A 57,671-nucleotide genomic window follows, 5' to 3' on the forward strand; every position below is an offset into this window, starting at 1 on the left:
GAATTATCACAGTTTTCAAGGATATGTACAAAATAATTCAAGTGAGCGTGCTTGTAGGATTTTTTATCCTTTCCATATTCCTCAAGACGCTGGAGCGTAGGCTCATCTAGCTCTTCTAGGTTGCTTTTTATAACCAGGCACTTCCCAAGGCTCTTATCGACTATTACCTGATTAGTTACAATTGCATTAAAAACAATATCACTAATCTCCTTGGCGGTTTTTTTACTTTTTTTCATCGTTGTAATCATATTTTTTGTTTTTGTCAAAGAGATGAGGTTAGCTAACTCCGTATCCTTCACGTTTGAAAAAACATCAAGGCTGGTAATGCCTTTTGCTACAATCTCAATAACTCCATTGTCTATAAAATACGGTAGACATTTTTGTATATCCTCGTCATCAAAATATGAAAGTGTTTTATAGCCTATTTTGTTGGAGGTTACCTTAGAAAATGCTTCTTTGAGTTCATCCATTGTAGGGAATGATTTATCAATAAAGTGTGATTTTTTTACATCAATATTTTTATTTGAATACAACAAATAAGCATTGGAAGCTTGTTTGTCGCGTGATGCTCTTCCTACTTCTTGATAATATTGAGCAACTGATTCTGGGATCATAAAATGGATGACTACACGAATATCAGGTATATCGATACCCATTCCAAAAGCATTTGTTGCAAACACAACATCTAACTTATTGTTTTTAAAGCGTTCAATTATATCCTGCTTGTCTTTTGAGGACACATCTCCATGAAAGTGTGTTGCTTTAATCCCTCTCTCAATCGCAGCCTTGGCAAGCTCTTCTGTACTGTTCTTGCCTTTTACTCGGTAGATATAAACGAGAGTTTTCTCATTTTGATGAATCGTGAGTAATTTCCATAGTTTTTCTAGCTTTTCATCCTCTTTAATAAACTTAAAAGTCTTTAATTCGATTTCAGTTCGAACAAGCAACTCACTTTTTAATACTGATTCATGTTTAATTTTGAATGAATCACAAATATCCGCCACTTCTTTTCTATTTAAAGTAGCTGATAACCCTAAAACAGTTGGCCACTGAACTCCATAAACATTATTTAAAAAAGTAGGAATATGTTTATAAAACGGGCGGAAACTATGCCCCCATTGAGATACACAGTGAATCTCATCAATAGCGATTAATTTTAATTCATCTTTCCTAGACTTGATGCAAAACTCGAATAACCCATCCGTAGAAATCCGTTCAGGACTTACAAAAATAAAATCAGGGTTCAGTTCGCCCTTATAAAAAGCCTTTAACAATTTCAATTGTTTCCTAGCGTCAATTCCAGCATGTAAAGTCAACACTTTATATCCATGTTCCTCTAGCTTTATTGCTTGTTCATCAATAAGCGCTGTTAAAGGGGAAATCACCAAAGTAATACCTTGTAGACCTAAGCCGGATAACCAATATGTTAAAGACTTACCACCACCAGTTTGCATTATACAAAGTGTATTTTCTTTAGTAAGAACTTGTTGAATGACACTTTCTTGAAATTCAATTAAACTAAATTTTTCAGCTAATTTTGGAAAGCATTGCTTAAACAGATTTTTTACATCCATGAGTATAGTTTATCCTCCGAACTGCTCGAGATAAATTTGATATCGTCTTCATGCTTCTTGGCTATAAAAGCAAAGAATTGATTTACTAACACATAACGATATTCAGCAGGGATATGAACATTATTCTTATCCGCTTCTTTCTTTAATAACAGATAAATTTGGTAAGCATAAAAGCCAAATAATTCATATGGATAGAAATAGTTTTGGTTAGTGAGACTTTTTTCTACGTTAATCATGAGAAACTGGGAACCTTCTTCACATTCAAACGTTTTTTTATTTGTTAGATACCAGAGCGCCCAAATTGCTTCCTTTGAACGATACGGAAAAAATGCGGGGTGTAATTTAAATAAGAAATGGCTCTTAATGCCTCCACCTATAACTCCAAATACAGAATAATCCTCAGTGTCTATTTCCTCGAACTCCAATTCACTTAATGTCTTGATAGAATCATAGTCAAATTCTTCACACTCTTCAGCATAGCTATTTGCAAATGAAGATAAGTTTTGACAAACCGCTAGCAACTCATTCGGGTTTGAAATACCAAACTCATACCGGTACTTATCCAATTCCTTAGCCTTACTGTTTAATGTGACACGGATGATAGGGCAAGCACTTCTTAGTTTTGCTTTAAACCCGGCAGGATTATCTTCATATTCTTCGAGCCATTCTTCATCTAATAAATCAATATACGATTTACGGTCTTTTTCAAATTTTTCAATTCCTTCTGCAATAAGGCTTTTTAGTACATTTGAAGTATTTTTTTTACGAGTTTTTACTACCCCATCACTTCCAAACTTTTCAGCAAGCATATTGATTTGTTGCTCTGATAATGTTGTTCCCCCAGCAGATTGAATAAAGGCATCAAAGTAATCATGGAAATGAGCTTTTATTTCTAATAAAACACGTTCAATATGTTGCTCTTCATAACATTTTTCTTCTATGTTATTTGGGTAGTACATAAAATCCCCCCTAATTGTATATGTATAATTTTACCACACTTTAAACTTCTGAAAATATGGTGATTATTTTTCTTTCTTATTTATTTTAAATGTAAAGAAAAAAGCCTCTCAAAAGTTAAATATAACTCCTGAAAAGCTATTGGAAAAAAATTTAAAATCAATCCAGACGTTTCATTGCTTGTTTCAACTGATCCATTTCCTCTTTGCTTAAAGTAACGCCTTTTCCCATTTTTTCATGGTTCGGGTCCCATTCTCTGATGTCGAATTTTGGTTCACGACCATTCCAGCTGATTAGGTTCAATTCCTTTGTCCAGCCTTTTGCCGATTCAGAAAGGACAGCGATTTTCTCTGTAATTTCAAATTTAATGTCAGCCACGTCCAACACTCCTTTTATTGCAAATTAGCCTTATACTTGATAATCTTCAGGGGATTCTGCCCCTCGACTTATTTACACTTCTTACACAATAACTCCATATTCTTGAAATTTTCTGCCTGTTCCATAACCTTCTCAAACACTTCTTCGTCCCATTCAGGAGGATAGCCATTTTTATAAAGTAAAACAGTTAAGTCCATATTCATTTGACTTTTTATGTCATCACGCGTAGACCAATCCGCAAATTGTGCTTTATCCTTAACAAGATCTTGATTTTATTTGCAAGAACAAGACACTTATCATTGGCATAAGGAAAACCATGGTCGTCCCGTACCTTAACAAGAATATCGTAAAACGCTTTTTCTTCATACGTAATACCTAGTTCCCTCAAAAGATGTTTTATCTGCTTGTAAATCTTTAAATATCTTCAAAAGTTCATTTAAAACCTCCGTAACGGCAAAATTTATCTCTTTTTCCCCTCCTGTTGTTTCAATTCTCTTATATTCCTGCTATAAGCGTTTTGGAAATTGTTTACACTTTTTGTTAGGTTGAGTTCCAAATTTTCTTTTTTTTCAATAAGGGCTGTGTAGGGCTTTACACAGAATTAATTAGACAAGGAAAGTCCTTCATTGTGTTTAATTTCTAATAAACTACCATTTCAATTGCTAGTGCAACATTTTCTCATTTTGAACTTACCCCTTTAGATACCTCACAAGCGACCTTTTATTCATTGTCATGTTCTTTAATATCCGTTATAAATTGCTGTAACAAAGGTTCCTGATACCCTGCCTTTTTCACTTTTTTCATTTCTTCAATTACGGAATTAAACTCGTTAAAACCTTTTTGAATTAACCGTTCCAATGCGATTGAGGAAATGGGGACATTTGAAATGCTGGTCCTGTATTCTTCAAGCCCCATCCTCCAAATTTTGATTTTTTCTTTGTACAGGTTTTTTAAGTGTTTTGCGATAACAATTCCTTTTACATCTAAATCACCTGAATAATATAATGTTGCTCCACCCTTTACGAGCTTGTCCAGTAACAACTTTCCTGACAACTTTAGATTGCCATGTGTACAAACAACAGGGTATACACCCTCTAACTTATCAAGCAAGCTCGAATACACACCGCTATTTTCAAGAATAAACACCTTGTTCCCTGCTACGGGTTTTACTACTTCAACATCTCGGAGCGACCTTAACGATATGTTTTGAACTGTTCCTTCTCTATTTGCCCAATGCCATTGTTGTACTTTATCTACATCACGATAGGCTTCTAAACCATAAACCGTTACGAAACTATGCAAATCATCTTTGTCCAGATACACTTGTGTTAAAAGATTCGTTTCATCTTCCGCCGTAAGACTACTGCGATATTCTCGGTTTTCTTGTTCGCTAATTATCATTTCGATAGCTTGATAGATTCGCTTGTTTTTATCAAAATAATGAGGGTTGCCTGTGATTCGCTCCGAGAAAATCGGCAACCGTTCAAAATCACCATCCTGCGGGAAATGGGAGATTGCTTTTAGGATAACTTCAATGGATGACAAGTCCCCTTCGTTGTACAAGGCTGCGAAAGATGCGGAGCCTTTTTCTTTGTTTCGTATTTTTTCAATCACGAGCGTTGCGTTAGGATGTGGATAGGTTTCCAAAAGATACTGGAAGTAGGCTTCTTTCTTTTGTTGTTCCTCTAACTGCCTATTTTTCTTTGGCGCAATCGGTTCCTTTGTAACCCATTCTATTATTTCCAAAAGATTAAATGATTCAAACTTAGAGCCAATTAATCTTCTTTCAAATTTTGTTAAGTTGATGGTCACAGGACTCGCTTTGATTTTGGTCCCCATCCATGCTTCAATGGCAGCTCTTTCTTCCTCCGTTGGTTTAATTTTAACCGAACCACTTACATTTCCTAGTGATTCGATTTTATTTTTAAAAAGGGAGAAAAGGCGTTGTAACGCCTTTTTCCCAAAGTATTCAATAGCTTCTTGTTTTAATTTGGAATCCATGTGAAACTCCCCTTATGTTTAGGCGATATCAAATAGTGATTCTTGAACAGGGTCTCCGTGCAAATCTCCTTGTTCATCCCCTTCAATCCCCTTTTCAAACAATACTTCCTCATTAAACTCCAACTTCTTGCCGTCCCATCTCCAAGGTTCAGAGAAAACATACTGTTCTACTTTGTCAAAGCTTAATTCGTAGATATTAATCCCTGAAACCGTCGGATAGTCTGCCCATAGTGCCTGCGAGGTTAGGATATAGTTAAATCCTAGACGTTCCATTAAGCTGAACATTTCCGATATGTTCTCTTCATCCACACCAGCAAAGGCTTCATCTAGCGCAATGATATAAGGCGCATCTGGTGATGACGTATTGTATTTGGAATAGGCGGCTGAAAATAGCGGGATGTAAATTGCCATTGCTTTTTCTCCACCACTTAAGATGTTGAGATTCTTTTCATCCAACACTTTTTCCTTACTGCCTTCCAAAGTATACATGATTTTAAATTTGTACCAATCACGGTAATCCAATACCTGTTTTAGTGCTTGTTCTAAATTCTCGGCAGTATCTTCCTTCGACGTGCTTTTCCTATCCAACCGTTCTTTCGCTAGGTTGATTTTACTCATAAAGTGTTTACTCAATGCTTCTATATCGGTATCTCGTAAGGTGCTAAAATCCCGCCCCAGTAAACTGACCAATTGCGAAGTCGTCAGATGGTCCTCAGCATTTCTATCGTTTTTATCGATTGGTTCCCATAGTAATCTGAGTTCAATGGAATTGTTTAATGATTTCATGAACGTATTAATATCGTTTTTCCAATCCACCGCTTTACCGATGAGGTCTTTTATTTTTTCTCCGAGTCCTTGAATCATAACCTTCTTAATCAATGTTTCTTCATCTTGTTTCAAGAAGGAGCGCTGTTGTGTTTCCAAGTCTTGAAGGTAGTCATAAAACTCTTTCGGATTCTTTTTGGAACCATTCACGAGCAAGGTAACCCTTAGTCGTTTTCGGGCATTGTTAATTATGTGTATCCTGTCGGCTTTATCCGGGAACTCCCCAACGGTAATAAGTCGTGTTCCGGATACGATCTCTTGAGAGGATGGAAGGTATCCTTCTAAATCTTTCGACCTGAAATCCAATACAGCGCGATCCATTTCTCTTTGCGCCTCCGTAATATTCGATTCCTTCTGGTACTCTTGAGCCACTTTTTCAAGACTCTTTTCCCATTCGATACGATTGTTTTTCAATTCTAGTCCAAAGACCTCTTCCTGAATATCCAACTGTCTATTTAAGAAAATCAATTCTGTTTCCGCTTTTTCAATCTGTTCTTTGGTAGTTGTTTTCTTTTGCTCAAGGATTGGTTCTTCTTTATTTTTATCTTTTTCCTCTTTTTCTAAATCTTTGATAGCAGTCCGAAGTTTTTCAATTTCCTTCTCTTCCTCTTCGGCACCTGAACTTTTCAATAACGCTTCAATATCTATCAATTTTTACGTTAATATCTGAATTTCTTCATGAAGGACATTGATTTCCCCTTTGAGTGTTAAAACATATTCAGCATTTTCTTCAAAATTTGTTTTGGCGTTATTGTAGTCCTTCTTTTGAACTTGATAATTATTAAAGGATCGCTCCAAGATTTGTACCGATGACTGGTAATCTTTTTCAGATAGTGTTAACAGTTCTTCCACCGTTTCTTTAGTGACAGGTCCTTCTAAGAAATCACTCACTTGGATTTTCGTCAATCGAGCTTCTTGGTAACTTACCGAAAGGTCATCGTGTGCGAGGGTGAGTTTACTCTTTTTTTCAACTAACTCATTTTTTAAGTTGAGTATCTTTTCCTTTTCGCTTCTGTTTGCGTCTAATCGATCAAACTCAGGTCGATTATCGTATTCCTCAATCAGTTGTGTCTTTCTTTCTTCCAATGTATGATTCTTACCATCTAACTCTTCAATTTTTTGATGAAGGTCTTGGATTTGTCCCTTGATTTCTTCTATCTTTCGTTCCCTGTGCCTTCTTCTAGCTTCTTTCCCAATGAATGAGGATTGTGCTTGGCGAACAGCATGTCCTTTTACCAGACCATGTTGATATTCTCCAGTAACCGTCACATATGTTCCTTCTGTAATAGTATCTAGTGAGACACTACAAAGAATGGCAGATATGTCCTCTTCACCTAAGGAACCATTTTCCACTGCCACAGGTTTCAGTACCTCATGCAACGTTCGTGAACCCCTTGGAAGCTCCTGTGCTACTATAACTGAGTCGTTTTCTGTAACACTTGATAAATAACCTTTTGGCACAATTAAGCCGTCCAATAAACCCATATCAAGTAAGGCGGATTCAATTCTTTCTTTCACCATATCAGGTATCTCGGATACAAAATCTACCGCTTCATAAAATGGGACAAAAGGGATGTTTTGATTTACTAGCTTCTTTCGACTTTCGATGGTTTCTGTACGTCTGAAAAATGGCACTACCTCTTTTTCATTTTCCAATTTTTCTTGCTCATCCGTTAATTCTTCAATTCGGTCGTTCTTGAGACTGATTTGGACATTGTTCTTTAAAACTTCTTCTTTCAATGGCTCCAGTAATTCTTCTTTTTGTTTGTAAAGAATTTGTTCTATTTCTTTAGGTGTCATATCCGAAAAATCATAAAGGTTTTCAGCAATGTCAACAATCTCTCCAATCATTGATTGTGGGATAGACATTTCTTCGTTCGCTACAACCCAATTTCGGAGTGCTATTTTGTAGTTGGCTTTAATGGATTCAAACTCTTTTTCTAAGAGGACAAGCGATTTTTCAACTTGTTCCAAGTTCGAGTCCACATCTTTTATTTCATTTTTCTTTTCCCATAGCAATTTGTGAATACGCTCTTCCTCTTTGATTGCTTCCATAACCTCGTCTAAACTATCAATATGACTATCTAGACGAGATAACCAGGTTTCAAAGTACTTTTTATCTCGATTAGGATTTTGCAGATTTTCTCTCGCCATTTTCATATAGGTTTCACCCTCATGAAATTGTACTTCACTAGCGAGACCTTCTAAATCAAGCAAGATATTTTTTATCTCTTTTTCAAGCTTACTCGCAAATTCTACAGCAACATCCATGTCCTTTTTGAATCTGAATCCCTTTTTCTGAAGTGACTCTGCAAGTTCTGCTTTCTTCGTGTGTTCCTCTACTTTCTTCTGTTTTTCTTCTGTCTTCGCTTGTTTTTCATTTCGATAAGACCGAGTGGTAGATGTTTCTAATAAGTCCAGTTTACTCTTTTTAGTGACTAGGGCTACTCCTAATTCTTGCAGACGGTCTTTGACCTTAATAAGGTCTTTGTTTTGTGTGATTAGTTTTTTATCTTGCGCTTCTTTAAATTTTAGCTTTTCCCGATGTTCATTTAGGGCTTGGAGGTATTTGGTTGCTGCATTCCCAATGGTAGCCTCCTGATACTGCTCGTATGCTTCTAACAACAACCTTGATAATTCCAGGGACGTTTGCGTGTTTTTTAATTTGCGGTTGTGATTATCAATATCTTGGATGGTATTAGAAACCATGGAGAAGTCAGATGAAGGTCATGCCCTCCGAAAACGAGGTATTACACAAAGCATGTCCCGCAAAGGAAACTGTTACGATAACGCGGTTATAGAAAATTTCTTTGGCATTATGAAATCGGAATTACTTTACCTAAAAGAATTTGAAAGTGTGGAACACTTTAAACAAGAACTAGAAAAATATATAGAATACTATAATCACAAACGAATCAAGGCAAAATTAAAAGGCATGAGCCCGGTGCAATACCGAGTTCATGCCCAACAAGCTGCCTAACGAAATAACCTGTCTAACTTTATGGGGTCACTTCAAAATCTAAGGTGGTTTTTGTTTTGTTATTTAGGGTTTATAGTCTGACATAAGCAACTGAAGTAAACGAACTATACACTTTCTTTCCGCTTACCACTCGGTATGCACGTACTTTGTAGTAGTATGTTTTTCTTCGAAGTAGACCTGTGTTAGTGTAACTCACAGTTGTTCCGCTTGTGATTGTTTTCAGACGAGTATATGTTCCTTTAGAACTCGTTGAGCGATAGATTTCATATCCATGCGCATAAGACACCTTGCTCCAAGTGAGTTTACTAGATGTCGAGCTTTTTTTAGATACCGTTAGTTTGTACGGTTTGGCAAGAGTGGGGCGTACACTAACGATGTTTGAATAAGAACTATACACTTTTTTTCCACTCACCATACGGAAAGCACGTACTTTATAGTAGTACGTTTTTCCCGTTAGTAGGTTCGAATTAATTAAGCTATTACTCGACGTAGAAGCAACAAGCGAATATGTGCCTGTTGATGAAGTCGACCGTACTACTTCATAACTCGTTGCACCGCTCACTTTTCCCCATTCAATTTTGGCACTTATTGCACTCGGTGCAGAAGCTTTGATAGTGCTGATTCGACTTAGTAATGTAGTAGCGCTCACTGGAGTTGAAGGAGCACTGATCGTTTTTCGTCCATTTCGGTAACTCACAGAACGAACACTATAATACTGTTGTTTACCAGTTGGAACGTTTAAAACGGTAAAGGAATTCCGATCACTTGCAACCGAACCAACTAATGTAAAGGTTCCGCTTTGAGAATCAGCGCGGTAGATTTCATATATTTCTGCTTCAGTTGAAGGTTGCCACGATACCGTCACTTTATCATAGGAAATCGGGGTCGCTTTCACCGATGCGATCTTCGTTAAAACGGTTGTTGCAGAGATAGCAGCGGTTGGTTCACTGAATAATACTCGGCTTTCTACCCATTTTACACTTTGGATTTTAAAACGATATGTTTTTCCGATTTCTAACCACTGGATGGTATATTGATTCTGTCCGTTATGCACTTCAAGTATATTCCCCCACTCACCCGGTGAGAATTCTTGTTGGATAATGTAAGAAGAAGCATCTGGAACTTTTGTCCACTCAAGTGTAATCGTATCATAGCCTGCTGCTTTTACTTTTACAGAAGTTGGTTTGTCTGGGTTTTTTGCAAATTTCGCAAAAACCAAACGGTCTTCTGTTAACGGAACGCTTGGGTCATAAAAAGTTGTAAAACTTGGATCACTGCACCAGTACAAAAATGTATACCCAGATTTTACTGGCTCGTTTGGAAGAGGAACAACCGAATTTCGCTGATAAGTCAAGGTTTCTAACACATTTGTTCCATCCATGTAGGTAACCGTATGGTCATTTTTTAGGTACTGTGCGACGACTGTCAGGTTTTGTTTCACGCTTGTTGTGTCCATACTCCACCCAGTAAATGTATAACCGGTTCGAGTTGGCGGATCTGGTGGTGTTGCTTTATCTCCATCTAAAACTTTCTCCGTTTTCAGTACACGACCATCATAATCAGTAAACGTTACCTCAAATACATCTTTTACTGTGACCCAAAACGATGTACTGAACCCTTTATATGTGACAACGACTGATTGCCCCCCTGTCATGCCAGCATCAAAGTCGCTGATCATTTCAAGTGTGATTGGTACGGTTGATTCGTTCCCAAACGTAGTTCGAACAGACAGCACTGCATTTGTCAGGTCAAGCTTTTCGTTCAGTGCATACACATTTTTTGATGGCAATGAAGCCATCGAAACATTTAAAATCGTTTCAATTGGCGGAATCGGTAGAGTTGCTAGTCTAGGAAACTTGAAACTTGCATCTTTATCCATTGTCCATATTGATGAAAAATCAAATCCGGTGTAGGTTGATAATTCTTTCATCTCTGCGTATGTTTTTAAAACAGGCGAAGAGGAAGTCATCTTCCATTCATTAGAAAGATAAGTAAAATAACTATCGGTAATGGGACCATTAAACGATCCTGCGATATTCCCAAGGGTTGATGAAATTCGGGATGTGACACCGATGTTATACGTACGAGCAATACTGCCATCGGTTCCGTAACCAACGATCCCGCCAGAATCGTAGCTCCCTGAAATGGCGCCAAGGTTAAAACTATCTTCAATCGTGCCGTTTGAACTTCGTGCGATAATCCCACCAGCATACTGTCCATTGATTCGTCCAGTATTATATGTTTGACTAATAATCGAACTTGATACCCTAGATGCAATGCCACCTGCTGCATAACGCATAGTAACATCTGCTGTGTTAAATGAGGAGAGAATGGTAGAATTGCTTCCTAGTGAGCCAACGATTCCACCTCCATCGCTGTAGCTTTCTGAACTAACAACGAGACCGTTATTTTCGGTTTTTGAGATTACAAGATTGTTGCCACTACCAAGAATTCCACCAATTGTGGAATTACTTTTCCCAGCAATCTCTCCTTGATTTTTCGAGTTTTCAATTGAGCCTGTAGAAGCATAGCCCGCTATTCCACCACCAGTTGATTTCGGTGAAATTTTACCAGTATTTAGGGCATCGCGTATCAAAGTATTTCCATAAATGTACCCAACCACACCACCTAGATAGTCACTTTCACTGTCAATCAAATTTGCTTCGTTGGTGACGTTTGAAAGGGTCGCTCGATACGCTCGGCCAATAATGCCACCTACTGCAGTTTTAGCACGAACCGTTGCCGTGTTTCGACTGTTACTAACACTAGAGGACCCATTATATGAAGCATCTAGGTAACCGGCATGCCCGCCGGCATACGCCGTAAACTTTGAGTTTGCGGATATGTTGCCGGAAACTACATTATCTACGAGGTTCACATTGTATCCATAACCAAGAATGGCACCTGCATATGCAAAAGAAGTATTTGAAACCAATGAGGAGTTCTGAACGTTAACGGTCGCATTGTTCATTGTTAGATGTTGGATCGTTGCATTTTTCGCATAGCCAATAAATCCTGCATAGATTGGTTGATCGGAAGAGATTTGAACAGATAGCTTATTTATTCCATAACCATTTCCATCGAATTTACCTGTAAAAGGAGTCCCCTCTGACCCAATAGGTGTCCAATTTTCGATCTCACTTACATCAATATCATTCATGAGTATGTAGTTTGCACTAAAATTGTTTCTGATGCTATCTAACTCGCTTGCCGTATATATTCCAATGTATCCATTTGGCACGGTCGTTTGATGAGTGGTTTCCGCCGCTACCATATGAGATTGATAGGGAACTTGTGGGATGAGACAAAACACAAGTCCAGCAATGAGGAGATAAGAAAACCATTTCCGAACCATTTTCTTCATCCTTTCTGTTTTATTTGCATATTCCTTATCATAAAGGAAAAGACGAGGTGTTGAATAGATTTTTTTTACTCATGCTGTTTGTCAGTTTTTTACATTTAAAAAGTCGTTCCATTCCTTCATCTACCCTCATCAAGTTGTGAACGAAATCCTTAGTGTTCCCACGTCAGATGTACGTTTCTGCTATGGAAAAAATAGATGTCCGTAACTAATTTTTATCTACTCTTAAAACTGCATAAGTTGGTCTGACAGCTTATAAAAATGCCACACTAGTTGAACTTTTTGCTCCGTGGTAAAAAAGCTGTACCGGAAACCAAGTTTAATTTCCTAAAAAATGAAAAAGCGTCCCTGCAAATAGGAACGCTTACACGAGCATTCTCTCATTTCTACGGTAAACAATTCATACCGGTGGTCCGGGACTAACCAATCCAGTAATAACCTTTCCCTCATAAAATACCCTGCTATTGCTGGAAAACTTTGGATTCCCTTCCTCATGTCCTGAAACGAAATCACATCATTACCTATCATTATTCATATTTTTCATCGATTAATAGTTTTAAAGGATAAATAATGTTCAATCGTCTTCACATATGTTTTCCAATCCTTATACTGTCCTTTGATTTTTGTTTCTAACGTAGAGTCAATCTGTGGTTCTTCATTATAAATACCAAGCCGGCGCATGTTTTCTAGTCGATTAATATATTGGTTTACTGATATAGCCTTTATCTTCTTTTCTCCCTTTTTGAGTATGTGTTTTTGTGTTAGATATTCTTGAAAGTCAAACTTTTCAATACTTGTATTTGCTATAGGAGTTTCATGATGGTAGATATTATTTTGATTTATCAAGAATAGCTCCCTTAACCAATCTTCTCCTTTGTCTGTCAGTTGTGTAACGAACTCTTGCCCAATCCCTGTTTTCACTGTACAAAATCCGTCCTTTGTGTTTTGCCATGTCTTTTGGTGGACCTGGGTAAGATTTTCATAAAAAAAGTTTGGCAGTTTCCAGGTAGCTTTATTAGATTCTTTATTATTTGAGAGCAATAGATGATCATTTAGTGTGGTAAAATAACCGTAACCTGGGATATTTAAATCCTCAAATAACCATTGGTCGGGTAAAAAAATATAGTTTTTCTGGTTTCTCTTAAAAGCGGCTTCTGTGGTGTGAGGATGATGATGTAGGTTGTATTGTTCAAGGTTCTCTTTACATTCGTGATAAGTTTCTATTCTCTTCTTTACTTTTAACCATCCATAAATATAATGGCCCGATATTTTTCTATTTGATGTTGACTGAAAACCACCAAAAAATAAAAAGATAGATCCTTCCTTCACGTTGTGATTCTCTAAATGAGGGGCAGCATTAAATTGGCCGAACCCCATACCGATTTTACATTTATCATTTTCTACAATCCAAGGAGGTATGCCCAGCATTGGATCAAAATGCGCAAATAATTCATCATTGTTAATGGAAGCGTACTCATTTTTCCGTAATTTTACACGGTCCGTTCCTTTCATACTTTTATAGACTTCACTTAGGTTAGAACCTCTAAGACCACCAATATATTCGTCTTTTACAGATATATCTGTATATCGAATTTGATTTGAATAACTATTTACCTTTTCTGGTATTGGAAACCAAATGTATTTGCCTGAATTGTGATCATATGGAGACAAACATCCTCCGCTGCCGGAATCAAACCCTTTTCTACTCATGACTAATTTCATATTAATTCCCCGCCTTTGAATTATTTTTTATATTCAAGGGTACTAGTTTTATAATAAAACAAACATAATCTTGATTTTTCTAATTCATTATTTTTACCACTTTAATAACTCTATTTATGATTTATTTTATTTAATCTTTAGTGCAGTAACCAAAAATTTAGGAATTTTACCCTAAGTATATATTACCATAAAATTCACTCTTTTTTCTGTTATTTAACTTGTTCACGCATTTTCAGTCGCTGAACTTTTGAAACTCCCTATCAAATCAACTTTATCTTCTCCATCAATTCTTATTCATGAAGTATATTAAACTTCAAATGAGAAACATAAGGAAACAACTACGTCAAGGGAATATTATCTTTTGTTCAGGGGATCTTTCTTTTCAACTTAACAATTTTTTTATTTAAATATTTGAAATATGTAGAGTGAAAGTGCAAACTCGGTTAATTTATTTACATGCAAATAGAAAAGAAGTCTGTCCCACACAGTGGGACAGGCACTATGTAATAAAATTTAAATCACACTAAGTTATTAGCTAAATAATTGTTCAATCCATTTCTGGAATTTTTCTAAATTTTCACCGGGTGAAAAACAATACGCTCCCATTTTATACCTCTTATGAAATCCATTGTCATAAAAATTCTTATCACTTGTCAAATAACATTCAGTAGGAGTCAAAATATAAACTTCCTTAACAACAGTTGAATCATTTTCTTTTACTAAAATTCCATCCCGGTATTTATGCATCTCCCCTAAAGCCATTGGCAGATTAGCAGGAATTCGATATTTCGGATCCATCACATACATATGATCTTGATACTCTATGACGATATCAGGGATCATTCTCTGGGTGTACGAGTAGTATGGATGTGTATTAGATTGAATAATTTTTTGGTAAATCAGTTTTGCACCGTTTTTGAGTCTAACTATACTTTCTTTGTTCTCAGCTAATCGTAAAAAATAATACTCATCCTTTTTTGTGAATAGCTCTGCTGTATCCTCTAGCAACCCTAATTCCCGTAAGGTCCTAATAATCTGCATGAAGCACCACATTTCATACAACAAATAAGTATCTTTTAAGCCAAGTTTTTGTTGTAAATCAAAGGAAATGGTTTTAAATTGATAAAGTGAATGAAACCATTGATACCAAAGGCGGTATACGGGGTGCTTGCGAAATACTTGAGTGATTTTTACTGTCCCTGAATGAGATTTAATCTGTTGAAGAAATTCGCTCTTTTTCCAAAGACTTATCCAGTCCAGAAATTGATCCGCCTTCTTTTGAATATCGATATCATGTCCAGTTCTGTATGCTTTCAAAAAAGATTCAAGTTCCTTTAGTTGGAAAAGGATAACTCGATTTTCGTACACATCAAAGGTTTCTTCCATTTTTGTTGATTGGATGTGACTTGGTAGCTTAGTCGGTGTTGCTCCAAAGGCTTCCCCATAGCGCTCCATCCATGCAATGTTTCTGGGAGTGACAGACTTCACCCGTTCGCGTTTCATTAATACTTCTTCTTTTTGCAAATTTCTTAATGGATGGGCTTCGATCTTTTGAAATGTATATCTTAATTTGTAAATCTCTGATTCTATATACATCCATTGCAGCATTGAGTATTCTCTTGTGAATCCGTTCGCTGCTATATTCGATTCTAGTCCTGAGTGTTGAAAACAAATACTTGTTTCCTTAAGTAAATCCGCTAATAGTATTTTAAATTGTTGGTCGGTTAGTTTGCGATGGTCGGTATAAATATAGTTCTCAATAACATCTTCTCCTTCTTGAGAAGTAGTCATAAATGAGACAATACCACTTTGAAAGGGAGTTTCAAACACTCCCTCCCAGCCTTCGTGTGTTTGGGTCATAGGTAATGAAAAATGCTGCATTCTAAATTGGAATGCCTGCCTTGACCGAGATCTCCATCTGTAACTTCTTGCTTCCTCTAAATATACCTTATTTAAAGGCACCCAGTTCTTTTGATAATCGTCCCAAACAGTAATCTTAATGCCAGAATTGAGTGGAGCCATATCGCTCTAATTCCTCTCTCATGCGTTCAACATGTTTGAAAGATTGGGAGTTCTCGCCAAATTGATGAAAGCATAGGTTTGATAAAGCATCCAACAATTCTTTAATTCTTTCATCACCTCTAATTTTGGGGATTACTTTCTCAGACACAACACGATCAAGAGCATACGACGGTTCCATTCTTATCTGTTCTGGTAACATACTATTCTTATAAAGTTTCCGAATCATTTCATTCATTGTTCGATACCCAAAGTGTAAGTCGTATCCAGCAAGTATTCGATGTATGGTTAATAATACGTCCCATTCCAGCTGAACCGTTTTCTTGAATTTCTCATCTAACCGATCCCAGAAATTTGTAAAATCAACATCTGACAATGTCATAACAAACGAACGATCCAAAACTTTATCTGAAATACTGTGAGTCGTTTCATCAACATTGATTGTGCCAATCACATAGAAGTTATGTGGAATTTCGATTGTTTTTGGAACATCTTTAAGATCATCGATAGTATGTAACTGTATCGGTTTTCTTGATTCAACTGCACTTAAATAATCACTTAAATAATACTCCACACGTGCTAAGTTCATTTCGTCCAGGACGATGAAATGTGGCTTGTCCTTTTCTTCATTAGCCTGTAGCAACATATCTAAAAACTCAGTTTTCATATACCGTTTTTCAAATGAACTGTAGTAACCAAATAGTGAAGTAGCATCCATCCAGTCAGGTCGTACCGGAATGATTTTTAAATAGGGGTTATCCTCGCTATAATCTAGCCCGTATACGGCATTGGCGAAAACACGACATAGCTGAGTTTTTCCTATTCCGGAGATGCCACTTAATATAACAAAATGCTTATCATCAAGACTTGTAAGGTTTAAATAAAAATCTCTTATGATATCAAGAGAGAATGTGAATCCACTTTGTTCGACTAGGTCCATGATGATTGTGAAATCAAAGGAGCTTGAGTAGGCTTCAGCTCCATCTTCGCTTCCAGGATCTTCATCAGTAAGTACTAGAGGTTGAGCGCCCTTTGGAAAGGTTAAGTCGCCTCTAACATCTGCAAATATAGCCGCTGCAGTAATGAGTCGTTCTTTTATTACTGAAATGGGTTCCGTAAAAAACTCATTATTTCCAATATAAGTTCCTACATAATAAGCATTTGACTCATTTAATGTGAAGTTATGATTTTTTAATTCTTCTACAGTTTTTTCTTGATATATTTGGTTTTCATTATTTTCATTATATTTTCCACGGTGATAATAGGCTTTCTTAATAAACCAATCATAGTTTTCCTGAGTAGCTAGCTTACGAATTCGGTGGTAAATGTATCCACGGTTATTAATAATGATTCCTAATGATTCATGTGGATCCCTAGTGAAATAGGCGATGTGCCCGTCTGTTATTAACTGATCTTGGTCATAAATATAAACCATTTGCTTATATTCATTCGTTTTTACTTTCTTCACTTCTTCATCGATTTTTACTTCATAAGTTTTTGAAAAAAGATTGGCTTCAATAGGAGTTACATCATCTTGGAATTTCTTCATTAACAAGAGTCCTTGGCTATGTTCAGCTGCTTCTTTTTCCAATACGCTGCGGACAGGAGTTAATTTTTGATACGTATCCCAAAGCTGATCAATAATAACCTGTTCCTCCACCAATCCCTCTAAAGGAAGAACTTTTCCAAAATAAAACGTAGGCTTGCGTTTATTTTTTATGTACTTCCAAACAGTATCGATAAACTCACTTTGCTCTATTACGGTCTTTTTCTCTTCGATTGTGAAAATTTGTATATCAGTGTGTAATTCTTCTATCATTCTCTCAAGTTCATGTACCTGTGTTCTCTTTGTTAAAACCCAAAAAGGATAGAAATCTGAACTCATAAACAATCTGATTTCACGTGAATCTAGATGAAACTCCAGTCTTATGATAAACAACGGACTGTCATATAATTTTTCATCTATTAATTCAACAAACCCCTTGTTACCGTAGTGCCGTTTTTTTTCTGCATATTTAGGATTCTTTGAATCTGCAATGGTTGTTTTAAGCGTTTGTTCATATGTATGTATTTTTAACTGAAGTAAATACGAATCACGCTCACTGTAATTGGCAATAAACGAGTTCATAATTCTTCTCGTTAATGGTTGTACCTCATCAAGGATTCTCTGATTTCTTTGTGTGGTATCTTCTATTTTCATAATATCGACTAGCTGATTTGCTTGGATCATTGCTGTCACTTCCTTAACTTTAGTGAAAATAGTCCTTATTACTATCTTAATACATTATCAGCTATTTTTTAACATTTTAACTTATATTTCCTATTACTATCTAGAAGAATAATGATATAGGCTGCTCGATTTCAAGACTGCTACAAGTGTCCTTACGATGATCCAAGAGGGACTCGCCCATGGGATGCACCTTTTATTTATTCTTGTTTTTTATCGGGTTTGCAAACCTATCGCAACTTTCCTCCTTCCTTCTCACAAGAAGGTAATGGAGCAGCAAAATGTTCAACAATAAACGGAAAGCCGCCATGTCTAGGCGGCTTTCTTTCTATTATTGTAGTAACAGCTCAACTAAGGTTTAATATAAATGCCTGGTCACCATCCTAATTTTGTAGCCTTTTAGGTAGTGACAGCGGCACTATATTATTTCTTAAGAAGTTCTAAAAAGGAACAAATGGTTAAGATCCCTTTATCAAAGTTTTCTAAGTTAAAATGTTCGTTTGGAGCATGAAGATTTTCATCTGGCAAACCGAATCCCATTAAGACAACAGGCGCATGTAGTGATTGATTGAAATCCGATACAATCGGAATCGATCCACCTTCTCTTTTGTAAACAGGCGATTTCCCATAAACGGTTTCATACGCTTCGGCTGCCTTTTGAATCATCGGACTGTCTATTGGGGTTAAAAATGGATTCCCCGTATCTTGAAGAGACACTTTTACGGTACAGCCTTTTGGCGCATGTTCTTCTAGATGCTTTTTGATCAATTCCTGAATTTTTTCAGGGTTTTGATTGTGGACGAGACGGCAAGTGATTTTGGCATGTGCCTCGTTTGGGATGACCGTTTTTGTCCCTTCCCCCTGAAATCCTCCCCATAATCCGTTTATTTCTAATGTTGGCCGTGAACTGATTCTCTCAGGGTATGGGAAATTGTTTTCCCCTCCTGTTAAATCTGTTAAACCTAATGATTTTTTTAGCTTTTCTTCATCAAAACCCAATGCTTTTATTTGTTCTTTTTCAAATTCTGTTAATTCCACGACATCATCATAAAAATGGTCCACATTTACTTTTCCGTTTGCATCATGAAGAGTGGAAAGCAGCTGGACCAATAAATGGTTGGCGTTTTGAACTCCCCCGCCGAACATGCCCGAGTGCAAATCCGAATTTGCGGTTTTTAGGGAAAATTCCAGTGCACCAAGACCTCTTAAAGAATAGGTGATGGCAGGGACGCCTCTGTCCCACATATCAGAATCGGAAATAACGACCACATCACAGGATAATTTTTCTTTATTCTCGGATAAGTATGGCGGAAGATGAGGACTTCCGATTTCTTCTTCTCCTTCGATGCAAAATTTAACGTTTACTGGTAATTTACCTTCTAATTTCAAGAGTGTTTCCACTGCTTTGATATGTAAGAACGTCTGCCCTTTGTCGTCGGTTGCCCCTCTGGCAAAGATCTTTTCATCACGGATCGTTGGTTCAAACGGAGGCGTTTCCCATAAATGCACGGGGTCAACGGGTTGTACGTCATAATGGCCGTACACTAAGACGGTTGGGGCGTTTTCCTGATGAAGCCAGTCCGCATAGATAATCGGATGACCTTTTGTCTGAACGATTTCCACATGTTCCAATCCAATGCTTTCTAATTTATTGGCAATCCATGAAGCTGCTTGTTGGATGTCCTCTTTATGCTCCGATAAGGAACTGATGCTTGGAATCCGGAGCAATTCTTTTAATTCCTCGACATTGTTAGTATGATTTTTGGATACGAATTCGGATAATTCACTCATGTTATCACCTTTTCTTGTTTATTTTCTTTTATAATTGCTATAAAAGGACATTCTCTTGAATTCAAGAAGGGCCGAGCATTTTTTCACTCAATGACTGCTCTCCTATTAAATAATACAGAAAAAAAATGATGGATTCCATTTTACTTTGCAAATTCTATTAAATTTGTTATGAATGAACTATTTATGCATTTTTTTCATCGCTTACCTTAAATATCCTTAAATTTTAAGCATAACCAATTTTCTTACGAATAAATAGTTAAAAAGAAAAGCCGTCAAATAGATGGAAGTTAGTTTTCCTATCTATTTGACGGCTTTTAGTTGATCAAGACGATTGTATTAAACGGTGGTTGTCTATTTGTTTCACATTAAAAACACCTGTAAGAAAGCTCAAAATGGGTGAAACTTACCCCATTCATCATTTCATCTAATGAATGTTATGCTTTCTGAAATTACCGCCCTTCACCTCTGCTACGTCATATACGGTAACAAAGGATTTTGGATCCAGTTCATTGATGATTTCTTTTAATTTTGTTTCTTCTAAGCGGTTAATGACACAGGTGATTTCTTTAAATTTTTCATGGGAAAAGCCGCCATAAGCTTCTTTATACGTTGCACTTCGACCTAAACGATTGCGGATGGTCTCTACCATTATTTCTGGCTGAGTGGTGATAATATTGAAGGTTTTAGAGCCGCTTAAACCTTCTTCCACAATGTGAATCACTTTCGAAGCAATAAAGTAAGCAATGGCCGACAGAATCGCCCCTTGTAAACCAAATACAAAGGCAACGAAAATAAATACAAATATGTTTAAGAAAAGAATGAGATCACTTGTACCAAACGGTAATTTTCGAGATAGGAGGACGGCCAGCATATCAATTCCATCTAATGCACCGCCATTACGCAAGGCTAACCCCATCCCAAATCCAAGGATAATACCGCCAACCACGGTAACTAACAAAGTATCCCCCTCAACAATCGCAGGGGTATGATGCAAGAGACTTGTTCCAACTGCTAGTGAAGCGATCCCGATAATCGAAAATAAGGCGAAACTTTTTCCAATTTGTTTATATCCTAACCAGATAAAGGGAATGTTGATAATAGCAATTAAAACACCTAATGGTATATCAAATAGTTCTGAACCAACGATACTAAGACCCGTCACTCCTCCATCAGATACGTTGTTTGGAATTAGAACCGTTTCTAGTCCATAGGCAGCAATTAATCCCCCGATAATGACCATTAATCCGCGCAGGATTAATTTAAGTTTAATAGGTTTATGTATTTTGTTTGTAGTCATATATACTTCCTCTCTTCCGTTTACTTATCATATTTATCTCTGAACATTCCTCCTAAGGAGTTTATGAACTCATAAATTTACATCGATCTGAGTGGTAATCAATTCTTCTTTTGTTATTCCTAAAAATTTTAGTGTCTCCGATGGTGATGAATGGTTAAAGTGTTTTTGTAAGAGTGCAATCGAGACACCTTGTTTAAACGCATGAAATCCGAAGGTTTTCGCTAATGAATTTGTCCCAATCTTCCCTTCAATGCCTACCTTAACAGCTGCTTCATGGATGATTCGATAGGCCTGTTGTCGTGTAATCGGTTGTTTAAACTTACGAGATTGGAATAAAAAAATTTGTTGTTCGATATTGACCTGATCTAAGTAAGACTTTACCGCTTCTTTCACTTTTTTGTTTAAATATACGGACTTCCTCCTTTCACTCTCCATTTCAGAGTACTGATAAAAATCCTTCATTTCACCATCGCTATTAAAAAGTTCCTTTACCTTAATCAATAACAGTTCAGAGATTTTAAGCCCTGTATTTATTCCAAAAACAAACAATAAATAATCCCTATATGAATGTTCTTTAAGGTAATTTTTCATGATATTTATTTGTTCTAAGTCTCTAAGTGCATCCACTGTTTCCAACGAATCATTACCCCTTCAATGTTACTTAATTAAAGTATAAATTATATTTGAGTAACATTCAAATTTTCCGCCTATGAATTAACAGATTTATTTATCATCGGAAAATGGATGTACAAGTATACTAGTCATAGTCAAAAACGAAAAAAAGGCCTTAGCTCTTGATCTATAGAGCTAAAGCCGCATATGCATTATGCAGTGGGGAATTAAAAAAGGCTGAAAAATTGAAACATCCTATTCACGTTCACTTGATACGTTCTAAAAGGACGTAGAGGCCAACACAAATGAATAAAGAAATCTCAAGTTTCATTATCATACAATCATTTCTTACATTCTCCAATATCATATATTAGTATTTTGAAAAGGTGGTGATTTAACAGTGTCGGATCGAAATGGGAAGAAATCCTCAGCGGCCTATGGATATGTGACTCTGGTAGGTACGGAGCCTATACTAGTAAAACCAAATGAGAATATCCACTTTAACGAACATGGCTCATTAAAAAATATAAGATTTTCCCGGCATGATGGTACTTTAAGAGTTTTAAAATCGGGAGACTATAAGATTGAATATACTTTGCTAATCGATGGTCCTGCTTCAACTTCGGTATATGGTATTTTCTTGAATCATTCTTTGGTTCCTAATCATCTAACCAACTTTGGGATAACAAGGCAAGTGAATAATGCTACGCTAATGCTTGTAGGACAAGCAATTATCCATATTCCCAAAAAGGCCACCATTGAGCTAAAGAATATAGGAGCTGCTACAGACACCCTATTACCTATTTTACAGAACAGAAGTATAAATGCTGCATCCTTATCGATTGTGAAACTTAGTTGAAAAAGATGTCTTGCAAATGAAAAAGAAGGGACCACACCATTTTGGTGTGGTCCCTGGTTTAATGTGCCATGCTTTATGTGATTAACATGGAAAATCGATTGGAACGTTAAAAATTCCCTGCATTTTTGATGATAGGATTTTCGCTCTTCGTCCTTAATTTTCTAATATCTAGACGAATGAGGATTGAAACGGCTAGAGCAATGACAAATATCCCAGAAAAAATGACTAAAGTCCCCTGATAGCTTCCTGTGGTCTCCCTGACCCAGGATACAAAAATTGGTCCCACTAGACCGGCTGCAGCCCATGCAGTTAAAATGTAGCCATGAATGGCCCCAAGCTGCTTTGTTCCGAATAAATCGCCGATAAAGGCAGGTATAGAGGCAAATCCTCCTCCATAACAGGTCATAATCATATAAACAAGGATCGAAAATAGCATTCCAACTGTTATATTTGGCAGCATAAAAAAGGCAATGATCTGAAAAGCAAAAAATAGTGTGTAAACATTTGGCCTTCCGATGTAATCGGAAATGGTCGCCCAAGCAATCCTTCCTGATCCGTTAAATAACCCCATGATTCCAACCATTGCCGCTGCTCCGGCAGCCGACATCCCTGCTAACTCTTGAGCCATTGGAGAGGCAACAGATAGAATTGCGATTCCACAGGTAATATTAATAAAAAGCATCACCCAAAGGGCCCAAAACTGTCTTGTTCTAACTGCCTCATTAGCTGTCAACTGACGAAGGTCCTCTTTCAATTTCATCGTACCAGACTTTTTGGCTACAGCTTCTTGGCCCTTAGGGACCCATCCCTCTTTTGGCGGCGCAAGATACTGTGCAGAACAAAAGATGATAATGAAGTAGGCAGAACCAAGAATATAGAAAGTGTTTGACATGCCATATGTTTCGATTAAATGATTCATAATCGGACTGCTTATCAATGAAGCAAAACCAAATCCCATGATGGCCAGTCCAGTTGCGAGACCTCTCCTGTCAGGGAACCACTTTACCAGCGTGGAAACAGGTGTGATGTAACCAACCCCCAACCCAATTCCTGCAATCATTCCGTAAAATAAATAGAGTAATAGCAATGATTCTAAATGAATGGCTAAACCTGCCCCAGCAATTCCCACTCCAAAAAATAGAGCGCTAAGAGTACCAGCCGCTCTCGGTCCAAACTTCTCGACAAAGTGCCCTAAAAAAGCGGCTGATAAACCTAAAAATAGAATCGCCAAGCTAAACGTAAACGAAATTTGCTTCAATCCCCATCCCATCTGTTCTTGCAGCGGTTTTGTAAAAACACTCCAGGCATAAACTGAACCAATTGAAATATGAATTCCAACGGCTGAAAGAGCAATCAGCCAACGATTTTTTGTTTGCATCCTTCCGTCCCCTTTTTCATGTTGTATTTTCTTGCTGTCGATTTTAAATCGTACTTAGTCGTGAGTAACGATCATTTTGCTAGCTGCTATTGCGGCTCGCTGCCTTGCCTCTTCGACTGATTCTCCGCTGCTTAACACTACTGCCATACGTCGTCCCACTTTTGTTTCCGGTTTTCCAAAAACCCTTACCTGTGTATCTGGGATGGATAAGCTTTCAGAAATTCCAGCTATTCGGTAGGTATTACTTTCCTTTGTTGCTTTAATCGTATGACTTGCACCAGGTTTCAATAGCTGAACAGATGGAATCGGGTAGCCTAAAATTGCTCTTACATGTAAGGCAAATTCGGATAGGTCCTGCGTTACCATTGTCACCATCCCCGTATCATGAGGCCGTGGTGATACTTCACTAAAATAAACACCTTGTGGAGAAAGAAATAATTCAACTCCAAATAGTCCGTACCCGCCAAGAGCATCAGTGATTTTTTTGGCGATATCCTGCGCTTTTGCGATTTGTTCCGTTGACATGTCATGCGGCTGCCAGGATTCAATATAGTCACCATCTTTTTGAACATGTCCGATTGGAGCACAGTAGGTTGTTCCTGAAATGGAACGGACTGTTAGTAGTGTAATTTCCGATTCAAAATGGATAAATTCCTCGACAATCACCCGAGTTTTTTTGCCTCTTCCACCTACAATAGCCTCGTTCCACGACCATTCTACATCCTCGATCGAACGGCAAACGGTTTGCCCTTTACCAGATGAACTCATGATTGGTTTAATCACGCATGGAATCCCGATTTCCTCTACAGCATCCCTTAATTCCTCTAATGTGTTCGCAAAAGCATATTTTGCAGTAGGAACCCCCAGTTCTTCGCTTGCCAAGCGTCGGATTCCTTCCCTATCCATGGTCAAGTTCACGGCTTTAGCAGTCGGTACAATACGGAATCCTTCGTTTTCAAGGTCGATTAAGGTTTCTGTTGCGATTGCCTCAATTTCAGGAACTACCAAATCCGGCTTCTCTTGTTCGATCACTCTGCGAAGTTCTTCTCCATCCAGCATGTCCACCACATAGGACCGATGGGCCACCTGCATTGCCGGAGCGTTTTCATATCTGTCTACAGCTATGGTCTCAATTCCTAACCGCTGAGCCTCGATAATCGTCTCTTTACCAAGCTCACCAGAACCGAGTAACAACACTTTCTTTGTCTGAGTACCAAACATTTCACATAACCCCTTATTGTTTGTCTTTCGCTTATATTAACCCATATTTCCACTTCGTTCAAGTGATAATTTCGCATTAAACACGAACGTTATTTAATATTTTTCTTATTTCATTCGTTTTTTATTTTGAAAACGTTATTATTTTTTAACAGATGTACTTCTAGCGTATGTGAAAAATATTGGTTTGAATTTATGATAAACCCCTTATTCTTGGAACTATAAGGGGTTTATAAAAATCAACTTAGTCCTTATCGAAAATCCATCCTATTTGAAAAAAGCCTCCCCTTTTGACATTTGTTTACCTACTGTGTCTACTATATGACTAATTATTTTTCCTTTTACTCTCCATCTTCTTACCTTTTGTGCTGGATCTAGACCATTTTGTACTACTATTTTTTTTAGCCCTTGCAAATCTAGTGATTCAAGAAATAACAATAGTCCTTGAGGTCCTTCCTTCTGATAAATTTCAAAAATATTAATATCGTAAGTTGGAGTGGTTTTTGTGGACTTTTTCTTATTATTAATATTTTTTATTTCCTCTCCCCTCTCGTCTAGACAGTCGAATATACTTTTTGCAAATTCTTCATCCTCTTCGATCTTTTTGGCAACTGTTATTAAAATAGCTGCAATTTGTTTCCGAATATTCGGCTCATTATAATCCAACATACCGACAAAACTCCTCCGTTAATTGCGAAAACGCTTCGTATAAATTTGATCCTGATGACCCGTATTTTTGTTTCAGAGTATTTACACCTTCAGCTTCGAAGTGGGTGGCATCAGCCGCTTTTGAAGCAAGTGGAATTTTGGTTTCAAAAAGCCTAGGCAGCTCCCCTGCAGTGGCTTTAGATTGTAATTTCTTTAGAGTTATTTGGTGCCTAGTAACATTGGCACGGTACATGGAAGCAATAATCCCAAGTGCCTTCACGTCTGATTCCGTTCTTCTATTAAAACTATTTACACTGGAAATAATTTGCGGGATTCCGTAGGTCGATAGATGATCAGGAATGGTAGGAATTAAGTAATAATCACATATGTTTAATCCGTTTTGTGTGACAATGCCTAAATTCGGAGGGCAATCAATAAGAACAAAATCATAATTTTTTATGTAGTCATTTATAGACCGTTTTAGAACATCGATCGGTCGAATTAAAGCGGTTTGACCAATATTAATTAGTCGGTCCTGAATTTGAACAAAGTCCAAGCTAGACGGCAATAAGTGTAATTGAGAAAGTCCTCCGTATAGGTTAGAGCATCTTTTGAGCACTGATTTCTCCAATTCAAAAGTACATGTATCATCTATTTGATCTTTGAATAAATGATACAAAGTTCGATTGGTCCTATTCCTCATTGCCCATTCATCTTCTCCGATTAAGGAGACGGTAGAATTGGTTTGTGGGTCCAAATCAATAACTAAGACTTTATACTGTTTTTCAACCACTAAAAACTCAGCCAATCCAACGGTAATTGTTGTCTTTCCTACTCCACCTTTAAGATTGATAATACCAATGACGTTTGACATTCTAAATTCCCCCCATTCAAACCAGCATGTCATAAATATATTCATTAAGAACTTGTCCAAATTCATATAGGACGTTCTTTTTTTGATCTAGGCAGGGGTCAATGGCGGCTACTAAACTTTTTAATAGATTTATTTTTATGATCTAAGATTTATTATATTAAGGCACACACCCATTAAATCCCCATTTCGTTACAAAGTTCGTCCTGATCCAGATGTTTAATTTGCTCCTTTTTGCTAGATTCTCATCTTCACAGTAGCGTTTCTTGAACCGATTTGCCATCGACATCAACATAGGCTACTAGTCGTCCTTATGAATCCCTTCGGTTTTCCACTTCCAACTCCATTGTTAATGCGGCGCTCTTCACTAGCTTTTCATTTCGTATCGAGGAAATGCCATATTAACTCAGTAAAAAAAATCATAAATTAATCTGACTAAATAAAAACGAAGCCGATTGTTTGGCTTCTTTTTCTGGCACATTTAGGATCAAATAAAGATATTAGTACAATTTTCCGACTAATTGGTGCAGGTCAAGGAGCTAATTGGTGGTGTGTACTATTTCCACCTTTTTCAACTAGATATTGGAATGTTTTCACATCATCAACATCGTAAGTTGTTTCGAAAATTGGTGGTTCGCCTAATGCGTCTGGATCAATGTCTGCGCCATATTCTAAATAGAATTAATTTGATTTGTGGGAGAAGGCTTTTGATTGGCGTTCTTTTTTTTGTGTGATTTTGATGAAAATTGGGTGATTTTTGTTAAATTTTGAGTGGATTTTTAAATTGTTTGGTCAGTTTTAAGTGATTTTTTGTTCGTATTGATTGTTTTTTATCTAAATGGGGAGGCTCGATGCAGATTTTGGTTATTTATTTGCGATTTTGCTAATTTTATTTGCAGCATCCCTGTCTTCTCCCCCACAAAAAAATACGATGCAATAAGAAAACTCGTTTCTTATCACATCGCATTCATTATTTTACTACCTTTATTGTACGACTGTTTACATTTCCTGCTTTATCAGTAACAGTTACTTTCAAATAAGTATTTACTTTCTGAGCTGGAATTGCCACAGAAAACTTACCAGTTGAATAAACTGCTCCTTTATTAAGTAATGTACTTCCTTTATATATCCTTATAGTAGCATACTTCTCAGCACTACCACTTACAGATTTCGATTTAGTAGTGACCGTATTAATCTTAGTTATAGCCGGCGGTGTTTTATCAACTACCGTTTTAGATCTCACAGGGCTTACATTTCCTGCTTTGTCAGTAGAAGTTACACTAACTATTATACCGCTTTTTTGTTTATAAATTGTAAACTTAAAGCTTCCATTTGGTGCCGCTGTTGTACTTTTTTGATATTTACCGTTGATTGATAATTTAACTGTTGAGCCAGCTTCAGCTTTTCCTGTTACCGTAGTTGAAAGATCTGACACACTATTCATATATGGTGTAACTGGTCTTGTTTTATCAATTGTAAACGTAATTGTTGTTGTGTTACTTTCTTCATCTTTTACAACTAATGTATATTTACCCTCTTTGGTAACTGTATTGCCATTGTTAAAGGCAACTCCATTTAATAAGGCTGTACCTTCATCATAAGTAATCTTTACGTCTTTATTGTAATAGGAATTATTTTTAACGCCAGTTACAACTGGATCAACGAAATCTTTCTTTTTCGCTAAATAAGCAGATGAGATGTAACCTGATAAAGCTCCATCAGTAGATTTAACTGGGAACCAAACATAGTGTTTTTCTTTAAAGTCACTGCTATTTGGTTCAGTGTATTTAAAATCTCCACTAATAATAAAAGTCTTATTTAAAGGTTGTTCTTTCCCCGCTGAGTATCTAGTAGGTCGTTCCCTTAATTTCGTATCATTCTCGGTTACTATTACCTTATCGCCTTGTTTTAGTAAATAACCTGACTCATGAAGCTCGTCAGTCAAAATGTATTCTAACTTATTAAATTTGAAATATTTACTATTATTCGTATCATACTCAAAATCGTTATACTCAAATGGATATTGAGCTAATTTTGTATCATTATAAAAGCTTTGATCTTCAATTTTACTAAATACTTTATCTTGATATGTATTCCAATTCCTAGCTCCGCCGCTACGGAAAATTGGGCTGTTAGCTGGCACTATGCCATTGTATGCCATAACTGGAAAATACCAATTTTCAATGATTTCTCTTCCCGCGCCCTTAATTCTAGGGATACTAGATGAATTTTGTAATTCGTACTTTTGATTTAAAATATTCACACCTTGGTCAATATTATAAATGATATCGCTCTTAACTCTTTCTTGATCCGGCACAGAGTCAGTAACTTGCATAATTCCATACCCTCTAAGCTCAGCATCATCTGGACCGTCAGAAACGACTTTACCGTTTGCATCAAACTGCCTCCAAGCTGATTCCTGCTCAGCCACCGCTTTTACAACTTCAGGCGGTATATTCTTACTTAATGCAGCGTTCGTTAATAAGCAATTGATTTGTTGATAATTTGGATTTTCATTTGGATTGATTTTGCCCATTGGTAAACATTTTGTAGCCCAATCCATTTCTGCCGCAGATGTTTTTCCAGTGACTAATCCAACAGAAAGTGTTGTTAATAAACCTACTTTTAATAAGATTGATTTCAAGTCCCGACTCCCCAATCTATTTATATATGAACTATTACTCTATTGTATCATAGCTGATATTTAAAATTGTTAAACAATTAATCTAGCAAACAAAATTGACTCAGATAACTGAGTCAATTTTGTTTTTTATTTAAGTTCTTGTACAACATACGTTTTTGAAACCCATCCGAAGGTTCCGTCAGCTAATTGGATTTTTATACCATGTTCCTGTGCTATCTGTTGTTAATGATCCATTTGTTTGTAAAACAATGCATAGTTCTATTTATTAATTAAAAACATTACTCAATCGCTTATTTTACCGCTTCTTTTTCAATTCTTCATGTTTATTATTTCAACTAAAAGAGCTTCAATTAAGCAGCTTTTGATCTTCAACTATCCAATGGCGTTTGTTGAACAAGAAAGGACATAAGGTCTATCTTTTCGTCTACCGGTCTCTTGATTTACCGCATCTCCTTCAGACACTACCTCACGATAATGCCCTAGATTAGACTTCTTGAGCTAGGTCAGTCTCCTCGATGATGGGTTTTCACCCTCTGGAATTCATTAATTTATCCTTCGTCCAGTCGTTACACCGAAGTTTCGTCTCTGTCTAGATAAGAAAATGAAGGGTGCTGACTGGGTCAGCACCCTATGCGACTGCCCGTCGCACAATAGGAGCCGATCACCGACTCCTAAGATAAAGAGAAAGAACGATTAGAAGATTTTAATCAACAAATTGGATTTGAATTGTTTTCGACGAAAAAAAGGGATCAGCAGGATCTTATGTTGCTAGAAATAAAAAGTGGAAGGAATCAGGACAGTAACTTAATCAAGTACTTATTTGTAGAAACCTAAATGGACCAACTCTTGTTTTCATATGAGTTTTATAGTGATCAAAACGAAAGCTTTGCCTTGATTGGAAGAAAACAAAAAAAACAAAAAACCAATGCGCGTTAATTCGCACAATGGTTTTTTGTTTAGAACTTAACCATAACAATACTAGTTGATGCACTATATAATTTCTTACCATTCACCATTCGATACGTTCTCACTTTGTAATAATAGGTCTTACCTTTTGAGAGCCTTGTATTTGTATACGTCAGTGTCGAGCCACTCGTGATTGTCTTGATGACGGTATACTTCCCTTTACTACTTGTTGCGCGAGGAATTTCGTAACCACTTGCTTCACTAACTTTACTCCACGACACTTTCGATGATGTTGAACTCGCTTTTAACACCATTAGTTTTGCTGGTTTCGCTAGCGTTGGTACAGCACTGACAGTTGTATACGGTCCGAACACTTTTTTTCCGTTTACCACGCGAACCGCACGAACTTTGTAGTAAACCGGTTTTCCGGTCGTGAGCTTACTATCAGAAAAACTTTTTGTATTATTGTTTGTGTAGCTTTTGACAAGTGTAAATGTTCCTGTCGAGGTTGAGCCTCGGTAGATTTCAAACCCTGTTGCACCTGGTGTATCATACCAAGAAACCGTTGCACTTTGATATCCTGTTGCTGTTGCTTTCACGGACTTCACCGCAGGAAGAACAGGTGTGGTACTCACTGGCGAACTAAGAGGACTGCTGTAAGATACGCTCATCATCGTCTCAACTGCTCTGACTTTGTAATAGTAAGTTGTTCCGGTTGCAATGCCTTTGTCGGTATACTTAGTCGGTTGACCGAAATAGACCGTTCCAACGACTTTATACGTTCCGTTTGGGGAAGTGCTTCGTAACACTTCGTAACCTTCATATTTTCCGGCTGAACTTGAACGCGTCCATGTGAGAGTCGCCGTATCATAACTTGTGCTAGTTATTTTTACATTACTGACCCCTTGGAATACTGTTTTCCCTGACAATTCTTCGCTAAACGGACCATAGACAATCTGGTCACCAACATGATTTAGCGCTCGGATTTTAAAATAAATCGTTTTTCCTGGTGTGTAGTAGTTTGCATGTAGTGTATTCACGTCACCAGGTTGACTACTCATATTAAACGGTCCATTTGGTGTTGTACTACTTACCACTTCATAGCCGTCCGCACCGTCTACTTTATCCCAAGCGAGCTTAACGCCAAATGTACTGCTCCCAATCACTTTAAAGCCTTTGGGTAAACCCGGGTTTTTCACAAACTGTGCATAAATCGTCGTATCTTCATGAATTCGCTCAAAAAACTCGTAGCGCGTTTTGTAAAATGGATCACTGAACCATCCAAGTAAGGTATAGCCTTCTTTCTCACGTACATTTGGTAGTTCTACTGTGTACTGTGATCCAACCTTACTTTGTTCAATAACGTTTCCGTCATCAACTACTGTCACCGTGTATTCATCCATCGTATAAACAGCAGCAAACGTACTGTTTGACGTGATCGTTTTGGTATCACCTGTCCAACCACTAAATGTATAACCTTCTCGTTCAGGAGGTGAAGGTGGTGTTGCAGATTCGCCTTCATCAACGGATTCCGTTTTTAACACATTGCCTTGTTCATCAGTGAAGGTGACAGTGAAGCGGTTTTTCACAGTAACCTCAAAAAAAGTCGTTCCACCGTTATATGAGACAGTAAGGTACTGAACACCAGGTTTCGTCCCATCAAATCCACTTACCATGTCACTTGATACAGGAATGGTTTGAGTGTTTCCAAAAGTGGTTTGTACGTTGATTGATGCACCTGTCACATCCAGTGATTCATCTTTTTTATAGATCGTTTTAGTTGGGAACGAACGCATCGAAACAACTAAACTACATTCGTTTGTAGGGTCTGGCATGCCAATTAATTGTGGGAATCGATAACGAGAGGTCCCGCTAATCGTCCATTTTGTTGAAAAATCAAACCCTTCAAACGTATCACTTTGTTTCATCTCTTCAAAAGTGGCTTGTTTGACACCAGTTCCGGTAAAAAACGGTTCCTTTGATGAAATGTAGAAATAATTGTGTTCAAGTTGAGAGCTATAAGAACCAACGAGATTGCCTGTTTCTGACGAGTAAAAGTTAGTTCGACCAAGATTGTACGTCTGTTTGATGGAACCACCAGTTCCTTTTCCAAGGATTCCACCAGCTGTTGTTCCGGTGAGATTCCCTAAATTAAAACTATCTTCGATGGACCCATTCGAGCTACTTGCAACAATCCCACCTGCATATTTACCGGTGACTAAAGCTGTATTGTAGGTTTGCGCAATGATAGAACTGTAATTTGTACCGACGATTCCGCCAGCATTTCCGTAAGTTGACCATCCATTTGGCCCTCTCACATCCGCTGTATTAAATGATTTCAAAACCGCTGATTGTCCCATAAGTGAACCGGCAATTCCCCCAAGCTCACTTCCATTCGCTACTGAAGTCACATTTCCGTGGTTTTCACTTGTTTGAAGAAACAACGAGTTTCCGGAACCGACAATACCGCCACCATCTGAAGAATCGGTTTTTCCAACAACGGAGCCGTTATTTCGACTGTTTGTAATTCTACCATTTGAAGCGTATCCTACGATACCGCCACCATCGTATGTATATGTGACGTTTCCATCATTTGTTGCGTTTTCAATGGTTGAGTTGAGGCTCATTTCACCAACTATCCCACCAGTATATCGACTTTCACCTTTCGTTAAATCGCCTTTGTTCACGACATCTTTGAATGTTGTTCGATACGCCTTTCCAACAAACCCACCAGCGTTTGTTTTTCCAGTCACCGTACTCTCGTTTTGGCTGGATAATATAGCCGATAATTTGTTGTAATCGCTATCGAGGTAACCAACAAAACCTCCAGCAAAGCCATTAAATACTGAATCCGCTGTTACATTCCCAGACGTCTGACAATTGGTGATCGTCACATTGTACCCAAACCCAACTAATCCACCTGCATAAGCATACGAATTATTTGCATCAAAGGAGGAATTCTTTGCCCGAATATCACTATTTTCCATTGTTAGATTCATGATTTTTGCATTTTTTGCATACCCAAAGAAACCGGCGTAAACAGGTTCACTCGATTCAACTTTCGTATGCAATCCAGAAATGATATAGCCGTTTCCATCGAAGGTTCCAGTAAAAGGATTTGTTGAACCTCCAATTGCCTGCCAGTTTGCAATCGCACTTGCATCAATGTTTGCCATCAGAAGATACTTTCCACTTAAATTTCCCTGAATGTTTTGCAAATCACTGATTGAATAAATTCCGATCATGTCACCAGGTAAGGTTGTGACATGGTTTGTTTCTGCAGCCACATTTTTTGACCAGTTTGCCGGGACGATTATCTCGCAAAGAAGCATGCCGGCTAAAGCAAGAATGGTCAATCGTTTTCGGATCATTTTCTCCGCTCCTTTTCGATTATTTTAGTATCTATCTTCCTATTCTAAAGCAAGAAATTCGGCTTGAATATACTCACTTTGTCCTATAAAAATCTTTTGCCAATAGGAATCGAGATGCAAGAGAAAAGCGGCCCTTCCTACAATAATCAACACGATCATCTACAATTCAATAAGGATATTCAAGGGAATCAGAAGTTCCATGGGGACTTCTTGTTGACAATACTAAAATAACATCCTTAGAGCCATGAGAACCGTCCCTATGTTTTTAAAAGTAGTCCAGAAGGGCTGCTTTTTTACGTGAAACATATGAATCCAAGTGCCCCCCCCAAGAGTTGCTCCCATTATGGATCCGATGGTATCAGTTTTAAAGCAGTACGAAACTTAATGAAAAGGAATAATATAACCATTGATAATTGAAAAATCAAAATAGGAGAATCCTAATGGAAATTTCATTAATTCGACATGGCAGGTCCAGATTTACCGACAATAAGCCCATCTCATGTGAAAAATTTATAGATTGGATGGAACAGTATGATAGTCATGGAGTATTTGAAGAAAACTCCTATCCGACCGAAACTCTTGAAAAAATAAGGAGCGCCGCTGCTGTACTCACCAGTGATTTGAAAAGATCCATTGAGTCTGCAGGCATTTTAAATCCAAATCGGAAAGCAAGAATAAACCCTTTATTTCGTGAAACAGAGTTACCAACTCCTTCCACAGACTATGGGGGATTGAAATTAAATCCTACCATCTGGGCCGTCCTATTATGGTGTTTATGGTTTAGCGGTTATTCGAGGAACTGCGAGTCCATAGGAGATGCTGAAGCAAGAGCGAGAAGAGCCGCTAAAGTATTAATAAAGTATGCACATGAACATAACCGAGTAGCCTTAGTCGGACATGGATTTTTTAATAGCTTAATAGCGAAGGAGCTAATAAAAGCAGGATGGAGAGGAAAGAAAACGACTAGTTTAATACACTGGGATTGTACTACCTATTCCTTCGACTAACAATGTTTTTTCCAAAAGATAGGCTTATGAGCATTGATCAAGTTCCTCAATGCCCACTTTTCCTTTATGTTTTGCAAAAATGATTAAAAAAGGTATGGTCTCCAGTAAACATAGATTTAATGGAACAGGTGATAATTCCCGAATGGTATTCGTTTGGCGTAATATCAAAAGACGGATAAATTGCTTCCGCTCCCTACGGAGCAAGGCGCTGTCCATATAGGGATGTAACTTCCTCTGCACCGCGAAATTCCACTTCAATATCAGCGCCGCTTTGAATAGAAAAGTCGATTGTTTGACTAGAGGTTGCTGTATAAAAGGGAATATAATGTTTTTTGGCTGCAAGGGCGTGCATATAAAGGGCCATGGGGACGGTTCTTGTGGACTAAAAAAAAACATCCATTGAGCCATGAGAACCGTCCCTATGGATTTCTCTTAAAATACCCCGCTATAGCTGGAAAACTCATGAATTCCTTTCTCATGTCCCGAAACGAAATCACTTCATTTCCTCTAGCAAGCTGGTAATCTAGGGAATACTCGTGACAGTTCAATGGGTTTTGATGAAATGTTTTGGTATAAAATTGAATCGCTTCTTGCTTGTTGGCTGCAAAGATAAAGACAAACTCCTTCTGGTTCATCTTCAGTGAGTAGATACCCACTTTATGAATACCTAATACATTGTTTTGAATCAATTTCCTTACTTTCTGATGATCTGCTTGTTCTAAGTCTATTTTAGATATGTCATCATCTAATGAAATTTTCTGCTCTGCTAGTAAATGGTAGATGCAATGGGCCAATGAGGATTCTTCATAACGGAAACAATCCATGTAAAGATCTTTCACAATCATGTGATCACACCTCGATATAAGATTTTTTTTGGCTAAATAGAGGTTATACAACGGTAGGACTCGATTCCTTCTGGTCCTCAATCCTCCCTGTATGCTCGTTGTAATTTACAGTGATGCTTCCAACGGGACCATTTCGGTTTTTCGAGACAATGATTTCAAGAGAATGATTGTCCGTGTCCTTGTCATAATACGACGCACGATATAAGAACAAAATAACATCGGCGTCCTGTTCGACACTGCCCGATTCCCGAATATCAGACATCATCGGCCGTTTATCTGCTCTTGATTCCACCGAGCGATTAAGCTGGGCCAAACAAATGACTGGGCAATCAAAATCCTTTGCCATCGTTTTAAGAGATTTGGATATTTCCGTTACTTGTAAGTGAGAATTCCCTCCGTAAAATTGACCAGATTGGATCAGGGTTAAGTAATCGATAAAAAGGATTGGTTTCTTATATGGAAATTGGCTCATCATCTTTCGCGTTTTCGCTCTCATTTCAGCAATGGATTGTCCTGCCCCATCAAAAATTTGCATATGGGTTTCAGCAAGATCACCAATCACATCCGACCATTTATTCTTTTGATTTTGATTAAGCATTTTTTTTGGATCCCGCATTTTTGAACGGTTAAAGCCTCCTGTCGAAGCCATTAATCGAGTGGTGATCAGCCTTTCAGGCATTTCCAAGGAAAATACGAGTGGCAGAAACCCTGCCCAACCCGTCATTTTGGCAAAATGAAGCATCACATCGGTTTTTCCCATCGATGGTCTAGCTGCTAGAATCATCACTTCCCCGTTCTGGAAGCCTCCCGTTACTTCGTCGAGCTTTTTGATGCCTGTTGTGGCACTTTTCTGGCGTAGTTGATCTTCCCAGGGTGCCTCATAGATATCTGATAACGCTTGTTGTAAGGACGTGTGATCCTCCATCTTCATTTGGTTAATTTTATCCAATTCAGCAATGACTCTAGCAATCTCCCAATCATTCATCGCTGCAACCGTCAAGATATTTCTCTTTTCCCGTTCCTTCCACAGCTCAAGAATGAGCTTCTCCGTACCGTCAAATTTCTCAAGATCCGCGTAAGATAACAGCTCCGATAGGTAAGACATTCCTCCTAATGTATCGAGGTCTGGTAAGGTGGTCAAGGTGATCAAATCAATATGCTTCCCCACACGGTTTAACTCCACCATTCTGCGCATGATTTCTTTATGCCGTGTACTTTCCAGCTGTTCAGGTTGGATGACGGTATCCTTGAGCAAATACTCCGCCTTCATCAAGCTCCCTAAAAACGCTTTTTCGGCGATGCTCATTCCTCTTCACCTGCCGTCAGGTCAAGTTCAAATCCACTTGGAATAGCTCTTCCGGCAGGAAACGATTCGATTGATTGTCTATGCTTTGATACGGACTTTTGGTTCTCATGAAAGGAATCAATTTCTTCGACGGATAGTAAAGATTCATTTTCCCAGTTTTTCAGAATCCCAACCACATAACTCAGCTTTCGCTTGTTATTGGCACAAGCAATATTCATCGCTTTTAAAATCACCTCTTTCGGCTGTAAAAAGATAGAATCATCTAACCAAGATAGTAACTGTTGTTTGGCATTCACATTCGAAAAACCAAATCCATTGTTATCCCAAAACTCAACAATTTCTTTCACATCTTTTTGATTATTCTGTAATGGATTCTCGATGTCAGGATTTTCCTCTATATTTGGATTTAAAGCTTCTTGTTGTTGTTGTTTATTTTTAAATATATTTTTAATTTCTTTTTGTCCCCGTATCGTATAACGTTGCATGAACGGATCATCTAACTCTTCGCATTCAGTATCGACATATGTATCTTTTTCATCTTCTTCACTCCTATCATTGCTGTTAAACCTTTCTTCTTGCCCACAAAAGGATTCAAATACGCTGCGAATTTCCTGTTTTTGAATCGCCTCCGAAACATATTTAATAAGTGAAAGATCCTCGACATCTTTTAATTCGGAATAAATACAATCCATGACCGGTTTCCCGCCTTTATGCAGGTTATATTTCCCCCAGTTTTTAATTGCGAGTTCTCTCGTTTCAGGATTGTAACGAATCACTTTGTGATGAACGATGAATCGTTCCATTAACGAATGTACACTCTCAATCGAATAGCCCAAATCAAAAGCCATTTGTTTTTTTGTAATCTTATAGATTCCAATTTGAGTCGTATTGGGATTCGTAAGAAGATAAAGGTAAAAATACTTATCTTCCGGAGTCATCTCTTCTGAAACAATTGGATTCTTCCAAAAATCAGTACGTACCATTCGATATTTTGCCATCTTCAACCACTGCCTTTCTTCTAATAAAATTCCTTCATACTTGATATAGAAATAAATGAAGAAAAAGGTCATAGGTTTTTCATTAGAATGTGAATCTTTTATGACACCTTTTCATCACCTTGTCCTTTGCGAGGGCTTTATTTGAAATCCCGCGTCTTCAGCACTTCTACAATATCGAGATTTGCGAGGTAAAGCGAACTGCCTTTTTTCATATTTGAGGGCATATTTAGATGCGAAACGTAAAAAAACGCCCTCAAAAATGATTTTTGAAGGCGTTTTTTGCGATTTCGGCGATTTTATAGCCTTTTTTGTGTGAAGGCGTTTATCTTTCTTACGTTATATAAAAGGAACTCTTCCCCAGATTCTTCTATTCTAATTGTCTATTTAATTGTTTTACTTTCATAGGCTTTTTTTCCTTGCTTAATTTGATGATTTCCCCCAAAATACTGATGTCAATTTCTTCTGTTGTTTCCGAGCCCATTTCCAATCCGATTGGGGAATGGACCTGATCCAACTGTTCTTGTATAATTCCTTCACTTTTTAATTTTCCAAAAATGTTTTGACCTTGAACTTGCTGGCAACCATCCCAACATATGCAATCAGCGGGACGATGATCGTGCACGATTATAGAAGATCCAATCTTATTAAAGAAAAGCGCCCAATTCTGGAATAACTTCTGAGCTTCTATTAGATGATTTAACACAATAACAGCTGCTCCGCAGCAGCGTTTCTAGTATCAGTTCCCGTTAAGCTAAATAACCAGAACCCTTTATTTATGGTAGGTTTCACTTTCCTCGATATTTTTAAATTCCTGGTTTTCAACAATATCTCTATCTTGGACAATGCTTGATGTAATTACTATAAACTTGTCATAAAGCTTGAAAACACAATAGCCAAGCAATCCCCCAAAGGTGTTTAGTATTAGGTCATCCACATCAAAAATTCCGATAGAAAAAACAACCTGTAAGCATTCCAAGCATAAACTTAAACTCAAAGACCGAGCTAATACGCCTATGAATGACATCCCTTTATTTTTAGACAATAATACAAGAAACATTCCAAATGGTATGAACACTGCGATATTCCCAACCAAATTAATTAAATCATGACTCGATAGATTCTGAATATTATTGGATATTGATTTAAACGGAATAAAATTACCTAATTGCAATTGGTTCATGAGATTAACAGAGTTCCCAAGATTCTTCTGAAGTTGATGCCAGAGAAAGGTCAAATCTCTCCAGCGGAACTTAAATAGAATGATTTTAAGTAATGCGTACATATAAAAGACAAATAGTGCTGGTACAATAATGCTGTTCATTAATTTCGTTTTTTTCATTCCGCCATCCTTACCTCCTTGATAATAGTATGTGTTGATCTGGGAAACACTGTCACAATTACACCATCCATATTGTTGCCTGATATCTCATAACGAAGATTGGTAGGCACATGAATGGTCGTATTTTTGGTAACAGGGTAATAAGAGATCTCATATTTTTCACCATGTATAGTAGTTGAAATGGACTTTTGTTCTTTAAGGAAATCCAAATATTCTTCCAAAGAAAAATTCTTTCCCTCAATAATCACACTGTGCGGCAATCCAACATAGCGAATATGCCAAGGTTCATACTGAATGCCTGTGATTGCCGTTTTGTCCTTTGGATAGCGTATAATAAAGCCGTATTTCCAAGCATTTTTTTCTAGCCACTTACCTTCAGGTGCCTCATTCATTTTCATTTGGGTAGATCCTACATCAAGCGATAAACCCAAATTGTGTTCACTATGGCCTGCAGGCAAGGCATAGTCAGACCCCATTTCTTGATAAAGTACATTTTGCTCATCAAAGTCTCGAAAGCCACTATTAATTGAAAAATGGCGAATCCCCTCATTTTCAGCAGCAACTATCATCTCCGAAAATTCACGGGCGACATCCTCTGATAAATAAATTTCACTATTGAGCAACTCGTATCCCTTTTTCAATTCTTTGTGAGTAAATAAATTTACAACATCTGATTTTATACTCTCTTGCTTCACCGGATATTTTTTGTTAACCAAGAGTAAATTTCCTTGATAGACCAGTTCTTTTGTAATCTCTTTCGTTTGGAAACTTTCAGAAGTCTCTCTATTATCTAAATGATCATTGTTATTTTTTTCATATCTTTGAATCTCTACTTTATCTTGAAAAGACGATTCTTTATTAACGTATGCAAAACTCAGGCACAATACTAAAAACAATAAAAATCCCCACTTCTTCATTTTCACGTTCCTCCTTATTCTTATTGATACTAGAATAGGAAAAACTTTTTAAAAAAAGAGTGGGGTAAAATTTAAATTTTTCTTAAATCCTTTATGAAACTTTTAAACTTGGTCAATTGGAACACTTTCCTGCAGTAAACGAACTTCAAATACAGTACGTATTAAACTACTTTCGGCCGTAATCGTTCCATTATGCTGCTCCACAATATTCTTTGCAATGAATAAACCAAGGCCTGTGCTATCTTCTTGATGAGTTCGTGCTTTGTCACCGGTATAAAACATATCAAAAAGATATGGAAGTTCATTCGGAGGAATACTATCCCCATAATTCACAACCTGAACAACCACTTCTCCTGCATCAACAAACCCGTTAATATCTACAAACTGACCATCGTATCCATAACGATTTGCATTGGTCAAAAGATTTTCAAACACACGAGCTAACATCTCTCCATCACCCAAAATAGGTAAATGGGGCAGAATATTCATTCGAACTATCAAATTATTTTTTTCGAAGATCGGAAATAATTCTTCGTTTAACTGAAAAAGTAGCTCACTTAGATTAACTTGTTTTTTTTCAACTGGTAGCATACCGTAATTCATTCTAGTTATTTCAAATAATTCATCAATAAGCTTTTCTAAACGCCGAGATTTGGTAAAGGCAATCGTTAAAAAATGTCTAACTTGTTCTTTTGTCAAATCCCTTTCTGTAAGAATTAAATCCAAATATCCTAAAACAGAGGTCAGAGGTGTACGTAAATCATGTGCTAAATTTACTACTAACTGCTCCTTGCTACTTTCCGAGAAATCTCCTCTTGCTATAGCTTCTTTTAACTTTTCACTCGCCTGATTAATATCTTGAGCAATATTTTCAAATTCATCATTTGATTTTATTTGAACTCGATAGGAGAAATCCCCATGAGCAAGATAACGAATACCAGTGGAAATCTCCTTGAAATACATCGAATAACGCTTAGTAAGTAAATAAAAAAATAAGAAAGAAAGTGGAATAAATATTAGTAAAAAGAAATTAATATCGCCAATATGGTTCAAAATTTGACGATAAAAAAACAGTGTTTCACCGAATTGGACATATGTATGATAATAAAATTGGAGTCCCTTAAAGATTAAATAGGTTATGATTCCAGACAGCAACATACTTAAGCCAAATAATAGAACCATCATGGATCGAAAACTACGTACAACCTTAACCATTGAATGCATACCCGACGCCCCACACAGTTTTGATCCATTTATTTTTTCGTGCATCATCCATCAATTTTTTACGTAACGTACGTATATGCACCATTACGGTATTTGCACTTTCATAATATGCATCTCCCCAAACATGCTGGAAGATATTTTCTGCACTGTATACCTTCTTTGGGTGACTGGACAGTAAATACAAGATGTCAAACTCTTTAGGAGTTAACTCAATATTTTTACCATATAAAGTAACTGTACGCTGCTCATGTGAAATAACCAAGCCGCCAAATTCTAGTGTAGAATTATTATCATTTTGGGGTTGATTTAGCTTCATAAAGCGTCTTAATTGAGCATTTACACGTGCAACCAATTCAATAGGGGTAAATGGTTTAGTCATATAATCATCTGCACCAATCACTAGTCCATGCACCTTATCGAAATCAGAAGTTTTCGCACTCAAAAAAATGATAGGCATATTATATTGTTCCCGAATCTGACGGGTTACTTCATATCCATCCATTTTCGGCATCATAATATCCAAAATTAGCAAATCAATTGATTGAGTCTGGATAACAGGTATGGCTTCTTGCCCATCAGGTACTTTAATGACATGGTATCCTTCTTTTTCTAGATGGATTGCAATCAGATCAGCAATCTCCTCCTCATCTTCAGCAATTAAAATCGATATACGTTTCATCTATTCCACTCCTATATCAAGTTACATTCAGGTGAATTTATTATCTTTATCAAACCTTAAAAAGCTGCACCCTTCAAAAAAATTCGATATTTTTGGTGGGGATGCCTTATAAGCAGAATCATAATTAATATGGCATAATTTAGATCTTGTATTTTATTTTCTATTATTTCTTTCTTTTATTCAAGAATATGGCCCGTTTGTTGAGGACAAGTAAAACAACACCCTTAAACTAACCTGCCCCGTTAGCTGAAGAAGGAATTTTTACCTTTTATGTTTAATCCTTTTTTTGATTTACTAGTTGCATGATTTGTATCCTTTTTAACCGAAAACTAATTCCCGGGCAGTTGGATGCCGCGCCAGCCGCTTACATCGCATTGGCCATATTTATTATCACCCACAGCAACCACCGTGCCGTCCGATTTAAGGCCGATGGTATGAGCGCAACCCGCCGCAACCGCTACAATATCGCACCAGTCACTTACATTGCATTGACCATACTCATTCCAGCCCACAGCCGCCACAGTACCGTCAGATTTAAGACCGATGGTATGACTACTACCCACCGCTATCGCCACAATACCGCGCCAGCTGCTAACATCGCATTGGCCTACCTTATTTTGACCCACAGCAACCGCCGTGCCATCCGATTTAAGCCCAACAGAATGAAGATAACCCGCCGCAACCGCTACAATATCGCACCAGTCACTTACATTGCATTGCTGATACCTATTATTACCCACAGCCGTCACCGTGCTGTCCAATTTAAGACCGATGGTATGCCAGTCACCCGCCGCGACCGCCACAATATCATGCCAGCCGCTTACACTGCATTCACCTTCATTATTTCGGCCCACAGCTACCACCGAACCATCCAATTTAAGCCCAATGGTACGACACCAACCCGCCGCAACCGCTACAATATCGCGCCAGTCGTTTACATCGCATTGGTCATGCTTATTCCAACCCATAGCCGCCACAGTACCGTCCAATTTAAGACCGATGGTATGAGCATTACCCGTGTTCGTCGCCATATGAACATTACCAGCCGCGACCCCCACAATATCGAGCCAACCGCTTACATTACATTGGCCATAATTATTATCACCCACAGCCGTCACCGTTCCGTCAGATTTAAGACCAACGGTATGACGACGACCCGCCGCTATGGTATCTTTAGGCCACCGTTTCACCTTTAACGCCGCTTCTTTCGGTGAAATGTAATCCATGTTTTACCTCCTTGAAAACAAGACCTAGTTTATTATTGTATCACTTTTGCTTGTCATACTAACCTGCTTCGTTAGTGAAACAAGAAAAGCTGCCTCAATGACAGCTATTTACTTTAACTCTAGCACCCGTTAATTCAATAAAACCTTAATATTTTTTCAGCCATTCACCCATTTCACATCTAAATCGCAATCGACGACCTTTACTTAACCTAAATAAGTAGATTTTTCACTATCTAAATTGAGCAGGAATTTCATGTTTTCATGATGAATATGTTAGTTAAACTTAATTAAGGGCCATCATAATGGATGAAAGGATGCTGTAAGTGGCAAATAAGATAAAAATCATTCGTGTTCCTATTTCAACACCAACTTTATTACCGCATACAACCACAAATTGCTATTTAATAGGAAACGAGAAGGAAAGCTTACTAGTTGATGCCGGATTTGATCAACAAGACACGAGAATAGAATTAGAAAGAGCAATAAAAGAAAATGGTCTAGCAACACCGAACTCTATTATTCTTACGCACTCACACCCAGACCATGCACCAGGTGTCCGCCAATTATTGGATTGGTCCCCGATAGTTTATTGTCATCATCATGAAGAACAAGCGACACTTGCTGCTATTTCACCATGGGACAATCTTTCCTTTTTAAACGACGAGGATATTATTAAAATAGCTGATGAAGAAATTACGATTATGCATGCCCCAGGTCATACAGCTGGTCAGTTAAACCTCTATATTCCTTCCAAACAAGTGCTCATCGCTGGAGATAATATCGTTGCGGAAGGAACATCATGGATTGGTCCTCCAGATGGAGATATGACAGACTATTTTCAAACTTTAAATCGCTTAAAACAATTAAGATTGAGTAAAATTGGACCGGGTCATGGTAAATGGGTTTTAAATCCATATGACCATATTGAATTCGTCTTAAATCGGAGATTATATCGAGAAAATCAAATTATTTCACTGCTTAAAAAGCATAATCAATTAACTGCAGTCAATTTGACACAAATGATTTATGATAAACTTCCTCACCCAAGTGTATTTGAGGTGGCGAAAAGAACAACAGAGGCCCACCTCATTAAATTGATGAAAGAAGGTTCGGTATCACTACACGATTCCTTTTATTCGATAAAATCCTAGTATTATTCAAACCATTTTTTAGCTGTTTGCAAATCTGGCATCATTAAAGGGTTGCCATTTTGTGAATTCATAATCGTCCTAAGAGCAATAATCGTAGGTGGAGCCAAGGATATCTTTCCACTTTGATACGCTGCTAGAGCATCCTGTGGATAAAACCAACTTGCTTCATCTACTTCATTTACGTCTGGATTTGGATATTGGCCGTTTGGCAATTGAGCAATAAAAAAGCGTGTATCAAAACGAATCGGTTTCTCTTTCGGTGTGACGAGATGTCCGAAAAAGGTTATATTATCAAGATTAAGATGAAGTCCTTCCTGTTTTAGCAATTGTAAAAATGAAATTTCCCCATCTAAAAGTAGACGACGGTATTCTATTGCTGTTCCTTTATTTAATTGTAAGTCAGACCCGTCGTCTGTACTACCCAGTAAAACACCAACTTCTTCAAATAATTCTCTTGCTGCAGCTACATAATAAGCAGCAGCAAATGACTCATTTCGTATCCCATTTTTTATGTACTCACTGTCTAGCGCATAGTCACCCTTTTCTACTGCTCCCCCTGGAAAAACATAAAATCCGCCAAAAAATTTCATCGTTTTTGGTCTTTTGGTCAAGTAGACCCTGGATGAATGATCCAATAAAACAATTGTCGATGCTAGTCTTGGAATAACAGTCATATTTGTACCCCTTTTTTAGAATATTATTTTAAACCAAATTTTGGTTTAAGAGATATTATTCTATATATATTCAACTTTCCATCTTTATTCCCCTCTCAAATCAACACTAAAAGACTTGCCTTCATCCATTCATTCTTTTGCTCATTTAATAAGTCTAAAAGGCTTAATCAGATTTCCTGATTAAGCCTTTTATCTCTTGTAAAATGGTTTGTATCCAGAGGGCAAAGAATCCCAGAATGATAGACCAAAAAAGACAGGGATTGATAATTTTTTAAATTTGATGGTTTTGTGAACTATACGGAAGGACTTCAGATTGAAGGGTTATATGAGGTTCATTTTAGAATAAACCAGTATAGATTCTATTATAAAAAGAGCTCTGGACTCTTTTGAAAACAGAGTTCAGCGCTTGTTTATTTTCCAGCAAAAGATTATGGGCATTGCATAACCACTTGAAAGCACGAAATAGAATGACATATATCGCTAAACAGCAAATAGACTTACAGGCAGTATTTTCGCAGGTGGAAACCGCTAGAAACTGACAAGTACCAACTAAAAAGGGCTCTCGTTTCCTTCTTTTTAGTCCTTAGTTCTTCATTTTTTGTAACTTTTTAGGTTGTTTTGTCATATGTATTCCAATTGTGTGAAATTTTTCGCATAATAATAATTGCGTGTAAAATCGATTTTATCAAATTAAACAGTTAAAGAAAAATAGGGGAATGGATGATGGGTAGCGAGATCGAGAAATTAGACGACCGAATCAATAAATTAAGAGAAGAATTGATCCAAATTGCAAAAGCAACCGGCTTAAAAAGCAATGAAACCCTTCGATACAGTCAGAAATTAGACGATCTCATCACGATGTATCAAATAAGTAAAGATAAACAATATAAAAATATTTGATTAAAACTCCTGTATTGCCACATGATGAATATGGGAATTTTTTTTGATTTTTCTCTGATGGTTACATAGTTAGAGTCCACAAGTTGGTTGGGAAACATCCTTAGTTGGATTTTGCGTTAATAGAATAAAATCATCCAGATCCTTTTGATCGACTATCTGTTCAAAGTCGCATGGTTGCTCTAATGTAATACCCCTTTGACTAGCAACTGAAATCAGTAAACCTAATTCAAAATACATATTTTTCGTTAATAATCCTTTTTCAATGTTTTTCATGATTTCATCATAAAAAGCAATTAAAAAATCAGTAGGTAACTTTTCATAAAAATCCATTATTAACATCTCCCCTATTAATAAATGTAGGAAAACCTTTTTGGACAAAAAACATCACCTTAACCCCATTATATATAAGCATTTGTAAAATGTTTGTCGGTTTAATTGAAAATTCACTAATAATTCAACAATATTTTATCTACATGAGTGTTAGAAAATTGATCCGGAATATTTTTCGATTTTAAAGTCTCCTTTAAAATTAATTGAAATGAGATTCTTGAACAGTACCATTAAAACAAACTTTTTATTGTTATGTATGCTGCATCCATGCGCAGCATAGATGCAGCCGTCTTGTTGGGGGCTCGATGCCCACAAGCAAGACGAACTCACACAAAAAAAAGGAAAAATAAAGAAGAGGGAGAAACTCCCTCTCCCTCGAATCTTACATTCTACCTTTTTCTTTCAAGCTGTAATATTCGGCATCAGCATTCACAATCAGGTGATCCAGTTCCTCGATTCCTAGAATTTTACCTGCTTCCACCAATCTTCTTGTGACTTCAATATCTTCATTCGAGGGTGACATTTTGGGAGGGATGCTGGTGGCTGACAATGATGGATGCGCAATTATTCAGGATGGCAGACTTGAACACCTCTCTTGGCGAAACGATACTTGCATTCAAACTTCCGACATGACAACGATGGACAGCAACCACACGATTTTTCGTATTCTGGCACATCACAAAGAACAATTCACGATCGTCATCTCCAATAAATTGAGCAGCAATCTTCGCGCCATCTTCAGGGGAGCGAACGATGTAGTGTTCTCCCCCTTCTACCTCCTGAATCACTTGTTTAATACGTTGAATTTCGTAAACTTTTTCCATATGTAGCACTTCCATTCTTTGTTTGAGGAGGAAGCAATGATGGGCGCAAACCGTGTGAAGGGTTCGCCTACGAAGAAGCGAACTTGCCAGTCAGGCATAGGCAACGGGCCTGCTTTTTACCCGTTGCCGTTCACAATCGAGTGAAGCCCAATGACTTAGGGGCAGTTGGAGAGCGTTTTTTGCTTCCTTACTGCCCCTTAGCCTACTTTTGGTTTTGCCGATTTTGTTTGCCTGGCGCCCGCCCTTCACGCGGACATAAGCCCACACATTATAATTGAGAGAACAAAGAAGGCTCACTACCGTCCTAGCGTGGCAGTCGAACAGACTGCAGGTATAAGACGCCTAATGGCAAAGGGCTCGATGCCCTTTTGCCATTAAAAAACATGGCCCGAGCGTCCGATGCGAACAGCTGCCGAAAGGTAGCAGCATCGGTTGAAAGGCGAGGCTCGATGCCAAGCTTTTCAATAAAGAAAAGCGATTTTTATTCAAAAGGATTTCGATAGAAAGACTACGAATAAAAAGAGCGTACTGTCTCCTTGCGTTTAGCATGGAGGCAGTCGGCCTTTTTAGGGGTTCGATGCCCCTAATAAGCCGCCAGCACGCTTTCAATCATTAGGAGCAAAGCGAAGCGAGCGACACAATTCCTGGCGTAGCCGGGAATTGTCCATGCTCTTCAGTAAACTTTTTAAAAGATGATAAAAACAAAAGAAGGGGCTTACCCCTCCTTCCTTTCTGCGACTTCTTCCATCATGGCTTCGATCCACTCGCTGGCTTCTTGTTTGCTGCTGAAATCATCGGTTAGTCGTACAAACTGTGTAGTGACTTCGTCCTCCTGGAAATATTTATCTACATAATATCCGGTACTTGAGATTGCTACCTTCAACCCATGAAAACTTGTTTCCATTCTCCATCACTCCTTTTTTTGTTTGACCTCTACGAATCTTTGCGAAAAGGGCTGTCAATAGGCTTGAAGTTTGTGAAGCGTTAGCGTAGCACCCTTGACTGCCCTTATGAGCAAACGATTACAATAAAGAGAACAAAGAAGGAGATTAATAGGGTCCGTATAATGCGATCCAACGAGCTACCGTTGGCTAAGTTTGGGAGAGAAGCCCAAGGTCTTTAAGATTTTCGACTCGTTTGGTACAGCGGCCAGCCGTAAATGGAACAGGAACCTACGGAATGTAGGCGTTAGTTAAATAGACTAAACTAATAAGAGGATACTATGTTCAAGTCTGATTAGTTACTTACTATCATTTGAATTTGTTCTGTCGTTAAGTTCCGAATAAACTCAATAAAATCAATGGCCATAATTCCAAATTCCTCACATTTCTCCATATACCTGCTATAGGCTTGTTCATACATTCCCATTTTACTTGTTCTCCTTTCGTTCTGTACCAATGACTTTTTGAAGGATTATTCATAGCAGTCTATTTTCATGCCCTGTTCTTGGTATGAGCCCCACCTACGCTGTGTACCGTGATAGCCACCCCTGTTTTCAGACCTATAGTTGTGAAAAAGGAACAGGGTAATCATCTAGCACGATTAATCATATTCGTTACCTTAGGCTTCCTGATTTCCGATGCATCTTTCACACTCATATAAATAAGATTCGTGTTGTTCCTCAATGGTTTCTCCACATTCACGACATTCTTTTTCCGGTAAGCTACGGTAGAATTCTAAAGTTAACATGTTCATGACCTCCTGATATAGTGGATATATTTGTTAGATTGATTGTATTATAACAGATTTTAAAAGTCAACAGCTGTTATATAATTATTTTTGAGCTTACTAGGTGTGAATTTTAAGATTGAAGATAGTCAAAAAGATGGTTCTTGTGAAAAAATCATTTGATAAAGACAGTGAACCTAAATGACCTGTTTAATGACAGTTTATAATGCGATTCCAAACAACTTATGTATGAGTTTAACTTCATTTTGGACAGACTTCACTTGTTGATGAAATTGCCTTTTTTTCATCATATGCATCGCTTCAATGCATTCAATATAGAGGTGGCTGTTTCATACGACTTAAATCCCAACATAGAATGTACACGTTTCTAAATGAAACGATGATCTTGTTCCACTATATTGTTAGGATACCGGATTCGCCTGATTTTGACGCCTAGGCATCATCTTTTCCTCTTTTAACTGTTCAATGACTAAAGGATACGACGCTTAGTTAAAGTTCTGAATGGAAGTTTCCAATCCCAAATAAACATGCTTATCTATTCTAAAGAAAAGAACTCACATGGTATTAGCCCTATCACTTTTATTGATGTCCCTCGCTTCGAGTTATCGCCTAAAAGTCTGAAGTTGTATTTTTCTGAATTTTACATTATTTCGAGATGGCATTGTGATCTGATTGCAATTTATGTAACTTAATTAACATGTGTATGTTCTTTTTTTCAGAAAATTTCGTGTTATGATCAAAGTGACAACTTATTTACTAAATGAAGTTGGAGGTTTATTCAATGATAAAACACGGAAAGGGGGATTTCTAATGGATATTTGCATTTCATGCGGAGAGGAATTATCTATTATGGAGAGGAATCGAGCGGAATGCTGGGAGTGCAGAGACACAACAACAGAAGCTTACGCAGAAGCGGAATGATCATGACATTTAATCTTTGTATGATAGCTTTATATAAAAATACAAATGTCCCTAATCCTTTTAACCGACCTTGGACAGGAGCCTAACCTGTTTTCAGGAGCAAAAAGCAAAAAGGTTGAGTTTAAAGCTCCACCTTGGAAATAGATAATTTTACCAATTCAATTCTTAATGTCTCCAAATTCACTTCAATCGAAATCCGATACGATAAAACTTTCTGAATATATTCCTTCCACAAAGTTAGAAATCGTGGCCATTTTTGCACCTATTACAGTCCGTGCTTATATGCGTCGTACGTAATTTGAATTAATTTTAAGGGCACTGAAAGCAAATGGTAAAATAGAAAGAGGCTTATTCCTGATTTTTATGCAGGTTAGCCTCTTTTCTATTTATCAATAAATTCCTCTCCAGGACGTTTCTAAAGGAGAAATTTTAGATTACACTCGTTATTAATTTGACATCCATATTCCCATTCGTTGCTTTAGAGTAAGGACAAACACCATGAGCTTTATGAACTAACTCCTCTGCCTCTGCTAATGATACCCCTTTGATCGACACGTTTAAGACCGCAGCTAATTTAAACCCTCCATTCTGATCTTTTCCAAGTGAAACTTCCGCCGTAACTTTAGAGTCAATTCGTTTTCTCGCTTGTCGTGCGACCAAATTTAGCGCACTATCGAAGCAGGCTGCATAGCCGGCAGCGAATAATTGCTCTGGATTCGTTGCATTTTCTTTTCCTTGACCGCCTAAAGATTTTGGCATTGAAAGAGCTAAATTTAATGTTCCGTCACTGCTTGTTACTTTCCCTGCTCTGCCACCTTCAGCTGTTGCACTTGCGGTATATAATAATTCCATAAAAAATCACCCCAAAATATAATTTTATAAAATTTAATTGCGCACAATTTATTTTATAAAATTATAGTAACGATAAAGTATTCTGAAGTCAATAATTAAATTGTGTAAAATTAAATTGTGGTTTAAATAATTGTTAATTGTATTATAATGGTACTAATGAAAGATGAAAGGACAAGAAAATGGAAAATAATCAATTAAAACTTGAGAACCAAATATGTTTTAAGATTTATTCAACCGAACGTGAAATCACTAAATTATACAGAAATTTATTAGAAGAATTGGATGTAACGTATCCTCAATATTTAGTATTATTGGTACTTTGGGAGGAAAAATCGGCGACGGTTAAAGAGCTTGGCCAAAAGTTATTTTTAGATTCGGGAACGTTATCACCTATGCTAAAGCGAATGGAAGGGAATAATCTTATTGAACGCCGAAGATCAATAGAGGATGAAAGAACGGTCATCATTTCATTAACCAAAAAAGGTGAAGACTTAAAAGATAAAGCTCAATGTATTCCTTCAAAATTGCTAGAAAATCTGTCCTTAGACATGAAGGAATTAAAGAATTTAAATCAAACACTATCAACCATTTTAAATAGAATTCAACAGAAAATATAAAGCTCGTTTATAAAAGTAAGTTGCAACAAAAAAATACTAAAGACTCTTACCAGCGCGTAAGAGTCTTTAATATAGTCATTAGATGGCTGCCAGCTTTTTGAGGATGCTTTCCACCATTGCATTAATATCTTCATTTTCCGTGTTTTGCAAGTACTCGGGCTTTAGGACCTGGGTTTTCTTCGCCACATAATAATCGAATAGAGCCTGTTTCAATGACAATTCCTCTTCCACTAAAAAGGTTGTATTCACCAATTTCCCTACTACCGTTTCATCCTGAATAATTAAGATGGAGGGATTCAATTGATTAAAAACTTCTGCATTCATGCCATTTCGATAAAATGTATGAATGGCAGATAGTTGTTCTTTTCTTGATTGCATCTTTTTTTCATAAAGATGCCTACAGCTTCTTTTTAAATCAGTCAAATATATATCTGAAGCATAAACAGCTGAAAAAACAGCTTGTTCAAACACTTTTTGGAAACGAAGTGGATAAGATAACTCTTCATTGGAAATGGTTTGACCCGCTTCATTTATATAATCAATACAGAGATTAGTCAGCTCCAAAATAATGTCTTCCTTCGAAGAAAAGTAGTTATACAAGGAAGCCCGGCTTAAATTCATCGTTTTTGCGATATCTTGAATGGTAAGGGAAAGGAATCCTTGAATCCGAACGACATGGATTAACTTTTTTACATAGGCTTTTCTCATCATCTGTCTTTCATCAGGTGCAATTTTTCTCAAACTACCACTCCCTATATCAGGAAATTATATCATAATCCAATGGTGTTCATTCAAATTCTGATATTCCAATTCTTTTCAGTTTACAACTAAAAGAAAGTGGAGTAAGGTTATACGCAGTTAACATTTTAGACACTTTATAATATTTTTGTCTAAAATGAATAAAAGTATTTAAAGAACTCAAATATTATAGACAATACTTAAAACGAAAAGAGGAGAATATAACAATGACTTCTATGACTACAGCACAAATAACGAATGATTTTAATAAAATTGTGACAGAACGCCGTTCCATTAAAAATTATGATAAATCCGTAAAAATCAGCTATGAAGAAATGTCAGAGATTCTTACATTAGCAACACGTGCTCCTTCTTCTGTTAATATGCAGCCATGGCGCTTTCTTGTGATTGAAAGTCCTGAGGCAAAAGCAACACTTGCCCCACTGGCACGTTTTAACCAAACTCAAGTTGTAACATCATCAGCAGTTATTGCTGTTTTTGGTGATATGAATAATTTTGAGAAATTTGAAGAAATCTACGGAGCAGCTGTAGAGAAGGGATTTATGCCTTTAGAAGTAAAAGAAGGAATTCATGCTTCCTTTTCAGGCTATTTTGAAACGATTTCACGTGAAGATTTGAAAGATGTTGTTTTAGTGGATGGCGGACTTGTATCCATGCAGTTAATGCTGGCTGCCCGCGCTTATGGATACGATACAAATCCAATCGGCGGATATGAAAAAGACAAAATTGCAGAAGCATTTGGATTGGATAAAGACCGTTATGTTCCGGTTATGTTAATCTCAATTGGTAAAGCAGCAGATAACGGACATCCATCAGTCCGTCTGCCTATTGATCAAGTCGCGCAATGGAAGTAATGAAATTTAAAGTAAGAAGGGATTGACGTTCGATGATTATTATTCATGCAACATTCCATATAAATCCAGCGAAACAGGATTTGTTTCTAGAGGAAATTCAGCCGTTAATTGCTGCCTCAAGAGAAGAAAACGGAAATATTTCATATCGCCTTCAAAAAGATACAGAAAACGAAAATGTATTTACGATGGTGGAAGTTTGGCAGGATATGCAAGCTGTTGCCAATCATAACTCAAGCGAGCACTTTACCAAGTTCGTAGCAAATGCAAAGAACTTTTTGACTGCACCATTAGAGGTTAAAGCATTTGAGGGGCATCCATTAAAATTATAGATTTCGGCTTCTTAATATCGTTAAAATTTTTAAACTATAATCCAAGTAATAGATTTTGAATTTAAAAAAGAGACAATCGCCCGAATGATTGTCTCTTTACTATTTTTAAGGATGAATCTTAATGATTTATCCTTATTAATTATTTACATGTACTTTTACACTTTTCTCGATCATGGAAAAGATGTTTTTATGGTTGTTTTTTGCAATTTCCACATAATCACTTGTAACTTTTAGCAAGTCGTTTCGACGCTCTCTTACATAGTGTACATAATTCTCACTATTTTCCACAAGGTTATTATCAAATCGATCGATTAGATCGAAGGATAATTTAATTGGAGTTAACGCTAGATTCTCTACACGATCAGATACATCTCGAAATTGGTCTGTAAGCTCTGGAAAATCAATCTGTAAGACATAATTTTTTTTATTAAGGGCGCTTACACTATCAACGATTTCACTGTTGGTCTTTTTAGATTCTTGATAAAGATTTAAAAAAGAATTTCTAAAGTCTTTATTGAACTTAATCGTTTCTTTTACAGTCTTTAGATAAGCTTCTTCTCCACTTTCTTGTAGTTCCTTTGCCCAATCTAACGATAGTGCGAATTGATTCCATATTGTGTCTACAAATGGCATGACTTGATAACCTTCTTCCTTAACTTCAGCAGCTTTCTTTACTTGCTCACTTTTTTTTGTCGTTGTACTCATTTTCATTCCTCCTCTGGTCATTGGTGCCTTTCTCTATTGGATCCTTCCTTTTAAATGAAGGGATAAAGAGCTCTAGTAAATTAGAATACATTGTGAAGAATTGATCTAACATTGATTGGTAGATTTCTAATTGATTTGCATATCCCTTTAAGTATGTAACGCCTACCTCTGTGATTTTGTAACGTCGCTTTGCCGGACCATTTCCCGTAGTATCCCATTCAGATGAAACAAGGTTTTCCTTTTCAAGCCGACGAAGGAGCCGATATAAGTTTCCTTGATCAATCGTATGAAACCCAAATGTTTCAAGCTTTTGAAATAGCTCGTATCCATGAAGTGACATTCTACTAAGAATTAATAATATAAAAGGCAGAACAAAAATTCTTTGATGGTTGAATGGTTTGATTGGCGCTATCTTTTGCCATGGGATTATCTCCTTAGTTCTTCTATATGTGTAATTTACACATATAGGGATATTATGTCAATCATTTTTATTATAAATTACTTAAAATATTTTAAATATTTTTTATGTTATTCCGTTGGCACAAGAGACGGCTACTACTGATTCAACTGAACAAGATTCGGAAACACCTTGAAAATGGGTCTAACCTAGGAACGTAAAATTTCCATATCGGTTAGACCCTCCCGATCCATTTAGTGCCAACGCGAACGTACGGAATGATGGGAAGCGTCTTTTGCTTCCTTTTCAGACCGTAGTGATGCCGCCAATATTGAACTAGATCATCTTCTTTCTAAAATAACCTCTCCTACCGATGTATACGAGACAAAAAAACAACACGCATTTTCAGCGTGTTCAAGAATTCTTATCTTTATCATGAAAATTCAAAACAGCGATTACAAACATGCCAAAACTAAGCATCAAGGACAGAACTTCGAATGTAGCCATTTATTAATCGCCTCCTTACCCCTATCCTTCCCCGATCCAAGTTTGTCCCATACCAGGGTATAGAAAAATAAAAAAAGATGCCTACACCTTTATCATTTTTTTTTGTGAAACCTTGCCATTAGATTTTACCTTGATCTCCTATCATGACACTTGTCTCCTTTGTTCTTTCTTATGTAAAAGGAATTTTACATATTTTTGTAAGTTTAATAAACGAATTAAATACATATTAAACTTACCATGTAAACTATATTCCATCAACTGCTTAAAAACATAGTTACTATCCATTCTAGTAAGTTGTTCCGAGACCGTGGAAAAGTATTATAAATAGCAGCAAAGTGTTGCATTATATAGATTCGTAGACCATGTGGTCGGTTTTTATTGGGGACATTCGGAAGGTTTGCGCACAAAAAGCACAACTAGGCTATATAGGCTAGTTGTGCCTTTTTCTCAATCCCCCTCTAAATAGGTACTCTTTCTTCGCTAAATCAACATTTCTTCATCCTGTAAAATAAGTTGCCCGGCTGCTTTTGCTTTAATTCTTACTACATTTGATGGCACGTATGCCATCGGAACTTCCTCGATATCGATCAACTCTACTGTTGAAGGATCTGCACCGGCGTTGATCGCCTTTTGTTTTACTTGTTGAGATGCTTCTTGTATGACAGCATCACGACCTTTTCCTTCTGATGAAAACATTTTATCAATTTCACCACTTACTTGGGCAATCGCAGCTCCTAAAGCATTAGCACAGCCAGAGTTTTCAGGAAGAATAACCTCACTCGCCCCTTTTATATCACCTTGAATCAAAATGGCTCCACCGCCTACAAGGACAACAGGAACATCTTGTTTAGTTGTTTTCATTTTATCGATGGCCTCAGACACCTTTTCTTGAATCACCTCGATTGCTCCATTCCAAACAGCTGGATCAAGACTGCTCACTCGCGATGGATCACATTCTGGGTGATCAATCTTAACCATCCCTGAAGCAATTAAACAATCAGTTGCGGTTAATGTCGTTCCTCCAAATGCCAAGCTTTCTTTTGTAATATTATAGCCGACACTATCAGGTCCGACGGAAATGACCCCGTTCTTATTGCGAACGATGCTGCCCCCGCCGATACCGATCGAGATAATATCTGGCATTCGGAAGTTTGTGCGTACCCCGCCAATATCAACAGCTACTGCCGATTCTCTCGGAAATCCTTTAATTAAGATGCCTACATCGGTAGTTGTCCCACCAATATCGCAGACGATGCAGTCCTTCAACTGGCTTAGATGGGCAGCACCACGTATACTATTTGTCGGACCAGAACCAATCGTTAAGATCGGATATTTCTTTGCATAGTCAATCGACATAAGGGTCCCATCGTTTTGGGCAAAATAAATATTGGCGTTAATATGATAACGGGCAAGCGCGTTTTCAAGTCCAGTGGATACCATTTCTGCCACTTTAACGAGGCAAGCGTTAAGCGCAGCAGAATTTTCCCTTTCTAATAAACCGAGACTACCGATTTCAGATGATAGAGTAATAGGAAAGTCCTGTCCCAGTATTGCTTTGGCCATTTCAACAAATTCCCTTTCATATCGATCGACTACAGGAGAGAAAATGGATGTGACCGCCAATGCTTCTGCCCCTGATTTTTTTATTTGTTCAAGTACATTTTTACATTCTTCTTTAATGAGGCCCGACTTGTTTAAGGGCCTTCCGTCAAATTCACTGCCGCCATGGATAAAATAATATTGATTCCCAACCGCTTCCTTTAAAGAATCCGTCCACGTAAACATCGGTTCTATCGATTTCCCGGCAGGCAAGCATATTCTGACGACCGCTATTTTCGCTAATCGCTTTTGCTCAATAATGGCGTTCGTTGCATGTGTCGTTCCTAACATTACATATTTAATCTTGTTAAACTCGATTAAAGAGTTGTTCAATACTTCATCGAGCGCATTATAAATACCTGATTCCACGTCTGCTGTTGTAGGCGATTTGGTCGAAGCGATGACTCGATTTTCTTGATCCAAAATTACAGCGTCGGTGTTCGTACCTCCTACATCAATCCCAATTTTATAAATCATTGCGCATTCACCTTTCCTTTATGAATTTCCTCTAATCGTTTGTAGTCGTAATCGTAACCAAAATACCGAGGACCCCACACTTTGAGAGCAGGTTCACTCCTCATAATTTCAGGTGTAGGAATTCCAATACAAACAACTCGGAAACCGTATTTCAGTCCTTCCGTCGTAATCGGTGATCCTGTCTCCATATCAAGAAAACTAATTAGATCGGGCACCATGGCAACAGGCACTGAATCAATTTCCGCGATCAGGTTCTCATTTTGAAAATCAACTTGAAGCAGCTTTCCTTCAAATTCGTCGAAGCCTTCGATTTCGGTTTTCCCTCTAACAAATCCATCAGTAGAACGTCTCTCGACATCTACAATTTTTCCTTTAAATAAAACAATTGCTTCCCCGTAAATCGATGATTTCGTAACTGCCTTAATTGCTTTAATCGGGTCGATTTTCTGCCGCTGGGCTGTTCTGACAGCCTTGCCAATCTCCATACATAAAGAAAGCGTGTTTGGAATGGCCGTTCTTTTCACTTCCTCACCGCTCATAATATAATCGGCAATATGCGCAACTCCGCCCATTCGGACCGCGATTCCCCGCGAAATATGTTCTAACATTTCATTGTCTAGCGTATCAAGCATGACTCGATCGCCCCGTTCATTGTGGAGCCCCATTGGTGTTCCTTTGACACCATAAATATGAAATGTTTCCATTTGAAGCTCTGGAAAAGCTCTTCCCATCCCGTCACCATCCACAATCGGAATACCCGCTTCTGATGCTACAACAAATGGAATCGTTGAATTTAAGCCTCCACATTCAATTGGCATCGTGGCAAATGCCTTTCTACCAGTAAACTCTTCCAGCAGCCTTAATGACTTTAATGCTTCATCCCCGTTTGGTATTTTCTCGACCATG

Annotated in this window: 49 protein-coding genes and 4 pseudogenes (2 of these 53 cut by a window edge); 9 read left to right on the forward strand and 44 right to left on the reverse strand. The window is 37.4% G+C overall.

Annotated elements, in window-relative coordinates:
• From KW850_RS05940 to KW850_RS05975, 7 genes and pseudogenes are all read right to left on the reverse strand, one after another.
• A protein-coding gene (locus KW850_RS05940) for a RecQ family ATP-dependent DNA helicase (protein WP_218346661.1) crosses the window boundary here: on the reverse strand, nucleotides 1–1,574 show its 5' portion. Its footprint begins 394 nt before the window's first position; 1,574 of the gene's 1,968 nt are visible here — the first part of the coding sequence; it begins with the start codon at nucleotides 1,572–1,574; the stop codon falls past the left edge of the window.
• Entirely contained in the window at nucleotides 1,565–2,533 is a 969-nt protein-coding gene (locus KW850_RS05945) for a hypothetical protein (protein WP_218346662.1), read from the reverse strand. The genes KW850_RS05940 and KW850_RS05945 overlap by 10 nt, the downstream gene beginning before the upstream one ends.
• 157 nt (nucleotides 2,534–2,690) lie before the next feature.
• Nucleotides 2,691–2,909, reverse strand: a complete 219-nt coding sequence (locus tag KW850_RS05950; RefSeq protein WP_218346663.1) for a YdbC family protein — start codon at nucleotides 2,907–2,909, stop codon at nucleotides 2,691–2,693.
• 68 nt (nucleotides 2,910–2,977) lie between these two features.
• Nucleotides 2,978–3,160 (reverse strand): annotated as a pseudogene (locus tag KW850_RS34570) (type I restriction enzyme endonuclease domain-containing protein); the annotation flags it as partial.
• 469 nt (nucleotides 3,161–3,629) lie between these two features.
• On the reverse strand, nucleotides 3,630–4,910 hold the full coding sequence (locus tag KW850_RS05965) for a TIGR02679 domain-containing protein (RefSeq protein WP_218346665.1): 1,281 nt from the start codon (nucleotides 4,908–4,910) through the stop codon (nucleotides 3,630–3,632).
• A gap of 18 nt (nucleotides 4,911–4,928) precedes the next feature.
• The gene (locus KW850_RS05970; RefSeq protein ID WP_218346666.1) at nucleotides 4,929–6,386 is read right to left on the reverse strand and encodes an SbcC/MukB-like Walker B domain-containing protein; all 1,458 of its coding nucleotides are present in this window, start codon (nucleotides 6,384–6,386) and stop codon (nucleotides 4,929–4,931) included.
• 3 nt (nucleotides 6,387–6,389) lie between these two features.
• Complete coding sequence (locus tag KW850_RS05975; protein ID WP_218346667.1) at nucleotides 6,390–8,363, reverse strand: coiled-coil domain-containing protein; 1,974 nt, start codon at nucleotides 8,361–8,363, stop codon at nucleotides 6,390–6,392.
• Between the two features lie 106 nt (nucleotides 8,364–8,469).
• Here KW850_RS05975 and KW850_RS05980 point away from each other — a divergent pair.
• Nucleotides 8,470–8,715 (forward strand): annotated as a pseudogene (locus KW850_RS05980) (IS3 family transposase); the annotation flags it as partial.
• 70 nt (nucleotides 8,716–8,785) lie between these two features.
• Here the strand turns inward: KW850_RS05980 and KW850_RS05985 are convergent.
• The 7 genes from KW850_RS05985 to KW850_RS06015 form a co-directional block, all read right to left on the reverse strand.
• A complete protein-coding gene (locus KW850_RS05985; RefSeq protein ID WP_218346668.1) occupies nucleotides 8,786–12,070 on the reverse strand; it encodes an InlB B-repeat-containing protein in 3,285 nt (1,094 codons plus the stop codon).
• A 546-nt stretch (nucleotides 12,071–12,616) separates the two neighbouring features.
• Nucleotides 12,617–13,798, reverse strand: coding sequence for an Nmad3 family putative nucleotide modification protein (locus tag KW850_RS05990; RefSeq protein ID WP_218346669.1), 1,182 nt, complete (start codon nucleotides 13,796–13,798; stop codon nucleotides 12,617–12,619).
• Between the two features lie 531 nt (nucleotides 13,799–14,329).
• Entirely contained in the window at nucleotides 14,330–15,820 is a 1,491-nt protein-coding gene (locus tag KW850_RS05995) for a DUF2357 domain-containing protein (protein WP_218346670.1), read from the reverse strand.
• A complete protein-coding gene (locus KW850_RS06000; RefSeq protein ID WP_218346671.1) occupies nucleotides 15,795–18,047 on the reverse strand; it encodes an McrB family protein in 2,253 nt (750 codons plus the stop codon). The genes KW850_RS05995 and KW850_RS06000 overlap by 26 nt, the downstream gene beginning before the upstream one ends.
• Nucleotides 18,048–18,467: 420 nt before the next feature.
• On the reverse strand, nucleotides 18,468–19,835 hold the full coding sequence (locus KW850_RS06005; protein ID WP_218346672.1) for a dipeptidase: 1,368 nt from the start codon (nucleotides 19,833–19,835) through the stop codon (nucleotides 18,468–18,470).
• A 424-nt stretch (nucleotides 19,836–20,259) separates the two neighbouring features.
• Entirely contained in the window at nucleotides 20,260–21,132 is an 873-nt protein-coding gene (locus tag KW850_RS06010) for a YitT family protein (RefSeq protein WP_218346673.1), read from the reverse strand.
• 69 nt (nucleotides 21,133–21,201) lie between these two features.
• A complete protein-coding gene (locus KW850_RS06015) occupies nucleotides 21,202–21,768 on the reverse strand; it encodes a tyrosine-type recombinase/integrase (RefSeq protein WP_218346674.1) in 567 nt (188 codons plus the stop codon).
• A gap of 376 nt (nucleotides 21,769–22,144) precedes the next feature.
• On the opposite strand from KW850_RS06015, the gene KW850_RS06020 reads away from it, so the two are divergent.
• Nucleotides 22,145–22,603, forward strand: a complete 459-nt coding sequence (locus tag KW850_RS06020) for a hypothetical protein (RefSeq protein ID WP_218346675.1) — start codon at nucleotides 22,145–22,147, stop codon at nucleotides 22,601–22,603.
• A gap of 106 nt (nucleotides 22,604–22,709) precedes the next feature.
• Here KW850_RS06020 and KW850_RS06025 read toward each other — a convergent pair whose 3' ends face one another.
• The 4 genes from KW850_RS06025 to KW850_RS06040 all read right to left on the reverse strand — a co-directional run bounded on the left by KW850_RS06025 (nucleotide 22,710) and on the right by KW850_RS06040 (nucleotide 26,721).
• Nucleotides 22,710–23,981 (reverse strand): L-lactate MFS transporter, encoded by a 1,272-nt coding sequence (locus KW850_RS06025; RefSeq protein WP_218346676.1) that lies wholly within the window; start codon nucleotides 23,979–23,981, stop codon nucleotides 22,710–22,712.
• Nucleotides 23,982–24,035: 54 nt separating this feature from the next.
• On the reverse strand, nucleotides 24,036–25,202 hold the full coding sequence (gene purT, locus KW850_RS06030) for a phosphoribosylglycinamide formyltransferase 2 (RefSeq protein WP_218346677.1): 1,167 nt from the start codon (nucleotides 25,200–25,202) through the stop codon (nucleotides 24,036–24,038).
• A 264-nt stretch (nucleotides 25,203–25,466) separates the two neighbouring features.
• Nucleotides 25,467–25,868, reverse strand: coding sequence for a hypothetical protein (locus KW850_RS06035; RefSeq protein ID WP_218346678.1), 402 nt, complete (start codon nucleotides 25,866–25,868; stop codon nucleotides 25,467–25,469).
• On the reverse strand, nucleotides 25,855–26,721 hold the full coding sequence (locus KW850_RS06040; protein ID WP_218346679.1) for a ParA family protein: 867 nt from the start codon (nucleotides 26,719–26,721) through the stop codon (nucleotides 25,855–25,857). The genes KW850_RS06035 and KW850_RS06040 overlap by 14 nt, the downstream gene beginning before the upstream one ends.
• Before the next feature lie 505 nt (nucleotides 26,722–27,226).
• Here KW850_RS06040 and KW850_RS34215 point away from each other — a divergent pair.
• Nucleotides 27,227–27,331: a stage II sporulation protein R gene (locus KW850_RS34215; RefSeq protein WP_374226281.1), complete on the forward strand. Its 105-nt coding sequence runs from the start codon at nucleotides 27,227–27,229 to the stop codon at nucleotides 27,329–27,331.
• 357 nt (nucleotides 27,332–27,688) lie between these two features.
• Here the strand turns inward: KW850_RS34215 and KW850_RS06050 are convergent, their stop codons facing one another.
• Both KW850_RS06050 and KW850_RS06055 read right to left on the reverse strand, forming a co-directional pair.
• On the reverse strand, nucleotides 27,689–29,362 hold the full coding sequence (locus KW850_RS06050) for an Ig-like domain-containing protein (RefSeq protein ID WP_218346680.1): 1,674 nt from the start codon (nucleotides 29,360–29,362) through the stop codon (nucleotides 27,689–27,691).
• A 956-nt stretch (nucleotides 29,363–30,318) separates the two neighbouring features.
• Nucleotides 30,319–33,639 carry an InlB B-repeat-containing protein gene (locus tag KW850_RS06055; protein ID WP_218346681.1) on the reverse strand — a complete coding sequence of 1,107 codons (3,321 nt, stop codon included), beginning with the start codon at nucleotides 33,637–33,639 and terminating at the stop codon, nucleotides 30,319–30,321.
• Nucleotides 33,640–34,079: 440 nt separating this feature from the next.
• Here KW850_RS06055 and KW850_RS06060 point away from each other — a divergent pair, with 440 nt between their 5' ends.
• On the forward strand, nucleotides 34,080–34,646 hold the full coding sequence (locus KW850_RS06060) for a histidine phosphatase family protein (protein ID WP_218346682.1): 567 nt from the start codon (nucleotides 34,080–34,082) through the stop codon (nucleotides 34,644–34,646).
• 193 nt (nucleotides 34,647–34,839) lie between these two features.
• Here KW850_RS06060 and KW850_RS06065 read toward each other — a convergent pair whose 3' ends face one another.
• From KW850_RS06065 to KW850_RS06110, 10 genes are all read right to left on the reverse strand, one after another.
• Complete coding sequence (locus tag KW850_RS06065) at nucleotides 34,840–35,010, reverse strand: hypothetical protein (protein WP_218346683.1); 171 nt, start codon at nucleotides 35,008–35,010, stop codon at nucleotides 34,840–34,842.
• A 55-nt stretch (nucleotides 35,011–35,065) separates the two neighbouring features.
• Nucleotides 35,066–35,491 (reverse strand): hypothetical protein, encoded by a 426-nt coding sequence (locus KW850_RS06070; protein WP_218346684.1) that lies wholly within the window; start codon nucleotides 35,489–35,491, stop codon nucleotides 35,066–35,068.
• A 43-nt stretch (nucleotides 35,492–35,534) separates the two neighbouring features.
• On the reverse strand, nucleotides 35,535–36,797 hold the full coding sequence (locus KW850_RS06075) for a replicative DNA helicase (RefSeq protein ID WP_218346685.1): 1,263 nt from the start codon (nucleotides 36,795–36,797) through the stop codon (nucleotides 35,535–35,537).
• Nucleotides 36,794–37,795 (reverse strand): DnaD domain protein, encoded by a 1,002-nt coding sequence (locus KW850_RS06080; protein ID WP_256358115.1) that lies wholly within the window; start codon nucleotides 37,793–37,795, stop codon nucleotides 36,794–36,796. The genes KW850_RS06075 and KW850_RS06080 overlap by 4 nt, the downstream gene beginning before the upstream one ends.
• Nucleotides 37,796–38,162: 367 nt before the next feature.
• Entirely contained in the window at nucleotides 38,163–38,498 is a 336-nt protein-coding gene (locus KW850_RS34010; RefSeq protein ID WP_218346686.1) for an XdhC family protein, read from the reverse strand.
• Between the two features lie 66 nt (nucleotides 38,499–38,564).
• A complete protein-coding gene (locus tag KW850_RS06090; RefSeq protein ID WP_218346687.1) occupies nucleotides 38,565–39,134 on the reverse strand; it encodes a VanZ family protein in 570 nt (189 codons plus the stop codon).
• Entirely contained in the window at nucleotides 39,131–40,051 is a 921-nt protein-coding gene (vanY, locus tag KW850_RS06095) for a VanY-A/VanY-F/VanY-M family D-Ala-D-Ala carboxypeptidase (protein WP_218346688.1), read from the reverse strand. Before vanY ends, KW850_RS06090 begins: the two co-directional genes overlap by 4 nt.
• Before the next feature lie 102 nt (nucleotides 40,052–40,153).
• A complete protein-coding gene (locus KW850_RS06100; RefSeq protein ID WP_218346853.1) occupies nucleotides 40,154–41,266 on the reverse strand; it encodes a sensor histidine kinase in 1,113 nt (370 codons plus the stop codon).
• Nucleotides 41,259–41,954, reverse strand: coding sequence for a vancomycin resistance response regulator transcription factor, VanR-F/VanR-M family (vanR, locus tag KW850_RS06105; RefSeq protein ID WP_218346689.1), 696 nt, complete (start codon nucleotides 41,952–41,954; stop codon nucleotides 41,259–41,261). The genes KW850_RS06100 and vanR overlap by 8 nt, the downstream gene beginning before the upstream one ends.
• A gap of 329 nt (nucleotides 41,955–42,283) precedes the next feature.
• On the reverse strand, nucleotides 42,284–43,180 hold the full coding sequence (locus KW850_RS06110; RefSeq protein WP_218346690.1) for an RCC1 domain-containing protein: 897 nt from the start codon (nucleotides 43,178–43,180) through the stop codon (nucleotides 42,284–42,286).
• Between the two features lie 323 nt (nucleotides 43,181–43,503).
• Here KW850_RS06110 and KW850_RS34015 point away from each other — a divergent pair, with 323 nt between their 5' ends.
• The gene (locus tag KW850_RS34015) at nucleotides 43,504–44,331 is read left to right on the forward strand and encodes an MBL fold metallo-hydrolase (protein WP_218346691.1); all 828 of its coding nucleotides are present in this window, start codon (nucleotides 43,504–43,506) and stop codon (nucleotides 44,329–44,331) included.
• Between the two features lie 2 nt (nucleotides 44,332–44,333).
• On the opposite strand, the gene KW850_RS06120 is transcribed toward KW850_RS34015, so the two are convergent.
• On the reverse strand, nucleotides 44,334–45,005 hold the full coding sequence (locus tag KW850_RS06120) for an NUDIX hydrolase (RefSeq protein ID WP_218346692.1): 672 nt from the start codon (nucleotides 45,003–45,005) through the stop codon (nucleotides 44,334–44,336).
• Between the two features lie 723 nt (nucleotides 45,006–45,728).
• Here KW850_RS06120 and KW850_RS06125 point away from each other — a divergent pair.
• Nucleotides 45,729–45,905, forward strand: a complete 177-nt coding sequence (locus tag KW850_RS06125; protein ID WP_256358116.1) for an aspartyl-phosphate phosphatase Spo0E family protein — start codon at nucleotides 45,729–45,731, stop codon at nucleotides 45,903–45,905.
• A gap of 69 nt (nucleotides 45,906–45,974) precedes the next feature.
• On the opposite strand, the gene KW850_RS06130 is transcribed toward KW850_RS06125, so the two are convergent.
• The 7 genes and pseudogenes from KW850_RS06130 to KW850_RS06150 form a co-directional block, all read right to left on the reverse strand.
• Nucleotides 45,975–46,235 carry a hypothetical protein gene (locus tag KW850_RS06130; protein ID WP_218346694.1) on the reverse strand — a complete coding sequence of 87 codons (261 nt, stop codon included), beginning with the start codon at nucleotides 46,233–46,235 and terminating at the stop codon, nucleotides 45,975–45,977.
• A gap of 382 nt (nucleotides 46,236–46,617) precedes the next feature.
• Nucleotides 46,618–47,059: pseudogene (locus tag KW850_RS06135) on the reverse strand (JAB domain-containing protein).
• 715 nt (nucleotides 47,060–47,774) lie between these two features.
• Nucleotides 47,775–47,963, reverse strand: a complete 189-nt coding sequence (locus KW850_RS06140) for a hypothetical protein (protein ID WP_218346695.1) — start codon at nucleotides 47,961–47,963, stop codon at nucleotides 47,775–47,777.
• A gap of 332 nt (nucleotides 47,964–48,295) precedes the next feature.
• Entirely contained in the window at nucleotides 48,296–48,427 is a 132-nt protein-coding gene (locus KW850_RS33190) for a hypothetical protein (RefSeq protein ID WP_256358117.1), read from the reverse strand.
• Nucleotides 48,428–48,619: 192 nt separating this feature from the next.
• On the reverse strand, nucleotides 48,620–48,748 hold the full coding sequence (gene yhfH / locus KW850_RS06145; protein WP_218346696.1) for a protein YhfH: 129 nt from the start codon (nucleotides 48,746–48,748) through the stop codon (nucleotides 48,620–48,622).
• 200 nt (nucleotides 48,749–48,948) lie between these two features.
• Nucleotides 48,949–49,230 (reverse strand): annotated as a pseudogene (locus tag KW850_RS33195) (DDE-type integrase/transposase/recombinase); the annotation flags it as partial.
• 868 nt (nucleotides 49,231–50,098) lie between these two features.
• The gene (locus KW850_RS06150) at nucleotides 50,099–50,521 is read right to left on the reverse strand and encodes an organic hydroperoxide resistance protein (protein ID WP_218346697.1); all 423 of its coding nucleotides are present in this window, start codon (nucleotides 50,519–50,521) and stop codon (nucleotides 50,099–50,101) included.
• A gap of 179 nt (nucleotides 50,522–50,700) precedes the next feature.
• Here KW850_RS06150 and KW850_RS06155 point away from each other — a divergent pair, with 179 nt between their 5' ends.
• Nucleotides 50,701–51,138, forward strand: coding sequence for a MarR family winged helix-turn-helix transcriptional regulator (locus KW850_RS06155; protein WP_218346698.1), 438 nt, complete (start codon nucleotides 50,701–50,703; stop codon nucleotides 51,136–51,138).
• A 78-nt stretch (nucleotides 51,139–51,216) separates the two neighbouring features.
• On the opposite strand, the gene KW850_RS06160 is transcribed toward KW850_RS06155, so the two are convergent.
• Entirely contained in the window at nucleotides 51,217–51,879 is a 663-nt protein-coding gene (locus KW850_RS06160; RefSeq protein ID WP_218346699.1) for a TetR/AcrR family transcriptional regulator, read from the reverse strand.
• 233 nt (nucleotides 51,880–52,112) lie between these two features.
• Here KW850_RS06160 and KW850_RS06165 point away from each other — a divergent pair, with 233 nt between their 5' ends.
• Nucleotides 52,113–52,751: a nitroreductase family protein gene (locus KW850_RS06165; protein ID WP_218346854.1), complete on the forward strand. Its 639-nt coding sequence runs from the start codon at nucleotides 52,113–52,115 to the stop codon at nucleotides 52,749–52,751.
• A 32-nt stretch (nucleotides 52,752–52,783) separates the two neighbouring features.
• Nucleotides 52,784–53,080, forward strand: coding sequence for a putative quinol monooxygenase (locus tag KW850_RS06170; protein ID WP_218346700.1), 297 nt, complete (start codon nucleotides 52,784–52,786; stop codon nucleotides 53,078–53,080).
• Nucleotides 53,081–53,215: 135 nt separating this feature from the next.
• Here the strand turns inward: KW850_RS06170 and KW850_RS06175 are convergent, their stop codons facing one another.
• The 5 genes from KW850_RS06175 to KW850_RS06190 all read right to left on the reverse strand — a co-directional run.
• Nucleotides 53,216–53,785, reverse strand: coding sequence for a hypothetical protein (locus tag KW850_RS06175; protein WP_218346701.1), 570 nt, complete (start codon nucleotides 53,783–53,785; stop codon nucleotides 53,216–53,218).
• Nucleotides 53,760–54,125 carry a helix-turn-helix transcriptional regulator gene (locus KW850_RS06180; RefSeq protein ID WP_256358118.1) on the reverse strand — a complete coding sequence of 122 codons (366 nt, stop codon included), beginning with the start codon at nucleotides 54,123–54,125 and terminating at the stop codon, nucleotides 53,760–53,762. Before KW850_RS06180 ends, KW850_RS06175 begins: the two co-directional genes overlap by 26 nt.
• 471 nt (nucleotides 54,126–54,596) lie before the next feature.
• Nucleotides 54,597–54,689 (reverse strand): putative holin-like toxin, encoded by a 93-nt coding sequence (locus KW850_RS33200; protein ID WP_256358119.1) that lies wholly within the window; start codon nucleotides 54,687–54,689, stop codon nucleotides 54,597–54,599.
• Between the two features lie 480 nt (nucleotides 54,690–55,169).
• Nucleotides 55,170–56,765 carry a hydantoinase/oxoprolinase family protein gene (locus tag KW850_RS06185; protein ID WP_256358120.1) on the reverse strand — a complete coding sequence of 532 codons (1,596 nt, stop codon included), beginning with the start codon at nucleotides 56,763–56,765 and terminating at the stop codon, nucleotides 55,170–55,172.
• Nucleotides 56,762–57,671, reverse strand: the 3' portion of a protein-coding gene (locus KW850_RS06190; RefSeq protein WP_218346702.1) for an S-methyl thiohydantoin desulfurase family protein. The gene runs 209 nt beyond the window's last position; 910 of the gene's 1,119 nt are visible here — the last part of the coding sequence; the start codon falls outside the window, past its right edge; its stop codon occupies nucleotides 56,762–56,764. The genes KW850_RS06185 and KW850_RS06190 overlap by 4 nt, the downstream gene beginning before the upstream one ends.

Source organism: Bacillus sp. sid0103, from assembly GCF_019219025.1.

What these genes read in the sequence shown, in the direction of transcription:
- KW850_RS33200 (WP_256358119.1), bottom strand. Translation starts at nt 54,689, where the DNA reads ATGGCTACATTCGAAGTTCTGTCCTTGATGCTTAGTTTTGGCATGTTT.
- KW850_RS05995 (WP_218346670.1), bottom strand. Translation starts at nt 15,820, where the DNA reads ATGGCTCCACTCAATTCTGGCATTAAGATTACTGTTTGGGACGATTAT.
- KW850_RS06165 (WP_218346854.1), top strand. Translation starts at nt 52,113, where the DNA reads ATGACTACAGCACAAATAACGAATGATTTTAATAAAATTGTGACAGAA.
- KW850_RS06140 (WP_218346695.1), bottom strand. Translation starts at nt 47,963, where the DNA reads ATGGAAACAAGTTTTCATGGGTTGAAGGTAGCAATCTCAAGTACCGGA.
- KW850_RS06070 (WP_218346684.1), bottom strand. Translation starts at nt 35,491, where the DNA reads ATGATTGTGAAAGATCTTTACATGGATTGTTTCCGTTATGAAGAATCC.
- KW850_RS06000 (WP_218346671.1), bottom strand. Translation starts at nt 18,047, where the DNA reads ATGATCCAAGCAAATCAGCTAGTCGATATTATGAAAATAGAAGATACC.
- vanY (WP_218346688.1), bottom strand. Translation starts at nt 40,051, where the DNA reads ATGAAGAAGTGGGGATTTTTATTGTTTTTAGTATTGTGCCTGAGTTTT.
- KW850_RS33190 (WP_256358117.1), bottom strand. Translation starts at nt 48,427, where the DNA reads ATGGGAATGTATGAACAAGCCTATAGCAGGTATATGGAGAAATGTGAG.
- KW850_RS06010 (WP_218346673.1), bottom strand. Translation starts at nt 21,132, where the DNA reads ATGACTACAAACAAAATACATAAACCTATTAAACTTAAATTAATCCTG.
- KW850_RS06180 (WP_256358118.1), bottom strand. Translation starts at nt 54,125, where the DNA reads ATGTCACTTCATGGATACGAGCTATTTCAAAAGCTTGAAACATTTGGG.
- KW850_RS06080 (WP_256358115.1), bottom strand. Translation starts at nt 37,795, where the DNA reads ATGGCAAAATATCGAATGGTACGTACTGATTTTTGGAAGAATCCAATT.
- KW850_RS06110 (WP_218346690.1), bottom strand. Translation starts at nt 43,180, where the DNA reads ATGGATTACATTTCACCGAAAGAAGCGGCGTTAAAGGTGAAACGGTGG.
- KW850_RS06005 (WP_218346672.1), bottom strand. Translation starts at nt 19,835, where the DNA reads ATGAGTGAATTATCCGAATTCGTATCCAAAAATCATACTAACAATGTC.
- KW850_RS06065 (WP_218346683.1), bottom strand. Translation starts at nt 35,010, where the DNA reads ATGGCCCTTTATATGCACGCCCTTGCAGCCAAAAAACATTATATTCCC.
- KW850_RS05990 (WP_218346669.1), bottom strand. Translation starts at nt 13,798, where the DNA reads ATGAAATTAGTCATGAGTAGAAAAGGGTTTGATTCCGGCAGCGGAGGA.
- KW850_RS06125 (WP_256358116.1), top strand. Translation starts at nt 45,729, where the DNA reads ATGGGTAGCGAGATCGAGAAATTAGACGACCGAATCAATAAATTAAGA.
- KW850_RS05985 (WP_218346668.1), bottom strand. Translation starts at nt 12,070, where the DNA reads ATGGTTCGGAAATGGTTTTCTTATCTCCTCATTGCTGGACTTGTGTTT.
- KW850_RS06025 (WP_218346676.1), bottom strand. Translation starts at nt 23,981, where the DNA reads ATGCAAACAAAAAATCGTTGGCTGATTGCTCTTTCAGCCGTTGGAATT.
- KW850_RS06150 (WP_218346697.1), bottom strand. Translation starts at nt 50,521, where the DNA reads ATGGAATTATTATATACCGCAAGTGCAACAGCTGAAGGTGGCAGAGCA.
- yhfH (WP_218346696.1), bottom strand. Translation starts at nt 48,748, where the DNA reads ATGTTAACTTTAGAATTCTACCGTAGCTTACCGGAAAAAGAATGTCGT.
- KW850_RS06075 (WP_218346685.1), bottom strand. Translation starts at nt 36,797, where the DNA reads ATGAGCATCGCCGAAAAAGCGTTTTTAGGGAGCTTGATGAAGGCGGAG.
- purT (WP_218346677.1), bottom strand. Translation starts at nt 25,202, where the DNA reads ATGTTTGGTACTCAGACAAAGAAAGTGTTGTTACTCGGTTCTGGTGAG.
- KW850_RS06155 (WP_218346698.1), top strand. Translation starts at nt 50,701, where the DNA reads ATGGAAAATAATCAATTAAAACTTGAGAACCAAATATGTTTTAAGATT.
- KW850_RS06055 (WP_218346681.1), bottom strand. Translation starts at nt 33,639, where the DNA reads ATGATCCGAAAACGATTGACCATTCTTGCTTTAGCCGGCATGCTTCTT.
- KW850_RS06035 (WP_218346678.1), bottom strand. Translation starts at nt 25,868, where the DNA reads ATGTTGGATTATAATGAGCCGAATATTCGGAAACAAATTGCAGCTATT.
- KW850_RS06175 (WP_218346701.1), bottom strand. Translation starts at nt 53,785, where the DNA reads ATGAGTACAACGACAAAAAAAAGTGAGCAAGTAAAGAAAGCTGCTGAA.
- KW850_RS06120 (WP_218346692.1), bottom strand. Translation starts at nt 45,005, where the DNA reads ATGACTGTTATTCCAAGACTAGCATCGACAATTGTTTTATTGGATCAT.
- KW850_RS05945 (WP_218346662.1), bottom strand. Translation starts at nt 2,533, where the DNA reads ATGTACTACCCAAATAACATAGAAGAAAAATGTTATGAAGAGCAACAT.
- KW850_RS06130 (WP_218346694.1), bottom strand. Translation starts at nt 46,235, where the DNA reads ATGGATTTTTATGAAAAGTTACCTACTGATTTTTTAATTGCTTTTTAT.
- KW850_RS05965 (WP_218346665.1), bottom strand. Translation starts at nt 4,910, where the DNA reads ATGGATTCCAAATTAAAACAAGAAGCTATTGAATACTTTGGGAAAAAG.
- KW850_RS06185 (WP_256358120.1), bottom strand. Translation starts at nt 56,765, where the DNA reads ATGATTTATAAAATTGGGATTGATGTAGGAGGTACGAACACCGACGCT.
- vanR (WP_218346689.1), bottom strand. Translation starts at nt 41,954, where the DNA reads ATGAAACGTATATCGATTTTAATTGCTGAAGATGAGGAGGAGATTGCT.
- KW850_RS06100 (WP_218346853.1), bottom strand. Translation starts at nt 41,266, where the DNA reads ATGGTTAAGGTTGTACGTAGTTTTCGATCCATGATGGTTCTATTATTT.
- KW850_RS06060 (WP_218346682.1), top strand. Translation starts at nt 34,080, where the DNA reads ATGGAAATTTCATTAATTCGACATGGCAGGTCCAGATTTACCGACAAT.
- KW850_RS06040 (WP_218346679.1), bottom strand. Translation starts at nt 26,721, where the DNA reads ATGTCAAACGTCATTGGTATTATCAATCTTAAAGGTGGAGTAGGAAAG.
- KW850_RS06170 (WP_218346700.1), top strand. Translation starts at nt 52,784, where the DNA reads ATGATTATTATTCATGCAACATTCCATATAAATCCAGCGAAACAGGAT.
- KW850_RS06090 (WP_218346687.1), bottom strand. Translation starts at nt 39,134, where the DNA reads ATGAAAAAAACGAAATTAATGAACAGCATTATTGTACCAGCACTATTT.